Below are 48,599 nucleotides of genomic sequence, written 5' to 3'. Positions count from 1 at the left end.
GTCGACGACCCCGGCGCCCTGCAGGACCGGCGCGCCTGCTGCGGCACCATGAACCTGGCCGAGTACTACGATGTGGCCCACGTGCTGGACGACGAGCTGCGCGCCCTCGCCCGCTGGTGCGCGGCCAACCGCCGCCTGGCCGCGCCGGTGCCGCCGGACAGCGACGCCTCCTGAACGCATTGTCAATGATGCACATCAAGCGGCGCGCAGCCCATCCGCGCGTGCATTTGCTTATGTGTAATGTGTATAACCGGTGGCGCGCGGGCGAATTGAAGGAAAAGGCCAATTGCCTTAAAATACAGTGCTTTGCTAAGGTCGGCGTCGCCCATTCCCTCCCTGCCGCCGCACAATATTGATAGGACTGTTATGACCCACGTTGTCACCGAATCGTGCATCGCCTGCCGCTACACGGACTGTGTCGATGTATGCCCGGTTGATTGTTTCCGGGAAGGCCCGAATTTCCTCGCCATCGACCCCGACGAGTGCATCGACTGCGCCGTGTGCGTGGCCGAGTGCCCGGTGAACGCGATCTACGCGGAAGAAGACGTGCCGTCCGATCAGCAGCAGTTCATCAAGCTCAACGTCGAACTGGCGCGCGCCTGGCCCTCGATCACCAAGACCAAGGCGGCCCTTCCGGAAGCGGACCAGTGGAAGGACGTGAAGGACAAGCTGGGCCAGCTCAAACGCTGATCCCGCCGATCTTCCGGGGCGCGCCAAGCGCCCCTTTTACCATTGTTGGAATGTAAAGCATGACTACCACTCAAGCGGGCAGCCTGGCTGCCAACAGCACCTTTGCCGGTGCGATCGAAACGGATGCCGTCATCATCGGCGCGGGTCCGGTCGGCCTGTTCCAGGTGTTCGAACTGGGTCTCCTCGAAATCAAGGCGCACGTGATCGATTCCCTGCCCGCCGTGGGCGGCCAGTGCGTGGAGCTGTATCCGGACAAGCCGATCTACGACATCCCCGCCGTGCCCGTGTGCACCGGCCAGGAACTGACCGACAACCTGCTCAAGCAGATCGAGCCGTTCGATCCGACCTTCCACCTGGGCCAGGAAGTGACCCAGGTGCAGCGCCGCGAAGACCAGCGCTTCAACGTCGAGACCTCCACCGGCACCCAGTTCATCACCAAGACCATCTTCATCGCCGCGGGCGTGGGCTCGTTCCAGGCGCGTACCATCAAGGTCGACGGGATCGAGAAGTTCGAGCAGAGCCAGCTGCATTACCGGGTCAAGGATCCGTCGCTGTTCGAGGGCAAGAACCTGGTCATCTGCGGCGGCGGCGACTCCGCGCTGGACTGGGCCCTGAACTTCGTCGGCAAGGCCGAGTCGGTGGTGCTGGTACACCGCCGCGACGAATTCCGCGCCGCGCCCGCCTCGGTCGCAAAGATGAAGCAGCTGTGCGACGAGTACGAGATGCAGCTGATCACCGGCCAGGTCACCGGCTTCGACGAGAAGGACGGCCAGCTGTCCGAAGTGAAGGTCACCGGCGCCGACGGCGTCACCCGCCGCGTGCCGCTGGACATGCTGCTGGTGTTCTTCGGCCTGTCGCCCAAGCTCGGCCCTATCGCCGAGTGGGGCCTGGACATCGAGCGCAAGCAGCTCAAGGTCATGAACACGGAAAAGTTCGAGACCAACGTGCCGGGTATTTTCGCGGTGGGCGATATCAATACCTATCCGGGTAAGAAAAAGCTGATCCTGTCGGGCTTCCACGAAGCTGCGCTGGCCGCTTTCGGCGCCGCGCCCTACATCTTCCCGGACAAGAAGATCCACATGCAGTACACCACCACCTCGCCGAAGCTGCACAAGATTCTCGGCGTCGAAACCCCGGTGTTCGACTAGGACGCCTGCTGAATATGCAACCATCTGGTTGCCTATTCGCCGAACGAGCCGCCCCGCCGCCTGGCCGGGCGGCTTTTTCTTTGGATGCCGCACAAGCGCCAGAACGTGCCTCACGCTCGTGTCAGACGATGCCTCGACACGTACGAACCGGCTGATTTATGTGATCTTGCTAACGCAACGGCCAAATCGCCTGTGCTACAACTTGATGCATGCGGACAGTCCTGCATTCGGATTCAAGATTTTTCCAGCAGGAACGTAATTTGTATTACAGTGTGGAAAATTCGTTGCCCCACTGACCGTAGAGCAAACGATTGCACCACACCGCCGGATACACAGTCGGCGGAGATAGAGGACCTACTATGCTTTACCAACTCCACGAAATGCAGCGCACGTTCCTGAACCCGCTGATGCAGTGGGCGGACGCGTCTGCGAAGCTGTTCTCGAACCCGGTCTCGCCGTTTGCGCACACCCCGTTCTCCCAGCGCATCGCCGCCGGTTACGAACTCATGTACCGGCTCGGGAAGGATTATGAAAAGCCGGCCTTCGATATCGCCTCCACCGTCTGCGATGGCGAGACCATCGGCATCATGGAGCGGACCGTGGTGACCAAGCCGTTCTGCAAGCTGCTGCACTTCAAAAAGGACGTCTCGGATGCGCGCGCCACCGCGCTGGCCCATCCGAAGGTGCTGCTGGTGGCCCCCCTGTCCGGCCACCACGCCACCCTGCTGCGCGACACCGTGCGCGCGCTGCTGCCGAATCACGACGTCTTCATCACCGACTGGACCGATGCGCGCATGGTGCCGATGTCGGAAGGCCCGTTCCACCTGGACGACTACATCTACTACGTGCAGGACTTCATCCGCACGCTGGCGCCGGACCTGCACGTGATCTCCGTCTGCCAGCCGACCGTGCCGGTGCTGGCCGCGATCTCGTTGATGTCGTCCGCCAAGGACCCGCTGCTGCCCAAGACCATGACCATGATGGGCGGCCCGATCGACCCGCGCCGCTCGCCGACCCAGGTCAACAACCTGGCCACCGACAAGCCGTTCTCGTGGTTCGAGAACACCGTGGTCTACGCGGTGCCGGCCAACTATCCCGGCTTCGGCCGCAAGGTCTATCCGGGCTTCCTGCAGCATGCCGGCTTCATCGCGATGAACCCGGGCCGCCACGCACAGAGCCACCGCGAGTTCTACAACCACCTGGTGCGCGGCGACGACGATTCGGCCGAGGCGCACCGCCAGTTCTACGACGAGTACAACGCGGTGCTGGACATGCCGGCCGAGTACTACCTCGACACCATCAAGACCGTGTTCCAGGAGACTCGCCTGCCGCTGGGCACCTGGTACGTGGGCGGCAAGCAGGTGCGCCCGCAGGACATCAAGTCGGTGGCGCTGCTGACCGTCGAAGGCGAGCTCGATGACATCTCCGGCCTCGGCCAGACGCAAGCCGCGCACGACCTGTGCACGGGCCTGCCGAAATCGATGAAGATGGACTACGTCGTCAAAGGCGCGGGCCACTACGGCATCTTCTCCGGCCGCCGCTGGCGCCAGACCGTGTGCCCGATGATCGGCGAGTTCATTCGCAAGCACGCGTAAGCCAACCCATTCCCCCGCCCGGGACCGACGCCTCTCCTTCGCGAGAGGCGTTTTTCATGGTGGCTTTAGCCGCCGCGCCGGATGAGCGCGCGCAGCGCGGGGCTGGCGATATCGTCCAGATCGCGGATGCCCGCGGCCAGTGTATCGATCAAGCTGCCGGGTACGCCGAGCTCCTCGAAATGGGTGCGCCATTCCCGCAAGCAGAGCCAGATCCGATGCATCGCCGCCACCGCATCCGGGCGCTCCGGCAGGAATGCAGCGTGCGCGCTCAAGGCATTGTCCAGGGTCGCGAGCTTACCCTGCAGGCCCACCTGGAGATGCAGCTGCCGTTCATGCGCGATGCCGGGACGCGGCACCACGTCATACAAAGGGCTCAAACGCCATCCTCCGTAGCGCGGGTCGCGCAGGAAGCCGTGATTGCGCAGATGGTCATCGTCGTTGCTGACGAAGATATTGAAGACCATGCGGGCAAACAGCTCCGCCGCGTTGGCGCGGATCAGCGCGGGATGGGCGTAGCGGCGGATCGCCGCAGCAAGGTCCGCGTAGCTGCGGGTAACCGACTCGTATTCATCGCACCCCACCAGTGTGAGGCCACTGACGAAGGGCAGCCGCTGCTCGCTCGCACCCGGCTGTGGTCCCGTCTCGTGCAGGACGATGTCCGGCCCCGGAAGCGAGGTCCCCTTGTGCCAGAAGCGATCGAAGCGGCGAATCAGCAGCGCGGTCTTGCCACCGATGTCGCGCAGCTGCAGCGGCGGCACATTCAACCCCGCCAGCGCGGCCAGACGCAGGCTCGCGTATTCGGCGCGGGCAACGTCGAAGGTGTCCGCGGCGGACGGAAACTTGGCCAGCCACAGCACGCCCTGGTCATCACGGACGGTGGCCTTCGGGCGAGCGCCGCCGGCGCTCCCGCCGGCATCGAACAGGCCCGCCAGCGCACTGGGTATCGGCAGGCCGTGCTCGATCCGTTCCGACGCTTCCAGCAGATATCCGAGACTTTGCACGGATGCCGCCCCCGCATGACCCTCGGCTTGCAAGTCGGCCCGCACGTCGAGGGCGCCGACCCGGTCGCTACCGGCCTCGATGAGGTAGACCGCTTCCGACAAGGAATTGGCCGGAACCTTGTGGCGCGCCTCGATCACCCGGCGGCCCCACGCGTCGGGAGCGGCATCGCGCAGGCCGCCGAACTGGGTCAGCTGGTGGGCGGGCCGGAACTCGACCCCGCGCGCCGCCGCCCGGTCGTCCAGCGCCAGGCTGACCGGATCGAGCTCGAAGCTGCCGGGGCGCTCCAGATAGCGCAGGCCGTACGCAAAGCTCGACGCTTCCACCTCGCGCCGCCCCTCGGTCAGCGTGAGCCGCCCGGCGGGGACGAACCCGTCGGCCAGATGCGCGAACACGTGCAGGCGGGTGGTGGCCATCAGAAGTCGAGCTCCTTGAGCTCCTTGTCGGAGAGGCGCCGCACGCGCTGGGTTCGCTCAGCCTGCGCCAGGGCCGCCAGCGCAGGGTCCTTCTCCTGGAGGAGTTGCTCAAGGGTGGCGCCCGGCGCGATCGCATCCAGATAGCGCAGGATCTGGCCCAGCGAGCGGCCCGGATCGCCCTTTTCGAGCAGCACGGCGGTGGAACGGGACAGGCCCGCGCGAGCGGCCGCGTCGGCCTGGAGGATTCGGCGCGCCTTGCGCAAGCGGGCCAGTTTGGCACCGAGGTCCTCTCCCGCCTTGAGCAGCTCATCGGGGAGAATCGCAGATTGCTTGTATTTCATGTCTACATTCGCGGTCCGTAGGCCGATTAGGTAGGAGATTACAGACATTGTGCGCCGGGCGGATGCCGACGTCAATGTCTGCATTCACAGACTTTACCTAAATAAGGACTGCGTTTACGGACAAAAGGCCGTTTGCCACGACTGAGACTGATGATGAGATAATCGCAGTCTGCCACCATTGCCCGCATTGCCCGCCGTGACCAAGACCCTCGCCGACCAGATCGAAGACCTGCTGCCGCAGACCCAGTGCACCAAGTGCGGGTATGCGGGCTGCCGGCCGTATGCGGAAGCGATCGCGGAGGGCCAGGCCGAGATCAACCAGTGCCCGCCGGGCGGCCTCCAGGGTGTCGAGCGGCTGGCCAGCTTCCTCGGGCGGCCGGTCATTCCGATCAATCCGGTCAACGGCATCGAACGATCGCGCCCGGTCGCCTTCATCGATGAAGCGATCTGTATCGGCTGCACCCTGTGCATCCAGGCCTGCCCGGTCGATGCCATCATGGGCGCGGCCAAGCAGATGCACACCATCCTGCCCTCGCTGTGCACCGGCTGCGACTTGTGCGTGGCACCCTGCCCGGTCGACTGCATCACCATGCTGCCGGTGACCGGTGAGCGCACCGGCTGGAACGCGTGGACCCAGGAGCAGGCCGACGCCGCGCGCGAGCGCCACGACTTCCGCACCGCGCGCCTGAAACGCGAGAAGGACGAGAACGACGCGCGCCTGGCCGCCAAGGCTGCGGACAAGCTGGCCGCCGTCAACGCGGAAGCCCCCGCGACAGCGGAAGAACTGGCCGAGAAGGAGCGCAAGCGCGCCATCATCGCCGCCGCCATGGAGCGCGCGCGCCAGAAGGCGGCCTTGAACAAGAAAGACTGACGTCCCCGCATGAACCCCGCCAAGCGCCTCGAGATCTTCCGCCGCTTCAAGGAAGCGAATCCCAAGCCCGTCACCGAACTGGAATACACCACCCCCTTCGAGCTGCTGATCGCCGTGCTGCTGTCGGCGCAGGCCACCGACGTCGGCGTGAACAAGGCCACGCGCAAGCTGTACCCGGTCGCCAATACGCCGCAGCAGATCCTCGACCTCGGCCTCGATGGCCTGATCCCCTACATCCAGACCATCGGCCTGTTCAACACCAAGGCGAAGAACGTGATCGCCACCTGCCGGATCCTGGTCGATCAATATGGCGGCGAGGTCCCGCAGACGCGCGAGGCGCTGGAAGCCCTGCCCGGCGTGGGCCGCAAGACCGCCAACGTGGTGCTCAACACCGCCTTCGGCCAGCCCACCATGGCGGTGGACACGCACATTTTTCGCGTCTCCAACCGCACCAACATCGCGCCGGGGAAGAACGTGGACATCGTGGAGCAGAAGCTGCTCAAGTTCGTGCCGAAGGACTACCTGCACGATGCGCACCACTGGCTGATCCTGCACGGCCGCTACACCTGCGTGGCCCGCACGCCCAAGTGCTGGAACTGCATCATTGTCGACCTGTGCGAGTACAAGCACAAGACGCCGCCGCCACCCAATCTGCTGCCGCAACCGGCCTAGCAGTTGCGCAGGGCGGCGGCGGCGCATCGCAACGTCCCATCAGATTGTGATGCCGTAGCTCTCTCCGAAGAAGGCGTCCTCGATGTAGCCCTTGCTGGCGTAGGCGTAGCCTTCGTCGCCCCAGGTCGTGCCCCAGCTGTTGCGGATGATGAAGCGGTCGGCGGTGTAGCCGACCACGCACACCGCGTGGCCGCCGCGCACCGAGTCCGGCACGAAGTCATCGAGCTTGCCATGGGTGGCGCCCGCGTTGTCCCAAGTCTCGTCCACGCTCAGGCCGACGAGGATCGGGCCGGTGGTGGCGAGCCACGACTTCCACTGGTTGAGGTTCTTGCGCAGGTTGGTGTAGTTGGCAGCCTTGCGCATCGAGGCGGAGGCGAAGAAGGCGTTCTCCGGTCCGTCGTACATCAGGGTGGCGATGCTGAAGGGGAGTTCCTGGTCCAGCACGCAGCCGTATTTGCGGATCACGTCCATCGCGGCCTTCAGGCTGGTGCCCGCCTCCTCGATGAAGGTCTCGGGGCGGCGCACGAATTCATCCGACTCCTTGGACGCCATCCACACGAAACGGGGTGACAGCAGCGTGCCTTCGTCCAGCTTGCTGGCCTTGACGAGGTGATAGCGCAGCACGCCGTCCGCGCTGGCCCAGCCAACGCAGGAGCCGGTGCCGCCCTGGTCGTTGATGGTCCACCAGCTCTGGCGCAGGTCCACGGAAGCGGGCAGCGCGGCGGGCGCGCGCAGCAGGCCGGCGGTCAGCGCGTCGTCGTACTGCCAGTCGGTGTCGGTGCCGCGCGAGGGCACCAGGTTGCAGATCCGGCGCACCGCGCTGGTCTTGCGGGCGCTCGGATGGCGCGCGCTTTTGGTATCTGGCATGATCGTTCTCCTTTGCGGGACTGCCCCGCAGCCCCTTGGACTGCGCGCGCGGGAGAAGATTCAGGTCTACAGCAGGATCAGGTTGTCGCGGTGGATCAGCTCGGGGCCTTCCATGAAGCCAAGGATGGCTTCGATCTCGGAGGACGGCTTGCGCAGGATGAGGCGGGTCTCGCTGCTGGTGTAATTTGTGAGGCCGCGCGCGACCGCAAGGCCGGCTTCGGTCACGCAGGTGATCACGGCGCCGCGCCCGAACTGGCCTTCGACCGCGACCACCCCGATCGGCAGCAGCGATTTCCCCTCGCGTGTGACTTTTTCGATCGCGCCCGCGTCCAGCACCACCTTGCCCGCCGTGTGCAGGTGATCCGCCATCCACTGCTTGCGCGCCTTCTGCTGCGCGGTCTGCGCGGTCAGCTGGGTTCCGATAGCTTCCCCGGCCGCGAGGCGCGTGAGCACCTCATGTTCGCGCCCCCATGCAATCACGGTATGCGCGCCGGAGCCCGCCGCGCGCTTGGCCGCGAGGATCTTGGTGAGCATCCCGCCACGCCCGATGCTGGAGCCTGCGCCACCCGCCATTGCCTCCAGCGCCGGATCGCCCGCCTTGCCTTCCTTGATCAGGTACGCAGCCGGGTCCTTGCGCGGGTCTGCGTTGAACAGGCCATGCTGGTCGGTGAGGATGATCAGCGCATCGGCATCGATCAGGTTCGCCACCAGCGCGCCGAGCGTGTCGTTGTCGCCGAACTTGATCTCGTCCGTGACCACGGTGTCGTTCTCGTTGATGATCGGGACCACGCCCAGCCGCAGCAGGGTCGCCAGCGTGGAGCGCGCATTCAGGTAGCGCTCCCGGTCCGCCAGGTCGGCATGCGTGAGCAGCACCTGTGCGGTGCCGATGCCGTGCGCGCGGAAGCTGGTCTCGTAGATTTGCGCGAGACCCATCTGCCCGACGGCCGCACAGGCCTGCAGCTCGTGTACGTCGGTGGGACGCGCCTCGAATCCGAGCCGCAGCATGCCCTCGGCGATGGCACCGGAGCTGACCAGGACGACCTCCTTGCCGAGGCCACGCAATGCGGAGATTTGGGCCGCCCATTTGGCGATGGCGGCATGATCGAGCCCACGTCCTTCGTTGGTGACGAGCGAGGACCCTACCTTGATGATGATGCGGTGTGCGGTGTGGATGACGGACTTCATTGGCGGCTTGGCTTCAGGTGGCATAACCCAGGGAGTGAGTTCTGCGATGAGGCGGCCGCGGTAAGGAGCCAGGCATCGGCAGTCGCGGTGCGCTGCGCGCGCGGCGGATAGCCACGGCACGCACCACACCAGACGACTAGTTTAATCGATAACCTTGAAGCGCGGGTCGTCAGGGTCGATCGAGTTGATGCCGCGGGCTTCTTCCGCCAGCTGGGTCTCGGCGGCGCGCTGCTCGCTGGTGCGCGTCTTTTCCAGATGCTGGTAGATCGCGTTGACCAGCTCCTGCGTGCCTTCGCGCGACAGGGCCGACATCTCGAACACCGGGCCCTTGAAGCCGAAGCGCTTGACGAAATCCTTCACCAGCTTCGCGCGGTCCGCTTCCGGCACCACATCGAGCTTGTTCAGCACCAGCCAGCGCGGCTTGTTGGCCAGCTCCGCGTCGTACTTCTCCAGCTCCTTGACCAGCGCCTTGGCTTCCTTGACCGGATCGGCCGTGCCTTCGAACTGCGCCACGTCCACGATGTGCAGCAGCAGGTTGGTGCGCTGCAGGTGGCGCAGGAACTGGTGGCCCAGGCCCGCACCTTCAGCTGCGCCTTCGATCAGGCCCGGGATATCGGCGATGACGAAGCTCTTCTCATGCGACACGCGCACCACGCCCAGGTTCGGATGCAGTGTCGTGAATGGATAGTCGGCGATCTTCGGGCGCGCGTTGGAGACGGCGGTGATGAAGGTCGACTTGCCCGCATTCGGCATGCCGAGCAGGCCGACGTCGGCCAGCACCTTTAGTTCCAGGCGCAGTTCGCGGTGTTCGCCGTCCTTGCCGTCGGTCTTCTGGCGCGGCGCGCGGTTGGTGGAGGACTTGAAGTGGATGTTGCCCCAGCCGCCCTCGCCGCCCTTGGCCAGCAGCTCCTGCTGGCCGTGCTCGGTCAGGTCGGCGATGATCTCGCCGTTGGTTTCATCGACGATCAGCGTCCCCACCGGCATGCGCAGGAACACGTCCTCCGCGCCCTTGCCATAGCAGTCCGACCCGCGGCCCGGTTCCCCGTTGCCCGCGCGGTGGACCTTGGAAAAGCGGAAGTCGACCAGCGTGTTGATGTTGCGGTCCGCGATGGCCCAGATCGAACCGCCACGGCCACCGTCGCCGCCATCCGGACCGCCGAACGGGCGGAACTTCTCGCGGCAGAACGAGGCGCAGCCGTTGCCGCCGGTGCCAGCGATGACTTCGATGCGTGCTTCGTCGATGAACTTCATATTCTGTACCCTGAAAAGGAAAAAGGCCCTACCGAATGGCAGAGCCTTTCGATGGGAAGGCGCCGGGCGCCTTCACCTGATGCGCGCTGCGCTTACTGCACGGTCGCCGGGGCCGGGACCACGGTCACGTACTTGTGCGACTCCGGGCCCTTGGTCACGAACTTGACCACGCCGTCCACTTTCGCGAACAGGGTGTGGTCCTTGCCGGTACCGACGCCGTCACCAGCGCGCACCGGGGTGCCGCGCTGACGCACGATGATGCCGCCAGCATTGATCGACTGGCCGCCGTAGACCTTCACGCCGAGGCGCTTTGATTCGGAATCGCGGCCGTTGCGGGTAGTACCGCCACCTTTTTTGTGTGCCATTGTATGTGCTCCTTAATACTGGATGGGATCCGTCAGCGGCTTAGCCGTTGATCGACAGGATCTCGAGTTCGGTGTAGTTCTGGCGGTGGCCCTGACGCTTCTGGTAGTGCTTACGACGGCGCATCTTGAAGATACGGACCTTGTCGTGACGACCGTGGGAGACCACTTTCACCAGTACCTTGGCACCTTCAACCAGCGGCGCACCAAACTTGATGGTGTCGCCCGCGCCCACAGCGAGGACTTGATCGATGGTGAGTTCGGAACCAATGTCAGCCGGAATCTGTTCTACTTTAAGTTTTTCGCCAGCGGCAACTTTGTATTGCTTGCCACCGGTTTTTATGACCGCGTACATGGTTGGAAACCTCATTGAAAATTGTTGAACCCCCGGCCAGAAGCCAGGGAACCGCTGATTATACATGGGTTTGGGGGTGGGAGCAACCGGGTACGTACGGGTGTTGCAGTGCGGCGGCGGGGTGGCGCTTAAGTTGTCAATCAGACGATACGCGGGGCGTTGTCGTATAATCGCCGCACTTTAACGTCCAGAGCCAGGTTGTCCTTTGTCTTCCGCCGCTACCCAGTCCGCCCAGAATACCATCATGCAGGCGATTGCCGCCGACATGGAGGCCGTCAATACGGTCATCCGGCAACGCCTCCACTCCGAAGTGGCGCTGGTCAACCAGATTGCGGAATACATTATCAGCGCGGGTGGCAAGCGGCTGCGGCCGGTACTGGTGCTGCTGGTGGCCAACGCCTACGGCTACAAGGGCGTGGCGCATCACGAACTGGCGGCGGTGGTCGAGTTCATCCACACCGCCACCCTGCTGCACGATGACGTGGTGGACGAATCCTCGCTGCGCCGCGGCCGCCAGACGGCCAACGCGCTGTTCGGCAACGCGGCCTCGGTGCTGGTCGGCGACTTCCTGTATTCACGCTCGTTCCAGATGATGGTCAGCCTGGACAACATGCGCATCATGCAGATCCTGTCGGACGCGACCAACGTCATCGCCGAGGGGGAAGTCCTGCAGCTGCTGAACATGCACGACCCGGACGTGAGCCAGGACGCCTATCTGAAGGTGATCCGCTCCAAGACCGCCAAGCTGTTCGAGGCCGCGGCCGAGCTGGGCGCGCTGATCGCGGGCGCCAACGACGCGCAGATCGCGGCGGCCGGCGAGTTCGGGCGCTCGATCGGCACCGCCTTCCAGCTGATCGACGACGTGCTCGACTACGCGGGCGATGCCTCAGAGATCGGCAAGAACGTGGGCGACGACCTGCGCGAAGGGAAGCCGACCCTGCCGCTGATCTACCTGATGGAATATGGCACGCCGGAGCAGCGCGAGCTGGTGCGCACCTGCATCGAGAACGGCGACGAACAGCACTTCGACGCGATCCTGTCCGCCATCACCAGCAGTGGCGCGCTCGACTACACACGCCGCGAAGCCGAGCAGCAGGCGGCCCGCGCCCGCGCTTCCATTGAGGACCTGCCACCCGGCAAATTCAAGGACGCACTGATTCAACTTTGCAAGTTTGCTGTTGACAGAAACCACTAGCAGCAGCTAATATCTTGGACTCGCTGCATGACACCGTCGGGGTGTAGCTTAGCCTGGTAGAGCGCTACGTTCGGGACGTAGAGGCCGGAGGTTCGAATCCTCTCACCCCGACCACGAATTCGTAAAAACGCCCAGTTCACGCTGGGCGTTTTTCATTTCCGCGGCCGGTTTTGCCGCGTCAGACGGGCGTTTGAGGCAACGGAGGGTTTGCCCGACCCGCCGGAACTCGGGCATGATGCTCCCTTTCACTGAGGAGATGACATGGTTCGATTCGCGAAAGCGCTGGCATGCTTCGCCCTGCCCCTGCTGACCTTGAGTGCCTGGGCCCAGGCGGCCCCGCCTGCGTATGGCAAATACGGCTGCGTGTCCTCCAAGTTCAAGGCATCGACCGGCATGTACGAATACACGCCGCGCGGATCGTTCACGCTATCCGCTGGCGGTGCATACAGCTACCTCGGCTTCGAGAAGCCGAGCACCGGCAAGTTCAGCGTCGATGCGGCCACGGGCAAGATCTCGTTCACCGGCGGCTACCTGGACAAGGGCGAGGCCACGCCCATCAAAGGGGACGTCAATCGCTTCTATCTGGTGACCCCTACCCTGCTCGAACACCGCTGGACCTGCGCCCTGAAATAAGGGGCGCAAAAAAGCCCGCACGCCGCGGGCTGGGCCAAGCAGCTTACGCCAGCGCTCAGTTGGCGCCGCCCGGCGCGACCACATTGCCGCCACCGGCCGCGATCACATTCGCGCCGCCCGCGGCGACCGCATTGGCGCCGCCCGCCGCCACGGCATTGGCACCACCGGCCGCGACCACCTGCCCGCTCGCCATGCTGATGACCTGGCCAGGGCTCGCGCCGTTCACCGCGGCGAGGAACTTGGCGCGGAGCGCCGGATTGGAGATGCCCGCCGCGACCGACTGCGCGGGACGCAAGCCCAAGCCGCGCCATTGCTGGTTGCTGCCGCCATTGCACTGCCAGGCCAGCACGCGCGTGCCGGCCGCCTGATTGCCGCGCTCGACGTCCGCGCACCAGCCCAGTTCATTATTCAGTTTGGTTCCGTGCAGCGCCCAGATCTGGCCCTTGTCGCCAATGCGGCAGCCGTCCCAGCGCAGCTGCTTGCCGCCGGTCGCCCCGGTCAGGCACTGGCTACCCTGCTTGATCTGGCCATAGCCTGAGAAGGCGATCGGCGCCTGGCCGCGCCAATCCGCCAGGACCGCGCCCCCACTGCCGTGCAGCAGGTAGCCACCGGACGAAGAGATGTAGGCAATGTCGGCGGCGGCGGCATTCAGGCTGGCGGCGGCGAGAGCGAGCGTCGCGAGGACGCGCACGGCGTGGATATGCGGCATGGTCTTCCTTACGGTGGGGGAAAACGGATCGTTCGCGCCGTCAGCGGCGCGCTCTCAGCTGCCCGCGCGGCGGGTGCAGTAGTCGTAGGCATCGGCCTTCGGCGCGAGGTCGGTATCGACCAGGATGATGACCGGCGCGCCATCGGCCCGCTTGCCAAAATGGGCTTCGAAGCCCTTGCCCAGCGGGCCGCTGGAGAAACTGATCTTGCCGCTGGCGCTGTCGTATGTCATGGCGCCCGGCTTCTTGCCGCCGCTGACCCAGGCGTAGCTGGCCGGGCTGCTGAATTCCACGACCTTGTAGGTGTACCCAGCCTGGTTGTACTGCTGGCGGCACGAATATGTGCCAGCCGCGAACTGTCCGCCGCGCTCCTTGAACACGCTGAACGGTTCGATCTTGGCGGCGGCCGCGGTATTGGCGAGCAGGAGTGCAAAGACGGGCAGGGACAGCAGACGAATGGCTGGCATGAAGTGGCCTGTGGTGGGGTTAAAGGTTGAGCCAGCGGTCGGCGAGCTTCCCGCGTTTTTCGTGGGAGCGGCGGACCTGGGCTTTCTGGTCGTCGCTCAAGGCGGCGGGGTTGCAGGTCTCGTCGCCGTCCATGCAGGCGTTGAAGTTGCGGCGCGAGACGGTTGCCAGGTACTGCTCGCGCACGGCTGGGGCCAGCAGCGCGGGATTGCACTTGTCGGAATAGACGGCGCACGCGTTGTCATTGCGCTGCAGGGCGTAGACCTCGGCCTGCTTGCGTTGCGCGGGCGTCAATTGCTTGAGATCGCAGGTCGAGTGTCCGTTATTGCAGGCGAACAGGTTGCGGTTGACCCGGAACTCGGCGATCTCGCGCTTGTCATCCTCGGTCAGCGCCGCCTTGTTGCAGCTGGCGTAGCCGTTCTTGCAGTCGAACAGGTTGCGCGCTGAGATGGCGCGGGCAATCTCGGCCTTCTGTTCGGCCGTCAGCGCCTTCCGGTCACAGGTCGAGTATTCATTGCGGCAGTTGAAGAAGTTGCGGTGACCCGCGGCCTCCTTCATGCGCTCCTTCTCCGCCGCAGTCAGCAACTGCGGGCGGCAGCTCGGATAGCCGTTGTAGCAATTGAAGACGTTGCGCTGCAAGACCGCCTGGCGCACCTGCTCCTTCTGCTCGGCGTTCAGCAGCGCCGGCTGGCATTCCTTTTCTTCGTTATTGCAGGCGACGAAGTTCCGCAGGGCGTCGGCCTTGGCCACCTCCACCTTTTGCGCGGGCGTGAGCTTGTCGCGGCGGCAGGCGGGGATGCCAGCCTTGCAGGCGGCGAAGTTGTCGTCCACCGCGGCATGCGAGGACAGCGGCAGCAGCGACAGCAGGAATGACAAGGCGGCGATGAAGCGGGTCATGCGAAGGCAATGGCGGCGGAAGCGAATGGCGCTAAGGATAGCCGATTTCAACCGGCCTGGACCATTAGCCCTCGGCCCGCCGCAGCCACGGCCAGGTGAGCGCCGTGGCCACCAGCATCAGGCCCAGCACCAGCAGCACGAACAGCGGTGTGCCGGCCACCACCGGCTCGGCCAGCACGCCCTGCTGCAGGAGCCCGTTCAGGAAGCGCAGCTTGTACGCCCAGATGACCAGCAGGGGCAGCACGCAGAAGCCCGCCACATAGGCGGTACGCCAGCGGTTGCGCAGCGCGCGCCACGCCAGCACGATGGGCGGCCCCGCCAGCAGCAAGGTGATCAGAAGCGCACCCCAGCGCGCGGCACCGGGCGCCAGCGCATCTTGCGTCAGCCGCAGCAGGAAGATCTTTTCATCGCCCCCGCCCATCGCGGCAGTCAGGATGCGCGCAAAAGGCAGCGGGGCGAACACCAGCGCCAGCCCCAGCGAGCGCGTGCCGGCCGCGCGCAGCAGCCACACGCCCAGCCACATCACCAGATAGCTGAACAGCGGGCCCGCCAGCGGCGCGGCCCAGGGCAGCACGTCCGCATTGGCCGCGCAGCTCTCCCAGACGTTGAAGTCGCGCGGCCCGTAGCACCCGGTGATCACCCGGCCAGTGGTGATATGCGCCTGCTCGTGCAGCTCGCTGACCACCCCATTCAGTGCAAAGAACGCGAATATGAACTTCCAGCCCAGTTTCACCTGCACGTTGCCCCCGCCGTCGAAACAGTCGAAGCGGGCATTGTACGGCTAACTCGGCAGTGGCCTGCCGTTTTGGCGCCGCGCCCTGCAGGTCGCACACAGCGTGGTGGTCGGGTCGGCGCGCAGCTGCTCGCACTGGATGTAGCCGCCGCAGTCCACGCAGATGCCGGCCACGCCGTAGTCGATGCGCTTGAGCGCTTCGTCGATCTCGCGCAAGCGCCGCGCGGCGCTGTCGCGCGCGTTCCGCAGCGCCACTTCCAGTTCGAGGATGTCGGCACCGCTCATCCTGTTCATCGCATCCTCCGCCTTCGTCAGTTCCACAGGGGCCTCGGCCAGTGTCGGACGCAAGATTTGCGACAAGTTTGAGATAGATCAAACCTCCCGCGCAGCGCGCCCTGCGGACGGCGCATTTGATACATCTCATTCGGCGCCCGCCCGGCCGCGCCCACACTAGCGCCTCATTGCAGTGCACAAAGCAGCTCGACTGAGGGGAGAACCGCATGCACGCACCAGACCGGCTGGATGCCAGCCACAGCCATTGGACCGCCGCCGCGCCGCGGTCCGCCCGGCCCGACCACACCACCCTGCCCTACGCCATGGCCCGCCTGGCCGCCAGCGAGGACGCCCGTTTTCCATCCGGCTTCGCCGCCCTGGTGGCGGCGCTCGAATACGCCTTTCGCCAGGAGGAGGAGCTGATGGACGACCTCGGCCTGGCCCTGCCCGAGCACCGCGAGCAGCACGCCGCCCTGCTGACGGCCCTGCAGCGCTGCGAACAGCGCGTGGCCGGCGGCGATATCGCGGCCGGCCGCGCCATGCTGCGCCTGGCCTGCGCCTGGTTCACCCTGCACCGCGAGAGCATGGACGCGGCGGTGGACGATGCGCTGCTGCCGGAACCGTTCGGCCCGGTCAGCGCAGCGGGAGGCGCAGCTTCATGGTGTCTCCCTCCGGGCCCGGTGTGACCGCGAAGCCCAGGCTGCGCACCAGCCGCAGCACGCGGGTATTCTGCGGCAGCGCGTCGCCGACGATGGCGCCGGTCCCGCGCGCGCGGCAGTAGGCGATGATCTTCTCCATCAGGATGCGCCCCAGCCCGTGACCCTTCAGCTCCGAGCGCACCGTGACCGCGAATTCGGCCTCCTGGTTGTCCGGGTCCGCCACCGCGCGCACCACGCCCAGCGTTTCAGCCTGCCCATCCGCGCCGATGCGCGTGGCGATGAAGGCCATCTCGCGGTCGTAGTCGATCTGCGTGAAGCGCGCCAGCTGCGCGGGCTGCAGCTCGCGCACGCGCACGAACATCCGGAAGCGCACGTCCTCCTCGGTAAGCGCGGCAAAGAAGCGCACGTGCGCCTCGCCGTCCTCGGGGCGGATCGGGCGCAGGACCAGCGGGGCGCCATCCCAGTCGATCACCTGTTCCAGCTCGTCCGGGTAGGGGCGGATGGCGAGGCGGTCGAAGTCCTCGGCGCCCGCCGCGGCCACGCGCATCCGTGCATCCAGCGCCAGCACGCCATCGCTGTCGGCCAGCAGCGGATTGATGTCCAGCTCCTGCACCTCCGGCAGTTCGGCCACCAGCCGGGAGATCTGTACCAGGGTGGAGATGATAGCGCCCATGTTGGCCGGCGGCCGGTTGCGGTAGCCCGCCAGCAGCCGGGCCACTCGGGTCTGCCCGATCATGTCCGCCGCCAGCACCGCGTTCAGCGGCGGCAGGCCGACCGCGCGGTCGGCCATCACTTCCACCGCCACGCCGCCCTGGCCGAACAGGATCACGGGGCCGAATACCGGATCGGTGGCGGCGCCCACGATCAGTTCATCGGCCTGCGGGCGGCGCACCATGGGCTGCAGCAGGAAGCCATCGAGGCGCGCGCCGGGCCGCGCCTCGGCCGCACGCTGGGCCATGCGGGTGCAGGCCGCGTGCACCGCCTCCGCCGAGTCGAGGTCCAGCATCACGCCGCCGACGTCCGACTTGTGCGTGATATCGGGGGACATGATCTTGGCCACCAGGGGGAAACCAAGTTCGCCCGCCATGCGCGCGGCGTCCTGCGGCGTGGCAGCGTTGCGGCTCGGGACCACCGGCACGCCGTAGGCCGCCAGCACCGCGCTGGCTTCTTCCGCATGCAGCATGGCGCGGCCCTCGGCCAACGCGGCACGGATGATGGCCTGCGCATCGGCGCGCCGCACCGCGGCCTGGCCGCGCAGCGCGGGCGGCACCTGCATCAGCAGTTCCTGGCCGCGGCGGTAGCGCACGATCTGCATGAAGCCATTGATCGCGTCCTCGGGCGTCTCGAAGGTTGGGATGCCGGCGTCGGAGAACGTCCGGCGCGCCTGCGCCACGGCGTTGCCGCCCACCCAGCACGCCAGCACGTTGCGCGATGAGTCCCGGACCAGCGGCACCAGCTGGCGCGCGATCTCCGCACTGTCCACGATGGCGGTGGGCGCATGGATGAACAGGATGGCATCGTTGGCCGGGTCGCGCGCGAGCGCCTGCAGCGCCAGCTTGTAGCGCTCAGGCGGCGCGTCGCCGATGATGTCGACCGGGTTGGCATGCGACCACGTGGGCGGCAGGCCCGCGTCGAGTTCCGCCACGGTGTCCGGCGACAGCGTGGCCAGCTTGCCGCCGGCTTCGATCAGCGCATCGGTCGCCATCACACCGGGGCCACCGCCGTTGGTCATGATGGCGAGACGGCTCCCGGCCAGGGGCCGTGCGCGGGCCAGCGTCTCCACGGCCGCGAACAGGTCTTCCGTGGTAAGCACGCGCAGCATGCCGGCGCGGCGGATGGCGGCGTCGTAGACATTGTCCGCGCCCGCCAGCGCGCCCGTGTGCGAGGCCGCGGCCTTCGCGCCTTCCGCCATCCGGCCGGACTTGAGGATCAGCGTGGGCTTGCTGCGCGCGGCCGCCCGCGCGGCGGACATGAACTTGCGCGCGTGGTGCACGTCTTCCATGTAGAGCAGGATGGCGTCGGTGCCGCCGTCCGTGGCCAGGTAGTCCAGCACATCGCCGAAGTCGACATCGCTGCCATCGCCCAGCGAGATGAAATGCGAGAAGCCGATGCCGCGCGAACCGGCCCAGTCCAGCACGGCCGTCACCAGCGCGCCCGATTGCGACACGAACGCAATGCGGCCCGGCGCCGCGCCCCCGGGCGCGAAGCTGGCATTCAGGCCCAACCCCGGGACCAGCAGGCCGACGCAGTTGGGGCCGAGGATGCGCAGCGTGTAGGGCCGCGCGGCCTCCAGCATGGCCTGGCGCAGCGTGCGGTGGGCGCCATCGAGCGCGCCGAGGCCCGCCGTCAGCACGATGGCGGCGCGCGTACCGGCCCGGCCCAGTTCTTCGATCAGCCCCGGAACGGTGGCCGGTGGCGTGCAAATGACGGCCAGCTCCGGCACCTCGGGCAGGTGCGCGACCCGCGCATGCACGGTGAGCCCGTGCAGCGTGGTGTGCCTGGGATTGACGGGGTAGATGGCGCCGTGGAAGCCGCCCGCCAGCAGGTTGTTCAGCACGGTCGCGCCTACACTGCCGGGCCGGTCCGACGCGCCGATCAGCGCCACGGAGCGCGGCGCGAACAGGTGCTGCAGGTTACGTACGCTCATGCCTGTATCCTCTCCGGTCGTGTCAGTCGTCGAGCGTCACCACGTCGCCGTAGGCCGGCACGCTGACCGGCCAGCGCAGCTCCTCCTCGATCCGCAGGCGCAGCGCGTCGGCCGCATCCGGCTCGCCATGGGTGACAAAAACAGCACGCGGCGGCTGCGCGCAGCCTTGCAGCCACGCCATGATCTCATCCGCGTCCGCATGGGCGGACAGGTTCTCGATCTGCACCACCTGCGCGCGTACCGGCACATATTCGCCGAAGATCTTGATCTGCGGCGCACCGCCGAGCATCGCTGCGCCGCGTGTGCCACCGGCCTGGTAGCCCGCGAACAGGATGGTATTGCGCGGGTCCGGGGCGAATGCCTTCAGGTGGTGCAGGACCCTGCCTCCCGTCGCCATGCCGCTGGCGGCAATGATCACCATCGGCACGCGCCGTTCGTTCAGGCGGCGCGACTCCTCGGGCGAGTTGACGATCTGCGCGGCGTGGCACATCGCATCGCACTCCGCGCCCGCGAGGCGGTGCAGCTCGCGGTGGCGGCGGTAGATGGCGGTGGTGTCCGCGGCCATGGGGCTGTTGAGGTACACGGGCAGGACCTCCGGAATGCGGCCCTGCTGCTTGAGCGCGTGGACATACCACATCAGCGCCTGCGCGCGGCCGACGGCAAAGGATGGGATGATCGTCACCCCGCCGCGCGCGGAAGTGGTGCGGATGATCTCGGCCAGCAGTTCGGCGGGATCGGCCGGATCGTGCCTGCGGTTGCCGTAGGTGGATTCGACCACCAGGTAGTCGGCCGGCTGCAGCGGCGCAGGCGGCAGCAGCACCGGGTCGTGCGGCCGCCCCAGGTCGCCGGAGAACATGATGACGCGGCCGTCCGCGTGCAGGCGGATCGAGGCGGCGCCCAGCATGTGCCCGGCGGGGATGAACTCCACCTGCACGCCTTCCGCCACTTCGGTCAGCCGATGGAACGGGACCGGGTGCAGCTTGCGCAGCGCGGCCAGCGCATCGGCCTCGGTGTACAGCGGCAGTGCGGGGCTGTGCTTCGAATAGCCCTTGCGATTGGCGTAGGCCGCTTCCTCTTCCAGCAGCCTGCCACTGTCCGGCAGCAGCAGGCCGCACAGCTCCTGGGTTGCGGCACTGGTCCAGGCCAGGCCGCGAAAGCCGTCCCGCACCAGCAAGGGCAGGTAGCCGCTGTGGTCCAGGTGCGCATGGGTCAGCACCACCGCGTCGATGCTGGCCGCCTCCACCGGCAGCGGCGCCCAGTTGCGCAGGCGGAGCTGCTTGTAGCCCTGGAACAGGCCGCAGTCGACGAGCACGCGGGCCTGGCTGGTCTCGACCAGATACTTGGACCCGGTCACCGTGCCGGTAGCGCCGAGGAAGTGGATTTTCATCTTGTCTCCTTGAGTTTTCGCACACTATGCGCGGCAAAAATTGCCGCGTAACTGCGATAGATCAAAGCGTTCGGAAAAACCAAGCTAGAATCCCGGCGTCCTCAACTGTAAAAGAGCGAATCGACATATGTATAAGTTCCCGCTGGCCGTCCTCGCGGCCGCTCTCGCGCTGCCGGTGCTGGCTGCGCCGCGCGTCACCCTGGACCAGGCCATGGCCGACCCGGACTGGATCGGCACCCCGGTGGAAGCGGCATGGTGGGGCTGGGACAGCCGCACCGTGTACTTCAAACAGAAACGCATCGGCTCTCCGGTGCGCGACACCTGGAGCGTGACAGGCGGCGCACCGCGGGTGGTCGCAGACAAGGACCTGGCGGGCATCGACAGCGACGACGTGGTCTACAACCGCGAGCACACGCGCGCCATCGTGCTGCGCAACGGCGACCTGTTTGAACGGGACCTGAAGACCGGCGCCCTGACCCAGATCGCGCGTAGCGCCACCGCGCTCTCGGCGCCGCAGTATTCCGCCGATGGCAAAGCGGTGCAGTACCGCAGCGGGAACGACTGGTACAGCTGGAGCCGTGCCGAGCGCCTGAGCGTTCCGGTGGCCCTGCCGCGCGCGTTAAAAGACCCGGCCGCGGCGCCGGACGACGACGCCCTGCGCGACCTGCAGCTGCGCCTCATCGCCACCCTCAAGCGCCAGAAGGACGAGCGCGATGCGCGCCGCCAGCGCAGCGAGGAAGAGCGCAAGGCCGACCCCACCCGCGCTCCCGCGCCGGTCTACCTCGGCGACAAGATCAATATCGACGCCACCGCGCTGTCCCCGGACGGGAAGTACCTGCTGGTGGTGACCGCGCCGAAAGGCAGCGACAAGGGCCGCATCGGCAAGATGCCGCGCTACGTCACCGAATCCGGCTACGAGGAATTCGACGACCAGCGCACCCGCGTCGGCCGCAACATGCCCGCCGCGCATGCGCTCAAGCTGGTCGACCTGGCCACTGGCGCGGTACGCGACCTGGCCTTCGATCCGCTGCCCGGCATCGCCACCGATCCGCTGGCGCAGATGCGCGCTGAACGCAAACTGCCCGCGCTGAAGGGCAACCGCGCAGTGCGCATAGACGACGATGGCGAGGACATTGCCTTCAGCCGCGATGGCAGCCACGCCGCCGTGATCGTGCGCGCCATCGACAACAAGGACCGCTGGATCGCGACGGTCGACCTGAGAGATGCGAAGCTGGTGCCAGCGCATCGCCTGTCCGACGCGGCGTGGGTGAACTCGCGCTTCGGTGAATTCGGCTGGCTGCCCGATAACGCCACGCTGTGGTTCCTGTCCGAGGAAAGCGGCTACTCGCACCTGTACACGCGTGGGGCCGACGGCCAGCAGCGTGCCCTCACGCAGGGCAAGTGGGAAGCCTCGCGCGTGACCTGGTCCGCGGACGGCGCGCGCGCCTGGGTACTCTGCAACCGCGCGGCGCCGGGCACCTACGAGGTCTGCGAGGTCGATGCGAAGACGGCGAACGTGAAGGAAGTGACCACGCTGGAAGGCGTGGAGCGGTTCCGCCTGTCGCCGGACGAGCGCCGTCTGCTGGTCAACTACTCGGCCGCCTACCTGCCCTCGCAGCTGGCGACGGTGCCGAGCCACGGCGGCAGCGCCGTCAAGCTGACGGACACGCGCAGTGCGGACTTCAAGGCGCGCCAATGGATCGCACCCGAGATCGTGGCCGTACCGTCCTCCCATGGCGCCGACCCGGTGTACGGCAAGTTCTATCGCCCGGCCAAGCTGGAAGCGGGCAAGGTCTACCCGATCGTGATGTTCGTGCACGGCGCGGGCTACCTGCAGAACGCGGACAAGCGCTACCCCAACTACTTCCGTGAGCAGATGTTCCACAACCTGCTGGCGGACCAGGGCTACCTGGTGCTGGACCTGGACTACCGCGCCTCCGCGGGCTATGGCCGCAACTGGCGCACCGCCATCTACCGCCAGATGGGCCACCCTGAGCTTGACGACTACATCGACGGCGTGAACTGGCTCGTGAAGAATCACCAGGGCGACGCGAAGAACGTGGGCATCTACGGCGGCAGCTACGGCGGCTTCATGACCTTCATGGCGCTCATGCGGGCTCCGGACGTGTTCAAGTCTGGCGCGGCGCTGCGGCCGGTCACCGACTGGACCACCTACAACCATGAGTACACCGCCAACATCCTGAATACGCCGGACCTGGACCCGGAGGCGTACAAGGTGTCCTCGCCGATCGAGTTCGCGCCCAACCTCAAGGGCCACCTGCTGATCGCGCACGGCATGGTCGATGACAACGTGTTCTACCAGGACTCGGTGCGCATGGCGCAGCGGCTCATCGAACTCAAAAAGGACAACTGGGAACTGGCGAGCTACCCGCTGGAGCGGCACTCGTTCGTCCAGCCGGAGAGCTGGTACGACGAATACCGCCGCATCTACCAGCTGTTCGAGCGCACGCTCAAGCAGTAAGTCAGGGGGCCGTGCCGCGCAGCGCGAACGGCACGCCTCTCGCCCAGCGGTTGGACGACAGCGAAAACGTCAGCGCACGCACCTGGTGGTACCAACCGGCGGGCACGTACAGCAGCTCGCCCGGGTTCACGATCACTTCGACCAGCGCGGCCTCGCGCGCCAGCGGGAAGCGCTCGTAGTCCGGCGCCTCGGGGTCGAACGGCGAACCATACAGCAGCGCACTTGCAGCGCGGGTGTAGAGAAATTCGTCGTGATGCGGCGGCGCCAGGAAGATACGCTTGCTGCCCCACACCTGCGCGAAGATGTTGTCGTCGTAATCGCAATGCAGCGGCGTCACCGTGCCCGCGGGACCGAGCCAGAAGCGCGGGGGACCCAGCTTGTCGAAGAAGGCGGGCCAGTGGCACAGCTGGTTCAATGCGCGCAATTCCAGGTTGCCCAGGTACGGCGGCAGGCCGGGCGAGCCGGCTGAGACCAGCTCCAGGTACTCGGCCATGGACATGTCCTGCATGGCGCGGTCCGGGGCGAACGCCGTGTTCACGTAATCGCCGACCCGCGCGCGCACGGGCAGATTGGCAAAGCGGTCGCCCAGAACCTGCGGCGTGAGGGCTAACAGTGGCCAACGGTCCACCACTCCCGTGATGATGAATGGGAGACCCTGTTCCGCACGGGCGCGCAATGCGGCGGCACCGGGCATGCCGATGCGCGGCACCTCGGACAGCGTCGGGAGCGTGCGGGCGGCGCGCTTGATCGCCTCGCGCATTGCCTCGATCGACGTAACGCCACGAATGCGCGCGTCGCGCTGCTCGCGGGCCTGCTGGCGGGCGGCGGCCTCTTCTTCTGAAACGGGAGCCACTGATGGCAATGGGGGCAGCACGTCAGCGATCCTCGCCAAGGCTGCTTCTTAGCCAATCTCGACCCCGCCCGTCCAGCGCGGCGGCGATCACCTCGGCGGGCAGACTGTAGACCGTGGCCCAGGTGGCGCGGCCATCCGGTGCGTTCGACGGGAAGCTGGTGGTTTCGATGGGCCAGTGATATTTGCGCTTCAACGACCGCACGATGGCGGCCAGCGTCACCCGGCCGCGCAAGGGTTCGGCGCCGGTCTGGTCAGCATTTGACAGCAGGATGGCCAGGACAGCGCCGCGCGCGGTGCGCGGGCCCGGGAACATGGGGGACTTTTTCGGCATGGCGCCATTCTAGCTGGCCGGCTCAGTTATTCGGCAGGCGAATAACACTCATCCGTTTCGTTGCAGTGAAGAAATAGAATTATTCACCGCAGAGATGGAACACATCACAAATCAAAAGTTTTCTTATGTCTCTCGGCTGTTTATACTGCACCGCAACATCGCAGTATTTATCGATAGCCGACCATGACTCTCGCATCCATCTACATCACCCATCACGACGGCGTGCGCCGCCGTTATGAGCTGAGCCTCACGCCGCTGCTGGCTCGCCTGCACAAGCTGGTGTTTGGCGCCCGTACCTCCACCGCCGCTGCTGCAGCACCGGCCGCGCCGATCGCTGCGCCGCAGGCCGCTGTGTCCCCGCGCCAGCTGGCCAAGTCACGCCGCAAGCTGTTCGCGCTGGCCCAGAGCTGCGAAGACGTGTCGCCCAGCCTCTCGGCCGAGCTGCGCCACATCGCATCCCGCTAATCAAATCACGCCGATCAAAAAAGGAGCCAACATGAACTTCGTCGAATTCGTCCCCGTTGCTGTCGCCGTGTGCGGCATGGCTGCCCGTATCGCCCTGTTCTTCCCGCGCCAGAACAAGCGCTCGTAAGACCGAGCCCTAAGCTTTCTCGCCCAGGAAGTCGAGCAGCGTGAGGGCGACCACCTTGGTCGCCTTGCGCAGATCCTCCAGCGCCAGCTTCTCGTCCGCCTTCTTGGCATTCGATTCCGGCACACTGCGCGGCCCCGCGCCGTACAGCACCGCCGGGATCCCCGCCTCGCCGTACAGCCGCGCATCTGCATACAGCGGCGTTCCTTGCGCGGTGATCTCTTCTCCGATGATGTCGCGGCCATGCTGCTGCAGGCTCGCGACGATCTTTTCCTGCCCCGGCAGCGGCCGCAGAGCATGCGACAGCAGCAGGCGGCGGATCTCCACCGTGATGCCCGGCAGGCCCTGCGCCGCATCCTCGATCAGCTTCCGCACATAGGCTTCCACTTCGACCGGGTCCTCTTCCGGGATCATGCGGCGGTCCATCTTCATGACTACCTTCCCCGGCACCACGTTGGTATTCGTACCACCATCGATGCGCCCCACCAGCATGGTCGGCGAATCGATGCCGGGCACCTTGGACTTGATCTTCTCAAGATTGGGCAGGTCGCCGTAGATCGCGTTGAGGATCTTGTTCGCCGCCTGCAGGGCATCGTGGGCGAGATGCGGCATCGCGCCGTGACCCGCCTTGCCGTTCACCGTGATCTCCAGCTGCAGGCAGGCGTTGTGCGCGGTGACGATGTTGTAGCTGAAGCCTGCGGCGATCACGTAATCCGGCTTGGTCAGCTTCTCGCGCAGCAGGTAGCCGGGGCCCAGCAGGCCGCCGAATTCCTCGTCGTACGTGAAGTGGAGCTCCACTCCGCCCTTGAGCGGGATGCCCAGCGCTTCCAGCGCGCGCACCGCAAAGATGAAGGTCGCGAAGTCGCTCTTGGACACCGCGGCCGCGCGGCCGTACAGGTAGCCGTCCTCGATCACCGCGCCGTACGGAGGCTTGGTCCAGCCTTCGCCCGGCGGCACCACGTCTCCATGCGCGTTGAGCGCGATGGTCGGGCCGCCGTCCGCATACGGGCGGCGGATGATCAGGTTGGTGATGCTCTCCATGCCGTAGTCACGCACTTCCTGCTGGGGCACCGCGTGCTTCTCGGCGGTCCAGCCGTAGCTTTCCACCATGCCGGCGATCGCCTCGGCGTGCGGCGTATTGTTCCCCGGCGGCGTGTCGGTCGGGATGCGCACGACCTCCTGCAGGAAGGCCACTTCCTCATCGAAGTGGGCGTCGATCCAGTCGCTCAGTTTTTGTTGGGTGCTCATTGGGTCTTCGCTCCGGACGCGAACCACGCACCGATGGCGGCACGTTCAGCGTCGGTCATGTTGGTCAGGTTCGCAAGCGGCATGGCCTTGAGCTGGACCGCCTGCTGGTAGATCTTCTGCGCATGCTGGCCGATCTGGGCGGGCGTATCGAGCGCCACGCCAAGCGGCGCGGAAGCGAAGCCCGGCTGGGTCGGATGGGCCGAATGGCAGGCCACGCAGCGCTGGGTCACGATCTGCTGGACGTGGGCGAACTGGCCGCCATCCGCGTTCGGCGCGGCTGCCACCGGCGGCTTGGGCGCGATCCACACCGCCAGCGCCACCAGCAGCGCCACGCCGATCGCCGGGTAGCGGTATTCGATGCGGCCCTTGTGCTTCAGGTTGAAGAAGTGGCGAATGAACACGCCTGCCGCCATGATCACTCCCAGCACCGCCCACGCCTGCGCATGGCGATAGGTCATCGCGTAGTGATTCGAGATCATGATGAACAGGACCGGCAGCGTGAAGTAGTTGTTGTGCACACTGCGCTGCTTGGCCTTGAGGCCGTGGACCGGGTCCGGCTTCTGCCCGGCCAGCATGGCATTGACCATCTTGCGCTGGCCCGGAATGATCAGCATGAGCACATTCCCGACCATCATGGAGCCGATCATCGCACCCACGTGGATGTAGGCGGCGCGGCCGCTCAGGTAGTGCGTGAGCACATACGCACTGCCGACCAGGAAGGCCCACATCACCACGCCCATCGCCAGGTCATGCTTGCCGAGGGGGGAGCGGCACAGCAGGTCGTACACCGTCCAGCCGACCACCAGGGAACCAATGCCGATGCCGACCGCCTGCCAGGTCGTGAGGTCCGCTACCGAGCGATCCACCATCATGGCCTGCGCGTTGAAGTAGTAGACGATGGTCAGCAGCGCAAAGCCGGACAGCCAGGTGGAGTAGGCCTCCCATTTGAACCAGTGCAGTTCCTTCGGCAGTTCGGCGGGGGCGACGAGATACTTCTGCGGGTTGTAGAAGCCACCGCCATGCACGGCCCACAGCTCGCCCATCACGCCCTTCTTCGCGAGGTCCGACCCGGCGGCCGGCGGGCGGATGGTGTTATCCAGCCAGACGAAGTAGAACGAGGCGCCGATCCACGCGATGCCGGTGATGATGTGCAGCCAGCGCACGAGGAGGTTCAGCCACTCAAGGCCGTAGGGAAGCAGGTAGTCCATGTGTGTTGCAGCCGAGGGCTACATTTATCTGAATTTATTGAAGATAGCTTGATTACTTATCGGTCAACATGAATAATCGCGTATAACCGACATATTACACAGCTTATACGCTACGCTGCCCATGCCTGCCGCCCTGCCCCAGCATCTGGACATTCACCTGATCCGCATACTCTACCTGCTGCTGGTCGAGAAAAACGTCTCGCGTGTGGCGCTCAAGCTCAATCAGCCGCAGCCCTCCATTTCGGCCTCGCTGCGCAAGCTGCGCGAACTGACCGGCGATCCGCTGCTGGTGCGCGGCGCGCGCGGCATGGTGCCGACCCAACACGGCGAGTCGCTTTTGCGGCCCGCCAAGCGGATCCTCGACGAGACCGAGCTGCTGTTCGTGAAGAAGAAGCCGTTCGAGCCGCAGGAGGAAGCGCGCAGCTTCCATATCGCCGCGCCGGACTATCTCGATAGCCAGTTTCTGCCGAATGTGGTGGCGGCACTGCGGCGCGGGTCGCCGAAGAGCCGCGTGATCATCCACTCGCTGGGGCCGGGCATGGACTACGTGCGCATGCTGTCCGATGGCGATCTCGATCTGGTGATCGCCAACTGGGACGAGCCGCCGCCGCACCTGCACATCTCCAAGCTGTTCGAAGATCCGATCATCTGCTGCATGCGGGCGGACAGTCCGTACGCCAAGCGCACCGCGGCCGATGCGATGACGGTTGAAGACTATCTGAGTTTGCCGCACGTGGCGCCCTCGCAAATGCTGCCGGGGTACCACGGGGTGATCGACTCCTTCCTGGAGCGGCAAGGCTTGCAGCGGAACGTGACGGTGGAGTCGGCGTATTTCGGCTTGATTCCGCATATGCTGACGCAGACGGACCTCGTGCTCACGACAGGCAAGCAGTTCATCGGTTCCTACGAAAAGTCGCTGCCGCTGAAGACGTTCACGGTGCCGGTCAAATTCCCGCCGATGCGCTTCTACCAGCTCTGGCACCAGCGCGTGCACCAGGCCCCCGAACACAAATGGCTGCGCGACCAAGTCACCGCCGCCGCCAAAGCGCTCGTCAAGCGATAGTGCGCATACGAGCGGTCATATAAATCTCTCCACTCCAAGCGCTATCATCCCGCCATGACTACGCTGACCGAACTGAATACCTGCGACACCGAGGCCTTTGTGCAGACGCTGCACGGGATTTATGAGCACTCGCCGTGGATACCGGAGCGCGCGGCGGCGCAGCGGCCGTTTGCGTCGGTGGCGGCGCTGAAGCTGGCGTTGCAGGATGTGGTCACGCGCGCGTCGCTGAGCGAGCAGCTGGGGCTCATTCGCGCGCACCCGGAGCTCGCGGGGAAGGCGGCGATTGCGGGCGAGCTGACGGCGGAATCGACGGGCGAGCAAGCGGCGTCCGGCCTCAATCTGTGCTCGCCGGCGGAATACGACACGCTGCACAAGCTGAATGCGGACTACAACCGCAAATTCGGCTTTCCCTTCATCCTCGCCGTCAAAGGTCCAACCGGGCAAGGACTCACGCGCGCCGAGATCATCGCGACCTTCACACGGCGGCTGAAGAATCAGAAGGCGGACGAGATGGCGGAGTGCCTGCGCCAGATCCACCGCATCGCGGAGATTCGCCTCAATGCGCTGCTCAACGTGGAGCTGGCGTTCGGCCCGCAGATCATGCAGTGGGCCGAAGCGATCGGTGAACTGAGTGAGGAACCGAACGCCCTCACCTGCTCCTACCTGACACCCACACACCGTGCCACTGCTGCGCAACTGGCCGCGTGGATGACGGAAGCGGGCATGGAAACGCACATCGACGATGTCGGCAACGTGGTCGGCCGCTACGCCGCCGCGCAGCCGGATGCGAAGACCCTGATCACCGGATCGCACTACGACACGGTGCGCAACGGCGGCAAGTACGATGGCCGCCTCGGCATCCTGCTGCCCATCGCCATCGCGCGCTACCTGCACCAGACCGGCGAACGCCTGCCCTTCCATCTGGAGGTCATCGGCTTCGCGGAAGAGGAAGGCGTGCGCTTCAAGAGCACCTTCCTGGGCAGTAACGCAGTGACCGGGCGGTTCGACATGGCGCTGCTGGACAACGAGGACGAGCACGGGGTCAGCATCCGCACCGCGCTGGCCACAGCCGGGCATGACGCTGAGCGCATCGCTGCGATCGCGCGGCGGGCCGAGGACGTGCTGGCGTTCGTGGAAGTACACATCGAACAGGGGCCGGTGCTGCTGGAACGCGGACTGCCGCTGGGCGTGGTGACGGCCATCGCGGGCAGCTCGCGCTATCTAGTGGAGCTGACCGGGCTAGCGAGTCACGCAGGCACGACGCCGATGACCATGCGGCGCGATGCCGCGGCAGCGGCGGCTGAGATTCTGCTGGCGGTGGAGAAGCGCTGCAGCGGCGTGCCGTCGCTGGTCGGCACGGTGGGCCAGTTGGAGGTACCCGGTGGTTCGGTCAACGTCATCCCTGGCAGCTGCAAGCTCTCGCTGGACATCCGCGCCGCAGATGACGCGATGCGCTACGCCGCGGTGGCGGACGTGATGACCGCCATCACCGAGATCTGTTCGCGCCGCCGTGTGGAATCGAAGATCGTGCCGATCGTTGACGCGCAGGCCGCGCCGTGCGCGGGCTGGCTAATGGATCAACTGGGCGCCGCCGTCGAACGCGCGGGCGTGCCACGCTTCGACCTGCTCTCCGGCGCCGGCCACGACGCCATGGCCATGGCCGCACTGACCGATGTGGCGATGCTGTTCACCCGCTGCGGCAACGGCGGCATCAGCCACAACCCGCTGGAGACGATGACTGCCGACGACGCCGACCTGGCCGCCGTCGTCCTGCTCGACTTCCTCCGCAGCTTCCGGAAGGCTTAACCGGCGACGACGCCGGCGCGTTCGAGCATGGCGTGGAGTAGGACGTTGCAGCCTGCTTCCAGATGCTCGGACTTCGCGTCCTCGATCTCGTTATGGCTGATGCCGTCCTTGCACGGCACGAAAATCATCCCGGACGGCGCCACGCGCGCCGTGTAGATCGCATCGTGCCCGGCGCCTGACACCACATCCATCGTCGAGTAGCCCAGCTTCTCTGTGGCCTTGCGCACCGCGCCCACACAATCCGGATGGAAGGGGCACGGCGGATAGTAAGACACGCGCTCGATGTCGATCTTCAGCCCAGTCTTCTCGCGCACACCATCGATGAACGCCAGCATATCGTTGTGCATCGTATTGAGAAGCTCATCGTTCACGTTGCGCAGATCGATGGAGAACTTCACCTGCCCTGGAATCACGTTACGGCTGTTCGGGAACACCTGCACCATGCCCACCGTGCCGCGTCCGTACGGCGGATAGCGGTTCGCAATCGCCACCACCTCCTGCATGATCTGCGTTGAGACCTGCAGCGCATCCTTCCGCAGATGCATCGGCGTCGGCCCCGCATGCGCCTCCATTCCGATGACCACGCAGTCGTACCACGAGAGGCCCATCACCGCCGGCACCACGCCGATCACCTTGTCCGCATCCTCCAGCACCGGCCCCTGCTCGATATGCGTCTCGAAGTACGCCCCGATCGGATGCTGCCCCGGCACCTCGGTCCCGAGATAGCCGATCCGCTCCAGCTCCTCGCGCACGGTCTTGCCTTCGACGTCCTTGGCCGCATAGGCATGTTCCAGCGTGAACGCGCCACAGAACACGCCTGACCCCATCATCACCGGCACAAAGCGCGAGCCTTCCTCGTTGGTCCAGAACGCGACTTCGATCGGCGCCTCGGTCTTGATCTTGAGCTCATTCAGCGTACGCACCACCTCGATCCCCGCCAGCACGCCATAGTTGCCATCGAACTTGCCACCGGTCGGCTGCGTATCGATGTGCGACCCGGTCATCACCGGCGGCAGCGCCGGATTCGTGCCCTCGCGCCGCATGAAGACGTTGCCGATCTGGTCGACCGTCACCGTCATCCCCATCTCGCGCGCCCAGCCGGTCACGAGGTCGCGCCCTTGCCGGTCCAGGTCCGTCAGCGTGAGACGCTTGACGCCACCTTTGGGCGTGGCGCCAATTTTTGCCAGCTCCATCAGCGAATCCCACAGCCGCTGGCCATTCACTCGCAATTCGTTCATGGCTGCTCCTTATGCCGATACAGGTTTGAACGCCGGACGGTCGATATGCCGCCCTGCCCCTTCCACCGCGCGCAAGTCGCCCTTGCTGAAGACGACCTTGCCCTGCGCGATGGTGTGCGTGTTGATGCCCTTGACCGTGCGGCCTTCGAAGACGTTGAAGTCGCCCTTGGCAAACTGCGTCTTCGCGGAGATGGTGCGCGTGCCCTGCGGGTCCCACACCACCAGGTCGGCATCCGCCCCCACGGCCACCACGCCCTTGCGCGGGTATATGTTGAAGATCTGCGCCGCGTTGGTGGACGTCACTTTCACGAACTCGGATGGGGTCAGGCGTCCGGTGTTCACACCCGCATCCCATACCACCGACATGCGGTCTTCCACGCCGCCGCAGCCATTCGGAATCTTCGTGAAATCATCCTTCCCGGCGGCCTTCTGCGCCGCGCAGAACGTGCAGTGGTCGGTCGCCGTCGTGTGCAGGTTGCCGCCCGTGAGCCCATGCCACAGCGCGTCCTGATGGTGCTTGCTGCGGAACGGAGGGCTCATCACATAAGCCAGAGCTGCCTCCTTGTCTTCCAGGCAGTACACGCTGTCGTCGATGGTCAGGTGCCCGGCGAGCGCCTCGCCGTACACGCGCTGGCCGCGTGCGCGTGCCCGCGTGATCGCCTCCAGCGACTCCGCGCAGGACACGTGCACGATGTACACCGGCGTCCCGAGCACGTTGGCGATGGCGATGGCGCGGTTGGCCGCTTCCGCCTCCACCTCGGGAGGCCGCGACAGCGGGTGCGCCTCCGGCCCGGTGATGCCCTTGGCCAGCAGCTCCTTCTGCAGCTGGAACACCAGCTCCCCGTTCTCAGCATGCACGGTCGGGATCGCGCCCAGCTCCAGCGCGCGGCGGAAGGACTTCACCAGCGTTTCGTCGTCCGCCATGATCGCGTTCTTGTACGCCATGAAGTGCTTGAAGCTGTTCACGCCATGGTCGCGCACCAGCACGCCCATCTCCTCGTGCACCGAGTCGTCCCACCAGGTCACAGCGACGTGGAAGGTGTAGTCGCCCGCCGCCTTCTCGGCCCAGCCGCGCCACTGGTGGTAGGCCGCGAGCAGCGATTGCTTGGGATCGGGGATCACGAAGTCGATGATGGTGGTGGTTCCACCCGCGAGGCCGGCCGCAGTGCCGGTGAAGAAGTCGTCGGCGGTCACGGTTCCCATGAACGGCAACTGCATGTGCGTGTGCGGGTCGATCCCGCCGGGCATCACGTACTGACCGCCCGCGTCCACGATCTCGGCGCCTGCCGGGGCTTCCAGGTTCGGTCCCACGGCGACGATCTTGTCGCCCTCGCACAGCACATCGGCACGGAAGGCGCGGTCGGCATTGACCACCGTGCCGCCACGGATCAGCGTTGTCATGGAATTCTCCTTCAAGGCTGGGACGCCGCGGCCAGCACGGGCGCGGTCCGTCCCTTCATCATGGCGCCGTAGACCACGGCGGAAATCGCGAGGCCGACAAACCACGCGTAGGTATAGATAGTCTTGAACACGTCGCCCACATCCGGGAAGGCCTGCGGGAACGCGGCGTTGAGGAAGCCCGGGAGGTTGGGCAGCACGGCGACCACAAAGGCCGTGATGGCGGCCACGTTCCAGCCCCCCGAATACGAATACATGCCCTGCTCGCGGTACAGCTCCGGCACGTCCAGCTGCGTCTTGCGGATCAGGTAGTAGTCGACGATCAGGATGCCTGCGATTGGTCCCAGCAGCGCCGAGTAGCCAATCAGCCAGGTAAAGATGTAGCCCTGCGTGGACTCCAGGATCTTCCACGGCATCATCACCAGCGCGATGCCCGCCGTGATGTAGCCGCCCGTGCGATAGCTGATCGTCTTCGGGGCCAGTGCCGAGAAATCATAGGCCGGGCCGACCATGTTGGCGGCGAGGTTCACGCTCACGGTATCCACCAGCAGCACGATCAGCGCGATCAGTACTGCCGTCCCGGTCATGCGGCTCGCCACATCGACCGGGTCCCACAGCGCTTTCCCGTACAGGACCACGGTCGCCGAGGTGACGATCACCGCCAGCGCGGCCAGGAGCCCCATCGGCACCGGAAGGCCGATGGTCTGGCCGACCACCTGGTCCCGCTGCGACTTGGCGAAGCGCGTGAAGTCAGGGATATTGAGTGCCAGCGTCGCCCAGAAGCCGACCATCGCCGTCAGCGAGGGCCAGAACGTGGACCAGAACTGGCCCGCCTTCTTGCCACCTTCGACGAATTGCGACGGTTGATCGAGCAGCGCACCGAAGCCCCCGGCCTTCTGGTACACCCAGCCGAGCAGCACAAAACAGATCACGATCTTGAGCGGTGCGGTGTAGGTCTCGAGCTTGCGGATCGAGTCCATCCCGTGCACCACGTAGTAGAACTGGATGGCCCAGAAGGCCAGGAAGCACAGGAGCTGCGCGCCGTTGATGCCCAGCCCCGCCATTGGCTCGCCGCCGATCGGCGCGCCGTTCCACACGCCGAGCAGCGTGTAGATCATGGAACCGCCGAACCAGGTCTGGATGCCGTACCAGCCGCAGGCCACGATGGCGCGCATCAGCGCCGGCAGCCGCGCGCCCTTGGTACCGAAGGAGGCGCGCGCCAGCACCGCATACGGAATCCCGTACTTGGTGCCCGCGTGGCCGATGGCCAGCATCGGCAGCAGCACGATGGCGTTGGCCAGGAACACCGTCAACACGGCCTGCGTGGCTGACATGCCGCCGTCCACCAGGCTCCCCGCCAGCGTATAGGCGGGGATGCACATCACCATCCCGACCCACAGCGCGGCGAAGTGGTACCACCGCCATGTCCTCTGCGCCGCCGATGTCGGCGCGAGGTCCTCGTTCCACAGATGCGTGCTGCCAGACAGGTCGTTGCTCACGGTGCGGCTCCCAGGTCGGTCACGGACCGATGCAGTGTATCGGCGCCGGGTCAGGCGGTCAAACCAGCTCCGCGCGCGGGTTGCGCGGATCCTTCGGCCAGTTCATGTACGGCTTGCCGGAGTCCTGCGGAACCATCGTGATGCACTTCTCGACCGGGCAGGTAATCTCGCAGAGATTGCAGCCGACGCACTCCTGCTTGATAACTTCATACGTCCGGTTGCCCGCGTCGTCGATCAGTTTCGCGATCGCCTGGTGGGACGTGTCCTCGCAGGCGATGAAGCATTTGCCGCACTTGATGCACTTGTCCTGGTCGATCTGCGCGATGACCTGGTAGTTCATGTCCAGGTACTTCCAATCGGTGGTATTTGGCACCGCCTTGCGCGTGAAGTCGTCGATGGTCCTGTAGCCCTTCTCGTCCATCCAGCGCGAGAGGCCGTCCTTCATCTCCTCCACGATGCGGAAGCCATGCAGCATGGCCGCCGTGCAGACCTGCACCGAGCCAGCGCCCAGCGCGATGAATTCTGCCGCATCCTTCCAGTTGGAGATGCCGCCGATGCCGGAAATCGGCAGCTGCGCGGTGAGCGGATCGCGCGCGATCTCCGCCACCATGTTCAGTGCGATCGGCTTGACGGCCGAACCGCAATACCCGCCGTGCGTGGACGCGTTGCCCACCGCCGGGAAGGCGACCATGCGGTCCAAGTCCAGGTGCGTGATCGAATTGATGGTGTTGATCAGCGAGACCGCATCGGCGCCTCCCGCCAGCGCGGCCCGCGCCGGGGCGCGCACGTCGGTGATGTTCGGCGTGAGCTTGACGATGACCGGCAGCTTGGTGTGTGTCTTGCACCAGCGCGTCACCATCTCCACGTATTCAGGGACCTGGCCCACGGCTGCGCCCATGCCGCGCTCCGGCATGCCGTGCGGGCAGCCGAAATTCAGTTCGATGCCGTCCGCGCCCGTCGCTTCGATCTTCGGAAGGATGCCCGCCCACTGGTGCTCTTCGCACGGCAGCATCAAAGAGACCACCACCGCGCGGTCCGGCCACGCCTTCTTGACTGCCGTGATCTCATCGAGGTTGATCTGCAGGCTGCGGTCCGTAATCAGCTCGATGTTATTGAAGCCGACCACCTCGCGGTTCTTGCCGTAGTGCGCCGAGTACCGGGATGACACGTTGACCGCCGGCGGATCTTCGCCCAGCGTCTTCCACACCACGCCGCCCCACCCGGCCTCGAAGGCGCGGATCACGTTGTAGGCCTTGTCGGTCGGCGGCGCGGAGGCGAGCCAGAAAGGATTGGGTGCCTTGATGCCGACAAAATTGATGGACAGGTCAGCCATTATGCAGCCTCCACTTTCGATTGAAGATCCTGATGGATGGCCATGGCGGCCAGTTTTCCGTGCTGGACGGCCTGCACCGTGAGGTCCTGCCCCGGTGCCACGCAGTCACCGCCCGCGTACACGCCCGGCACCACAGTGCGGAAGAAGTCGTCGACGACAATCTTGTCGCCCTTGCGCGCGAGCTGCTGCGCCAACGGGTCGGACAGCGCCCCCGGCGCCAGCGACTGGCCAATGGCCTTGAAGATCGCATCCGCTTCGATGTCGAACACCTCGCCGGTGCCCACCAGCTTCCCTTCCACCATCTGCGTACGTTCGAAGCGCATGCCACGCACGACGCCGTTCGCTTCCTGCAGCACTTGCAGCGGCGCGGACCAGACCTTTATGCGCACGTTGTTGGCCTTCGCGATCTCCTGCTCGTGCCAGGTCGCGCTCATGGCGTCGAAGCCGCGGCGATACACCAGTGTGACTTCCTCGGCGCCCAAGCGCTGGATCTGTACCGCCATGTCGATGGCGGTATTCCCCGCGCCGATGACGATGGCGCGGCGCGGCACCGGCAGTGTGGCCAGGTCCGACGCTTGGCGCAGGGCCGCGATGTAGTCGATGGCGGCCATCAGCCCCGGCGCATCCTCGCCGGTGAGGCCGAGCTGCTTGCTGGCGGTCAGGCCGAGACCGAGGAACACTGCGTCATATTGCGCCTGCAGGTCGGCCAGGTGCAGGTTCACACCCAGCACGCGGCCATGCTGTACCTCGATGCCGCCGATCGACAGGAGGAAGTCGACTTCCTTCTGCGCGAAGTTATCGGTCAGCTTGTACTTGGCGATGCCGTATTCGTTGAGGCCACCGGCCTTTTCACGCGCCTCGAACACCACCACATCATTGCCCAGCATCGCCAGGCGGTGCGCGGCAGACAGGCCCGCCGGACCGGCACCGACCACCGCGATCTTGCGGCCGGTCGAAGGCGCGCGCTGGAACGGATGCTCCTTCAAGGTCGCGTTATCCAGTGCATAGCGCTGCAGGAGCCCGATCTTGACCGGCTGCCCTTCCGCATCGTGGTTACGTACGCAGGCGCTCTCGCACAGGATCTCCACCGGGCACACACGGGAGCAGGCGCCGCCCATGATGTTCTGCGACAGGATGCCGACCGCCGCCCCATTCACGTTGTCGTCGTGGATGTTGCGGATGAAGCTCGCCACGTCGATCTCGGTCGGGCAGATGCGCGTACACGGCGCGTCATAGCAGTACAGGCAGCGCGCGCTCTCGATGGCGGCCTGGCGCGCCGTGAGCGGCGGCGCGAGATCAGTGAATTTTTGGGCAAGCGAGGCCCCGTCGCCTGCCGCCAGCGGCAGGTGGTTCAGCGAATCGATCATGATGTCGTCCTGGTCGGTCTCGAAGGTCATCGCTACCCCCGCGGACGCGGGGATAGCGAATCTTTTTTACTTCATCTGCGGGAATGCAAACTGCACGCCGGCACTGGCGGTGTTGGGCCAGCGCTGCATCACGGCCTTGTGGCGCGTGTAGAAGCGGACGCCTTCCGGCCCGTAGGCATGGTGGTCGCCGAACAGCGACTTCTTCCACCCGCCGAAGCTGTTGAAGGCCATCGGCACAGGCAGCGGCACGTTGACGCCGACCATACCCACCTGGATCTGGCGCACGAACTCGCGCGCCACCCCGCCATCCCGAGTGAAGATGGCGGTACCGTTACCGTATTCGTTCGCGTTGATCAGCTCCACGGCGCTGGCCACGTCCGGCAGGCGCACCACGCACAGCACGGGGCCGAAGATCTCTTCCTTGTAGATCGTCATGTCCGGTTTGACGTTGTCGAACAGCGTGCCGCCCACGAAGAAGCCGTTCTCGCGGCCTTGCACCTTGTAGTTGCGGCCATCGACCACCAGATCCGCGCCCTGTTCCACGCCTTCGCCGATCAGCTTTTCGATGCGCTGCTTGGCTTGCAGGGTGACGATCGGGCCCATCTCCGAGTCCTTCTGCATGCCATCGCCGATCTTCAGCGCGGCGGTGCGCTTGGCCAGTTCCGGCACCAGCTGGTCCGCCGCGTCACCCACGGCCACCACCACCGAGATGGCCATGCAGCGCTCACCGGCGGAGCCGTAGGCCGCGCCGATGATGGCATCGGTCGCCATCTTCATGTCGGCATCCGGCATCACCACCATGTGGTTCTTGGCGCCGCCCAGGGCCTGCACCCGCTTCCCCGAGGCGCTGCCGCGGGCGTAGATGTATTCGGCGATCGGAGTCGAGCCGACGAAGCTCACGGCCTGCACGTCCGGGTTATCGAGGATCGCATCGACGGTGACCTTGTCGCCCTGGACCACGTTGAAGACGCCGTCCGGCAGCCCCGCTTCCTTCAGCAAACGCGCATGCAGCAGCGAGGCGGAAGGATCGCGCTCGGACGGCTTCAGGATGAAAGTATTCCCGCATGCCAGCGCCACCGGGAACATCCACATCGGCACCATCACCGGGAAATTGAAGGGCGTGATGCCCGCGACCACGCCGAGCGGCTGGCGCATCGACCATGCATCGATGCCGCGCGCGATCTGGTCGGTGTACTCGCCCTTGAGCAGCTGCGGCACGCCGACCGCGAACTCCACCACCTCGATGCCGCGCGCAACTTCGCCCTGCGCATCGGTGAAGGTTTTTCCATGCTCGCGGGTCAGCATGGCCGCGAATTCGTCAGTGTGCTTCTGGCACAGCTCCAGGTACTTGAAGAGAACACGCGCGCGCGCCAGCGGCGGCGTGTTGGCCCAGGCCGGGAAGGCCGCTTGCGCGGCGGCGACGGCGGCATTCACCTCCTCCGCCGTGCCCAAGGCGACGCGCGCCACCGGCTCGCCCAGCGCCGGGTTGTAGACGTCTGCATACCGGCCACTGCTCGTGTCCAGCGCGGCGCCGTTGATGTAATGGGTGATGGTCTCTTTCATGACGCCTTCTATTCAGTCGAGGTTCTTGAGGATCGTGGCGAGCTTGCCGAACAATTCGTCGATATGCTTCTTCTCCAGCACCAGCGGCGGCGAGAGCGCGATGATGTCGCCGGTCGTGCGGATCAGCACTCCATCCGCGAAGGCCTTCTTGAAGGCGGCGTAGGCACGCGCCCCCGGCTTGCCCTCGATCGGCTGCAGCTCGATGCCGGCGATGAGGCCCAGCGTGCGGATGTCGATCACGTGCGGCAGGCCCTTAAGCGAATGCGCCGCATCCTCCCAGTACTGCCGCAGGCTGGCCGCGTTCTCCAGGATGTTCTGCTCCTTGAAGGTCTGCAGCGTGGCGATGGACGCGGCGCAGGCCAGCGGGTGGCCCGAGTAGGTGTAGCCGTGGAACAGCTCAATGCCCGGCGGCGCTTCCATGAACGCATCGTGGATGTGCTTCTTGGTGAAGACGGCGCCCATCGGCACCACGCCGTTGGTCAGGCCCTTGGCGCAGGTGACCATGTCCGGCTCGACGTCGAAGTAGTCGAAGGCGAACGGCGTGGTCAGGCGGCCGAAGCCCGTGATCACTTCGTCGAAGATCAGCAGGATGCCGTGCTTGCTGCACAGCTCGCGCAGGCGCTTGAGGTAGCCCTTGGGCGGAATCAGCACGCCAGTCGACCCGGCCACCGGCTCCACGATCACCGCGGCGATGGTGGACGCATCGTGCAGCGCGACGATGCGCTCCAGTTCATCCGCCAGCTCGGTGCCGTATTCCGGCTCGCCGCGCGTGAACGCGTTCTTCGCGAGGTTGTGCGTGTGCGGCAGGTGGTCCACACCCGGCAGCAACGGGCCATACGGCTTGCGGTTGCCGCCGATGCCGCCAACCGAAATGCCGCCGAAACCCACGCCGTGGTAACCGCGCTCGCGGCCGATCAGGCGCGTGCGGCTGCCCTCCCCGCGCGCGCGGTGGTAGGCCAGTGCCATCTTCAGCGCGGTGTCCACCGACTCGGAACCGGAGTTCGTGTAGAACACGTGGCCGAAGCGGTGGTTGGTGTACTCCATCAGCTGCTCGGCCAAATCAAAAGCGGCTGGGTGGCCCATCTGGAAGGTGGGTGCGAAATCGAGCTGGCCGATCATCTCGCGCACGGCAGCCACGATGCGCGGCTGCGCATGTCCGCACGGGACGCACCACAGGCCGGCGGTGCCGTCGAGGATCTGGTTGCCGTCGACGTCCTTGTAGTACATGCCCTCGGCCGACACCAGCAGGCGCGGGGCCGCCTTGAAGTCCCGGTTGTTCGTGAAAGGCATCCAGAAAGACGACATCGATGCAGGGCGGGACTCGTTCATGGGAGGTCTCCAGTGTTTTGACGACTGCTAAAATTTTTGACCGATTGGCAAAATGTTGATGCCATAATAGTCAGCGTTAGAAATATGGCACATATACACTGCTGGAAAAACGTGCCAACCGTACAGGTTGCGAAAACAGTACAGTTTGGAGAACCCCATGGCAGATGGCGCACGCTTGCAGGACACCCCGCCCGCGCCCGGCGGCTGGCCGGTGCTCGCCATCGACCGCAGCCGGCGCGGGGGCAATGCCAGCCTGGTGGACCAGATCGTCGCGGCGATTGCGGCCATGGTGCAGAGCCGCGAACTGCGGGTCGGCACGCGCATGCCGTCGGTGCGGTTGTTTGCCAAGGCCAACAATGTCAGTACCTTCACGGTGGTCGAATCCTATGACCGGCTCCTCACGTTAGGACTGCTGAATTCGCGCCGCGGTTCCGGCTTTTTCGTGGCCCAGCCGAAGGCCGTCGCCGCGCCCCAGCAGACGGCGATTGCCGCCACCCCGGCCGCCATCGACGCGCTCACGCCCGACCTTTACTCCGGCACCTCGGACGCCCTGCCCGTCGGCGCGGGCTGGCTGCCGCCGGAGTGGTACGGCGAGACCACCATTTTGGACGCGGTGCGCCATGCGATGCGCATCCCGGCCAACCGCCTGCGCGGCTACGGCCATCCGCTCGGCTTCCCCCAGCTGCGGCAGCAGATGGCGTCCAACCTCGCGGACGAGCTGTTTGCCGTGGAGCCGGACCAGATCCTGCTCACCAACGGCGCCACGCATGCGTTTGACCTGATCCTGCGGACCCTCACGCGGCCCGGCGACACAGTGTTCGTCGAGGACCCCGGCTATTCGAACCTGCTGTCGCTGGTGCGCCACCACGGCTGCATCCCGGTCGGCATCCCGCGCACCGATGCAGGCCTCGACTTCACCGTGCTGGCCGCGCAGGCGGCGAAGACGCAGCCCAAGCTCATGTTCGTCAACACCGTGCTGCAGAATCCTCTCGGCACGTCGCTGTCGCAGGCGCAGGCCCACAAGCTGCTGGGCATGGCTGAGCAGTTCGACTTCTGGCTGGTGGAAGACGACATCTACCGCGAACTGGCTTCCCGTTCGGATGCCTCGCTGGCCGCGATGGACGGGCTGCGGCGCGTGATCCACGTGGCCAGCTTCTCCAAGTCGCTGTCGCCGGTGCTGCGCGTGGGCGCCATCAGCGCCTCGCACACCTTGGTGCCCGAACTGCTGCGCGTGAAGATGCTGGCCGGGCTCACGACTTCCGAGATTAACGAGCGCGCCGTGTACGACGCCATCACTGCGCGCGGCTACCGCAAGATGATCGAAAAGCTGGTCGCGCAACTGGAGCACGCGCGCGAGCGCACCATCGACAACCTGCGCGGCGCCGGCCTGGAGCCGGTGGCGCGGGCACGCGGCGGCATGTTCGTGAGCGCGGGCTGGCCGGTGGCGCCCACGCCGGAATGGAACGGCAAGACCATTGCCGATGCCGCGATCCGCGCCGGCATCCTGCTGTCGCCGAACGATTTCTTCATGCTGCGCGCACCCGACAGCGTGTGGTTCCGCTTTAACGTGGCGTACGCAGATACGCCCGCACTCGCAGACTTCCTGAGGGGACACCAGCCATGACAACCAAGACCGCGGCCAGCCGCCGCGTGCTCAATCGGGACCGGCTGGAGGCCGAAATCGCCACCGAAGCCGTGCGCGTGTTCGCGGAGTGCGGCTACGAGGGCACGTCGATCGCAACCATCGCCGAGAGCCTCGGGATGTCCAAGCAGAACCTGATGTACTACTTCCCGACCAAGCAGGCCTTGTACGAGCGGGTGCTGGACGATGTGCTGGACGAGTGGCTGGCGCGTATGGCGTCGCTGGCGGACCCCGAACAGGATCCACGCGAGGTGCTCCGCGCCTACATCCAGGCCAAGCTGAAGTTCTCGCGCGAGCACCCGTATGCGTCCCGCGTGTATGCGATGGAGGTGATCGGCGGCGCGCAGCTGTACGGGGCGCAGATCCGCGAGCGCGTGGTGCCGCTGGTGCGCAAGGACATCGAGTGCTTCGAGCGCTGGATCGCGGAGGGGCGCATGGCGCCGGTCAACGCGACCCATCTGCTGTTTGCCATCTGGGCGATGACGCAGTCGTACGCGGACTTCGAGGCGCAGATGGCGCTGGTCCTGGACCGCAAGGCGCTCACCAGAAAAGATTTCGACGAGGCCGAACAGCTCATCACCGCCATGGTGCTGGCCACGGTCACCCAATCTGCTGCCACGGAGGCTTGAACTGACATGCCCGTCCTGACACCCACCGTCATCGATACCGCGCGTTTGCGCCTGCGCTGGATCACCGCCGCCGACGCCGCGGCCCAGTTCTCCCTGTTCGGCGATCCGGTACTGCGGCGCTACGGCGGCGCGGCCGCATGGACGCGCCTGGAGCAGGCAGAGGAATCGGTGGCCAAGGCCTTGCAGGCCTACGAGGACGGCGCGTCCCTGCTGTTTGCGATCACACTGCCGGAGACCGGTGAGGTGATCGGCAACACGCGGCTGTACGACTTCCATGACCAGAACCGGCGCTGCGACATCGGCTACATCCTGGCGCACGCGCACCAGGGCAAGGGCTACATGTTCGAGGCACTGGAGGCGACGCTGCAGCATGCCTTCTCCGCGCTGGATCTCAACCGCATCGAAGCCGATGTGGACCCGCGCAACCACGCCTCGTACAAGGTGCTGGAACGGCTCGGCTTTCGCAAGGAGGGTTTCATGCCGGAGCGCTGGTTCGTCAATGGAGAATGGTGCGACACCATCAACTACGGCCTGCTACGTCGCTACTGGGAGCACGCACGCCGCGGCGACCACGGGGAGTAGTGCGCTGACAACCATCGCAATCACGCCGCCTGAGTTCGGCCACGGTCCGAATGGCTGGAAGTAGCACCTCAGTTCGCGCCGATAGCATCCAGAATTCGAGGCAGCAGCTGGGTGAGAATAAACGCGCTGACAACCCACAGGACTATGCTGTTGCGCATTTCAGCCACGTCGGCTTTGGTGGCGTAATTTGATTTGATGACGGCGACGTCCTGCTCGAGCCTCAGCAGCCGCTCATCCGTTTTGGCTGAGTACGCCTGAAACGTGGTCACGAGCTTGTCCATGCGCGTCCCCAGCGTTTTCATGCCACTGTCCAGCAAGTCGAATCGTTCGTTAGTGTCCATGCAACTCAGTCTAGCAGCGCGCGCTCAAAGGACAATCGCGCACGATAGCGGCAGAGCAGCGCTGGCACTGCTGATCCGTGCCTGCCACCACTCGCCCCCGCCAATCTGCAGTTCGTCGGTACATGCTGGTGGGCATGGAATTGGACAGGTACAGTGCAATCATCGTAAGAGGCATTGCACTGGAGGCAAAACATGAAATCCGAGTTCCTGAACCAATTCCTGAATGGCGTCGAAGAAGCCGGCCACGCCGTGATGCGCTGGACGCGCCGCGGCCTGCGCACCATCGCCAAGATGAATGGCCCGCAGCTGCTGGTGACCGCCGTCGCGCTGGCGCTCGCCCTGACCATCATCCCGCTGGCGTTCACGCTGTTTGTGATCTTCCTGCTCATCAAGCTGGTGATCACCGCCTTCATCGTCTCGAAACGCCGCAAGGCCCTGCCGCCGCCGGTCACCCTGGAGAAGTAACATGGGCATCGCCACCAACGTCAACCACGCCGTCGACCTGATGCGCGAGGTCATGAAGGAAGCCACGGTGCTGTGGTGGCGCTTCTTCGACTGGGTCGCCGTCGTCGAATGGCGCCGCCTGTACCTGGTCTGGTTCATCGCCGTCGTCGGCACGGGCCTTCTGAACAACGCCGAAGTCGGCGTCTGGTTCATGTTCATCTCCGGCTCCATCAAGGCCCTCGCCGGCGGCAAGCGCAAGGCCGAACTGGCGGCCATGAAGGCCACCGAAAAGGCCGACGTGGCCAACCTCGAACGCCGGCTGGTGGAAGCCCAGATGGCGACGCTGCAGGCGCAAGTCGAACCGCACTTCCTGTTCAACACCCTGGCGCTGATCGGCCAGTTGATCGAAACCGATCCGAAGGAAGCGGCGCGCATTCACCAGAATCTGATCGACTACCTGCGCGCCACCCTGCCGCAGATGCGCTGCGCCTCGGGCGGCACGCTGGGCAAGCAGGTCGAGCTGTCCAAGGCCTACCTCAACATCATGCAGGCGCGGATGAAGGAGCGCCTGACCGTGGCCTTCGACGTGCCCGAGCACCTCAACTTCGCGCCCTTCCCGCCCATGATGCTGCTGACACTCATCGAAAACGCCATCAAGCACGGGCTGGAGCCGAAGATCGAGGGCGGGCATATCGACGTGGCCGCGCGCGTGGTCGGCCAGCAGCTGTTCGTCGATGTCATCGACAACGGCGTCGGCTTCGACCTGCACTCGGACGATGGCGTGGGCCTGGCCAACATCCGCGAACGCCTGCAGCTGCTGTATGGCGCCGAAGCCCAGCTGGTGATCGAAGCCCCGCTTGCAGGCGGCGCTTATACTTCGATCCGTGTCCCGTACAACCCTCTGGAGAAGAATTAAATGGCCAGCGCGCCCACCGCCTTGATCGTCGACGACGAAGCCCCGATGCGCGACCAGCTGCGTGCCCGCCTGCGCGACGTGTGGCCCGAGCTGCAGATCGTGGGGGAAGCGTCCAACGGCCTGGATGCCGTCGCCATGACCGGGGAGCATCAGCCGGACATCGTCTTCCTCGACATCCGCATGCCCGGCCAGAACGGCATCGACGCCGCGCGCGTGCTGTACCACCGTACCCGCATCGTATTCGTCACCGCCTACGATCAGTACGCGATCGAAGCCTTCGAACAGGGTGCGATGGACTACCTGCTCAAGCCCGTGACGGCCGACCGTTTGCAGCTGACCCGCAAGCGGCTGGAAGCGCGGCTGCAGAAGGCCCCGGAAGACATCGGTGCCCAGCTCTCCGAGCTCACCCGGCTGCTGAAGGCCAAGGACAGCGGTACCGAGAAGAAGCCCAGCTACCTGAAGTGGATCCAGGCCCAGGTCGGCACCAGCCTGCGCATGATCAGCACCAAGGAGATCCTGTTCTTCCAGGCCGACGAAAAATACACGCGCGTGCAGACCGCCGGCGCCGAACTCCTGATCCGCAAGACGCTTAAGGAACTGTGCGACGAACTCGATCCCGACGAATTCTGGCGCATCCACCGCTCCACGCTAGTGCGCGTGGATGCCATCGCCGAAGTCTCGCGCGACGCGCGCGGCCGCCAGATGCTGAGCGTGAAAGGCTACCCGGACGCACTGGAAGTCAGCCGCGGCCATTCGCACCTGTTCCAGCAGATGTAGCGCAACTGGCATACCATGGCGGCTCCCTCATCCAGGAGCCGCCATGCCACTCGAACTGCGCCCCAATTGCGAATGCTGCGACCGCGACCTGCCGCCCGCGGCGCCAGACGCGATGATCTGCACCTTTGAATGCACCTTCTGCCGCGACTGCGTCGAGACGCGCCTGCACGGCGTGTGCCCCAACTGCGGCGGCAACTTCGCCCCGCGCCCGATCCGCCCGGCGAACAAGCTGGCCAAGTACCCGCCCTCGACCCGGCGCGTGCTGAAAGAGGGCTGCGCCACCGACTCGTAAATACCTGCGCGCCATCGGTGCGGTGGCGCACCCAGTTTGGGCTAACATACGTTCTGCCATCTCATCTTCGGGAGAACGCCATGTCCGCCATGACTGCCAAGCAGACCCGGTCCACGGTGACGCCCTGCCTGCGCTACCGCGACGCGCCGCGCGCCATCGAATGGCTGTGCGAGACCTTCGGCTTCGAGAAGCAGCTGATCGTGCCGGGGCAGTACGGCGAAATTCGCCACGCCCAGCTCGTCTTCGGCAACGGCATGATCATGCTTGGCTCCACCGCCGTGCAGAACGACTACGGCAAATTGATCAAGCAGCCCGATGACATCGGCGGCATGCAGACCCAGACCATCAGCCTGTCCGTCAACGACGCCACCGAGATCTACCAGCGCGTCAAGCGCACCGGCGTCGAGATCATCCTGGACCTGGTGGAAGCGCCGTACGGCGGCCGGGGTTTCACCTGCCGCGACCTGGAAGGCCATGTGTGGAGCATCGGCGAATACGATCCGTGGGCCGAGCTGCCGAAGCACATGCAGGACCACGGCCAAGTCCAGGGCGGCTGACATGAGCCGCCCGGTCCATTTCGAAATCCACGCCTCCGACCCGCAGCGCCTGATCGGCTTTTATTCGCAGCTGTTCGGCTGGTCCTTCAACAAATGGGACGGCGGCGACTACTGGCTGATCACCACCGGCCCGGAGGACAAGCCCGGCATCAACGGCGGCCTGCTGCCGCGCCGCGGCGATGTACCGCACGCGCTGGCCGCGGTCAACGCCTTCGTCGTCACCGTGGACGTGGACAATATCGACGCCCTGCTCGACCGCGTGCTGCAGGGGGACATGAACGGCGTGCTTGCGGTGCCGAAGATGGCGGTGCCCGGCATCGGCTGGCTCGCCTACGTGAATGACCCGGACGGGAACATCTTCGGCATGATGCAGGCGGACCGCAATGCCAAATGACCAGCAGCTTGACATGACCAGGAGTGTGCCATGAGCACCAGCGACGACGAACTCGCGATCCGCAAATTGATCGCCACCTGGCTGAACGCGACCCGCGCGGGCGACGTGGACGCCGTGCTGTCCCTGATGGCGCCGGATGCGGTGTTCCTCGTCCCCGGCGGTCCGCCGATGTGCGGGCGCGAGGCCTTCGCCAAGCCCTTGCGCGCGCTGCTGGCCACGCACAGCATCGAGACCCTGAGCGAGATCCAGGAGATCGCCATCGAGGGCAACATGGCCTACGCGCGCACCCGCCTGACCGTGGAAGTGCGCCCGCGCGACGGCAGCGCGGCGCCGGTGCGGCGCAGCGGCCACACCATGTCCATCCTGCGCAAGCAGCCCAGCGGCGCATGGCTGCTCACGCGCGACGCCAACCTGCTCGGCGCCCCTGCGTAACCGCCGGTCACTCGCATTGTCATTGCCATAATTTTCTGGCATTGTGCCGGGATGTCCGACAGGAAAAACCACACCCCGCAACCCCGCAGCACGGCCCGCCAACTCAAGGAATGCGCGATCGCGATCTTCGTCGGTTGCCTGCTGGCGCTCACCGTCCACCAGTTCTTTGGCGAGGAATTCGCCACGCGCCAGCAGGCCCGCATCTACGCACCGGCGGCCGGCGAAGTCTATGGCGAAGGCGCGCGCGACCAGGTGCGCGTGCTGCTCATCGACGATGCCGCGCTGGCAGCCGCCGGCCAGGAGTGGCCGGCCCGCTACAGCTATTCCGCCCGCCTGCTGCGCGCCCTGACCGCGTACGAGCCGAAGGCGGTGTTCTTCGATATTCACTACAGCGCGCGGCGGGACGACCCCAGCCTGGCCGCCTTCACGGAGCAGCTGTGCGCGACGCGCCAAGCCGGCATTCCCCTCTTCCTGGCCGCGGTGCGCGACCGCGACGACCGCTATCCCCTGCGCCCAGAGCTGGACGCGCTCGACGGCCGCTGCCTGGGGAAGGTCGCGGTCCGCTACGCGCCGGATGAAGTGGACCGCGTGGCCTGGTCCTATCCGCTGGCTGCGGCCATGCCCGCAGGCGGCGCGGCAGCACTGCCGCCGGCCGCCGTGGCGCTGGCCGGGGTCGCGGGTGTGCATCCGCATGATGCCGCCGAGCCCATGGCGCTGGTGTGGGGCAATCGCGCGGCGGCGCACGGCGTGGGCTGGGCGGACGCCCACGGGGAGCGCTACTGCCGTCCAGCGCATGGCTGGGGCGAGCTGGTGCCGCGCGGGATCCGCCAGGCCTGGTTCCACGATGCCGAGAAGCCGGTCTGCGTGTACAGCGAGACGATCCGCGCGGGCGAACTGCTCGCCACCAGCGGGGAAGAACACGCCCGGCTGATGCGGGAACTGAAGGGCAAGATCGTGCTGGTCGGCCTGGCCCTGTCGGATTCCAACGACCTGGTGCTGTCGCCCATCCACGGCCGGGTGCCGGGCGTGTACCTGCATGCGATGGCGCTCGATAACCTGCTGGCGTTCCATGGCGACGTGCCGCACGACGGCCATTTCAGCCTGGACCTGCATCACTGGAAGCCGCTGGCCTACCTGATGCTCGCGCTGGTGCTTGTCACCCTCACCCCCAAGCTGCTGAAGGACCGCCTGCTGGCGCGCCACCCGGATCACTGGATCGGCCACCCGGTGGAATACCTGTGCGCGCGCTGGCTGCGCTTGCCGCCGCTCCTGGGACTGCGCCTGAACCGCGCGGCGGTCTACATCGCACTGTGCGCGCTGCAGCTGGTCCTGTCACTGGTCCTGGGCTGCGCCATGCTGCTGTTCGGGCAGTATGTGCTGGGCCTGGGCGTGCTCTCGATCGTCGGCGTGATCTTCATGACTGCGGTTGCGGAATGGACCGAGTTCAATGAAACGTTGACCGAGCACCTGCTGCCCGAGGAAGACGAAGAGGACGCAGGTAGCGCCGCCCCGGCCGCCGAAGCCCATCAAGAGAAAGAAAACCACCATGAGCATCCCACACCTGTCGCCTGAGCCACGCCGTACCCTGGCCGCCCTGGTCCTGGCCCTGCTGGCCGCCGGCAGCGCCCTGGCCGCCGACACCATCACCGCCGTCAAGGGCAAGGATATCGAACTGTATGCGGCACCGGACGACGCCAAGCCGGGCGTGCGCCTGGCCCCCGCAGGCCTGCCCTGGACCATCAAGGAAGAGAAGAACTCCTTTTACCGCGTGAACGTGGGCGGCAAGGACGGCTGGGTGGACGGGATGATGGTAACGGTGGCGCGCGGCTCGGCCGACCAGTGCCCCACCCTGACCGCCGCCACGAAGCTGAGCAAGCAGGCCGAGAACAACGCCGCCTCACCCGGCGCCGGCGCCGCGCGCTGCCGTTGATGCGGCGC

At 65.9% G+C, this 48,599-nt stretch carries 50 protein-coding genes and 1 tRNA gene; 25 read left to right on the top strand and 26 right to left on the bottom strand.

What is annotated here, in order from left to right; translation table 11 throughout:
- Positions 1–366 precede the first annotated feature (366 nt).
- The 3 genes from fdxA to E4L96_RS19380 all read left to right on the top strand — a co-directional run bounded on the left by fdxA (position 367) and on the right by E4L96_RS19380 (position 3,433).
- On the top strand, positions 367–690 hold the full coding sequence (fdxA, locus tag E4L96_RS19390; protein ID WP_135208859.1) for a ferredoxin FdxA: 324 nt from the start codon (positions 367–369) through the stop codon (positions 688–690).
- A 59-nt stretch (positions 691–749) separates the two neighbouring features.
- Entirely contained in the window at positions 750–1,838 is a 1,089-nt protein-coding gene (locus E4L96_RS19385; RefSeq protein ID WP_135208858.1) for an NAD(P)/FAD-dependent oxidoreductase, read from the top strand.
- Between the two features lie 359 nt (positions 1,839–2,197).
- Complete coding sequence (locus E4L96_RS19380; RefSeq protein WP_135208857.1) at positions 2,198–3,433, top strand: polyhydroxyalkanoate depolymerase; 1,236 nt, start codon at positions 2,198–2,200, stop codon at positions 3,431–3,433.
- Between the two features lie 65 nt (positions 3,434–3,498).
- Here the strand turns inward: E4L96_RS19380 and E4L96_RS19375 are convergent, their stop codons facing one another.
- Positions 3,499–4,848: a type II toxin-antitoxin system HipA family toxin gene (locus E4L96_RS19375; protein ID WP_135208856.1), complete on the bottom strand. Its 1,350-nt coding sequence runs from the start codon at positions 4,846–4,848 to the stop codon at positions 3,499–3,501.
- A complete protein-coding gene (locus tag E4L96_RS19370; protein ID WP_135208855.1) occupies positions 4,848–5,189 on the bottom strand; it encodes a helix-turn-helix transcriptional regulator in 342 nt (113 codons plus the stop codon). Before E4L96_RS19370 ends, E4L96_RS19375 begins: the two co-directional genes overlap by 1 nt.
- A gap of 196 nt (positions 5,190–5,385) precedes the next feature.
- On the opposite strand from E4L96_RS19370, the gene rsxB reads away from it, so the two are divergent.
- Together rsxB and nth are read left to right on the top strand one after the other, a co-directional pair.
- Positions 5,386–6,060 carry an electron transport complex subunit RsxB gene (gene rsxB / locus E4L96_RS19365; RefSeq protein ID WP_135208854.1) on the top strand — a complete coding sequence of 225 codons (675 nt, stop codon included), beginning with the start codon at positions 5,386–5,388 and terminating at the stop codon, positions 6,058–6,060.
- 9 nt (positions 6,061–6,069) lie between these two features.
- Entirely contained in the window at positions 6,070–6,732 is a 663-nt protein-coding gene (gene nth, locus E4L96_RS19360) for an endonuclease III (RefSeq protein WP_135208853.1), read from the top strand.
- 39 nt (positions 6,733–6,771) lie between these two features.
- On the opposite strand, the gene E4L96_RS19355 is transcribed toward nth, so the two are convergent.
- The 5 genes from E4L96_RS19355 to rplU form a co-directional block, all read right to left on the bottom strand.
- Positions 6,772–7,599, bottom strand: a complete 828-nt coding sequence (locus tag E4L96_RS19355) for a C1 family peptidase (protein ID WP_135208852.1) — start codon at positions 7,597–7,599, stop codon at positions 6,772–6,774.
- 66 nt (positions 7,600–7,665) lie between these two features.
- A complete protein-coding gene (gene proB, locus E4L96_RS19350; protein ID WP_135208851.1) occupies positions 7,666–8,784 on the bottom strand; it encodes a glutamate 5-kinase in 1,119 nt (372 codons plus the stop codon).
- A gap of 141 nt (positions 8,785–8,925) precedes the next feature.
- On the bottom strand, positions 8,926–10,035 hold the full coding sequence (obgE, locus tag E4L96_RS19345; protein WP_135208850.1) for a GTPase ObgE: 1,110 nt from the start codon (positions 10,033–10,035) through the stop codon (positions 8,926–8,928).
- A 92-nt stretch (positions 10,036–10,127) separates the two neighbouring features.
- On the bottom strand, positions 10,128–10,400 hold the full coding sequence (gene rpmA / locus E4L96_RS19340) for a 50S ribosomal protein L27 (RefSeq protein WP_135208849.1): 273 nt from the start codon (positions 10,398–10,400) through the stop codon (positions 10,128–10,130).
- A 40-nt stretch (positions 10,401–10,440) separates the two neighbouring features.
- Positions 10,441–10,752 carry a 50S ribosomal protein L21 gene (gene rplU, locus E4L96_RS19335; protein WP_135208848.1) on the bottom strand — a complete coding sequence of 104 codons (312 nt, stop codon included), beginning with the start codon at positions 10,750–10,752 and terminating at the stop codon, positions 10,441–10,443.
- Positions 10,753–10,996: 244 nt separating this feature from the next.
- Between rplU and ispB the strand changes: the two genes are divergently transcribed.
- From ispB to E4L96_RS19320, 3 genes are all read left to right on the top strand, one after another.
- On the top strand, positions 10,997–11,947 hold the full coding sequence (ispB, locus tag E4L96_RS19330; protein ID WP_181017627.1) for an octaprenyl diphosphate synthase: 951 nt from the start codon (positions 10,997–10,999) through the stop codon (positions 11,945–11,947).
- Between the two features lie 37 nt (positions 11,948–11,984).
- A tRNA-Pro gene (locus tag E4L96_RS19325) sits at positions 11,985–12,061 on the top strand.
- A 147-nt stretch (positions 12,062–12,208) separates the two neighbouring features.
- Complete coding sequence (locus E4L96_RS19320) at positions 12,209–12,580, top strand: hypothetical protein (protein WP_135208846.1); 372 nt, start codon at positions 12,209–12,211, stop codon at positions 12,578–12,580.
- A gap of 55 nt (positions 12,581–12,635) precedes the next feature.
- Here E4L96_RS19320 and E4L96_RS19315 read toward each other — a convergent pair whose 3' ends face one another.
- From E4L96_RS19315 to E4L96_RS19295, 5 genes are all read right to left on the bottom strand, one after another.
- Positions 12,636–13,289 (bottom strand): ricin-type beta-trefoil lectin domain protein, encoded by a 654-nt coding sequence (locus tag E4L96_RS19315; protein ID WP_135208845.1) that lies wholly within the window; start codon positions 13,287–13,289, stop codon positions 12,636–12,638.
- 54 nt (positions 13,290–13,343) lie between these two features.
- Positions 13,344–13,754 carry a hypothetical protein gene (locus tag E4L96_RS19310; protein ID WP_135208844.1) on the bottom strand — a complete coding sequence of 137 codons (411 nt, stop codon included), beginning with the start codon at positions 13,752–13,754 and terminating at the stop codon, positions 13,344–13,346.
- 19 nt (positions 13,755–13,773) lie between these two features.
- The gene (locus E4L96_RS19305; protein ID WP_135208843.1) at positions 13,774–14,649 is read right to left on the bottom strand and encodes a hypothetical protein; all 876 of its coding nucleotides are present in this window, start codon (positions 14,647–14,649) and stop codon (positions 13,774–13,776) included.
- A 64-nt stretch (positions 14,650–14,713) separates the two neighbouring features.
- Positions 14,714–15,388, bottom strand: coding sequence for a hypothetical protein (locus E4L96_RS19300; RefSeq protein WP_135208842.1), 675 nt, complete (start codon positions 15,386–15,388; stop codon positions 14,714–14,716).
- A gap of 42 nt (positions 15,389–15,430) precedes the next feature.
- The gene (locus E4L96_RS19295; protein WP_135208841.1) at positions 15,431–15,703 is read right to left on the bottom strand and encodes a TraR/DksA family transcriptional regulator; all 273 of its coding nucleotides are present in this window, start codon (positions 15,701–15,703) and stop codon (positions 15,431–15,433) included.
- 179 nt (positions 15,704–15,882) lie between these two features.
- On the opposite strand from E4L96_RS19295, the gene E4L96_RS19290 reads away from it, so the two are divergent.
- Positions 15,883–16,341, top strand: a complete 459-nt coding sequence (locus E4L96_RS19290) for a hemerythrin family protein (RefSeq protein ID WP_135208840.1) — start codon at positions 15,883–15,885, stop codon at positions 16,339–16,341.
- Here the strand turns inward: E4L96_RS19290 and E4L96_RS19285 are convergent.
- Positions 16,289–18,961, bottom strand: coding sequence for a bifunctional acetate--CoA ligase family protein/GNAT family N-acetyltransferase (locus E4L96_RS19285; RefSeq protein ID WP_135208839.1), 2,673 nt, complete (start codon positions 18,959–18,961; stop codon positions 16,289–16,291). The genes E4L96_RS19290 and E4L96_RS19285 overlap by 53 nt on opposite strands.
- A gap of 22 nt (positions 18,962–18,983) precedes the next feature.
- The gene (locus E4L96_RS19280) at positions 18,984–20,348 is read right to left on the bottom strand and encodes an MBL fold metallo-hydrolase RNA specificity domain-containing protein (protein WP_135208838.1); all 1,365 of its coding nucleotides are present in this window, start codon (positions 20,346–20,348) and stop codon (positions 18,984–18,986) included.
- 127 nt (positions 20,349–20,475) lie between these two features.
- On the opposite strand from E4L96_RS19280, the gene E4L96_RS19275 reads away from it, so the two are divergent.
- On the top strand, positions 20,476–22,830 hold the full coding sequence (locus E4L96_RS19275) for a S9 family peptidase (RefSeq protein ID WP_229414620.1): 2,355 nt from the start codon (positions 20,476–20,478) through the stop codon (positions 22,828–22,830).
- Position 22,831: 1 nt separating this feature from the next.
- Here E4L96_RS19275 and E4L96_RS19270 read toward each other — a convergent pair whose 3' ends face one another.
- Both E4L96_RS19270 and E4L96_RS19265 read right to left on the bottom strand, forming a co-directional pair.
- Positions 22,832–23,704: a cupin-like domain-containing protein gene (locus E4L96_RS19270; protein ID WP_307721656.1), complete on the bottom strand. Its 873-nt coding sequence runs from the start codon at positions 23,702–23,704 to the stop codon at positions 22,832–22,834.
- Position 23,705: 1 nt separating this feature from the next.
- Complete coding sequence (locus E4L96_RS19265) at positions 23,706–24,014, bottom strand: hypothetical protein (RefSeq protein WP_135208837.1); 309 nt, start codon at positions 24,012–24,014, stop codon at positions 23,706–23,708.
- 183 nt (positions 24,015–24,197) lie between these two features.
- Between E4L96_RS19265 and E4L96_RS19260 the strand changes: the two genes are divergently transcribed.
- Positions 24,198–24,479 (top strand): hypothetical protein, encoded by a 282-nt coding sequence (locus E4L96_RS19260; RefSeq protein WP_135208836.1) that lies wholly within the window; start codon positions 24,198–24,200, stop codon positions 24,477–24,479.
- A 136-nt stretch (positions 24,480–24,615) separates the two neighbouring features.
- On the opposite strand, the gene E4L96_RS19255 is transcribed toward E4L96_RS19260, so the two are convergent.
- Together E4L96_RS19255 and E4L96_RS19250 are read right to left on the bottom strand one after the other, a co-directional pair.
- The gene (locus E4L96_RS19255; RefSeq protein WP_135208835.1) at positions 24,616–25,851 is read right to left on the bottom strand and encodes an ArgE/DapE family deacylase; all 1,236 of its coding nucleotides are present in this window, start codon (positions 25,849–25,851) and stop codon (positions 24,616–24,618) included.
- Positions 25,848–27,059 (bottom strand): urate hydroxylase PuuD, encoded by a 1,212-nt coding sequence (locus E4L96_RS19250; RefSeq protein WP_135208834.1) that lies wholly within the window; start codon positions 27,057–27,059, stop codon positions 25,848–25,850. The genes E4L96_RS19255 and E4L96_RS19250 overlap by 4 nt, the downstream gene beginning before the upstream one ends.
- A gap of 121 nt (positions 27,060–27,180) precedes the next feature.
- Between E4L96_RS19250 and E4L96_RS19245 the strand changes: the two genes are divergently transcribed.
- Positions 27,181–28,122: a LysR family transcriptional regulator gene (locus tag E4L96_RS19245; protein ID WP_135208833.1), complete on the top strand. Its 942-nt coding sequence runs from the start codon at positions 27,181–27,183 to the stop codon at positions 28,120–28,122.
- 54 nt (positions 28,123–28,176) lie between these two features.
- Positions 28,177–29,928: an allantoate amidohydrolase gene (locus tag E4L96_RS19240; RefSeq protein ID WP_135208832.1), complete on the top strand. Its 1,752-nt coding sequence runs from the start codon at positions 28,177–28,179 to the stop codon at positions 29,926–29,928.
- Here the strand turns inward: E4L96_RS19240 and E4L96_RS19235 are convergent.
- From E4L96_RS19235 to aptA, 7 genes are all read right to left on the bottom strand, one after another.
- Positions 29,925–31,166, bottom strand: a complete 1,242-nt coding sequence (locus E4L96_RS19235) for a Zn-dependent hydrolase (protein WP_135208831.1) — start codon at positions 31,164–31,166, stop codon at positions 29,925–29,927. The genes E4L96_RS19240 and E4L96_RS19235 overlap by 4 nt on opposite strands.
- Before the next feature lie 9 nt (positions 31,167–31,175).
- The gene (gene hydA, locus E4L96_RS19230) at positions 31,176–32,567 is read right to left on the bottom strand and encodes a dihydropyrimidinase (protein ID WP_135208830.1); all 1,392 of its coding nucleotides are present in this window, start codon (positions 32,565–32,567) and stop codon (positions 31,176–31,178) included.
- 11 nt (positions 32,568–32,578) lie between these two features.
- Positions 32,579–34,063: an NCS1 family nucleobase:cation symporter-1 gene (locus tag E4L96_RS19225; RefSeq protein WP_135208829.1), complete on the bottom strand. Its 1,485-nt coding sequence runs from the start codon at positions 34,061–34,063 to the stop codon at positions 32,579–32,581.
- A gap of 58 nt (positions 34,064–34,121) precedes the next feature.
- Positions 34,122–35,396 carry an NAD-dependent dihydropyrimidine dehydrogenase subunit PreA gene (gene preA, locus E4L96_RS19220; RefSeq protein WP_135208828.1) on the bottom strand — a complete coding sequence of 425 codons (1,275 nt, stop codon included), beginning with the start codon at positions 35,394–35,396 and terminating at the stop codon, positions 34,122–34,124.
- On the bottom strand, positions 35,396–36,763 hold the full coding sequence (locus tag E4L96_RS19215) for an NAD(P)-dependent oxidoreductase (RefSeq protein ID WP_135208860.1): 1,368 nt from the start codon (positions 36,761–36,763) through the stop codon (positions 35,396–35,398). The genes preA and E4L96_RS19215 overlap by 1 nt, the downstream gene beginning before the upstream one ends.
- A gap of 66 nt (positions 36,764–36,829) precedes the next feature.
- Positions 36,830–38,326: a CoA-acylating methylmalonate-semialdehyde dehydrogenase gene (locus E4L96_RS19210; protein ID WP_135208827.1), complete on the bottom strand. Its 1,497-nt coding sequence runs from the start codon at positions 38,324–38,326 to the stop codon at positions 36,830–36,832.
- 12 nt (positions 38,327–38,338) lie between these two features.
- A complete protein-coding gene (gene aptA / locus E4L96_RS19205; protein WP_135208826.1) occupies positions 38,339–39,655 on the bottom strand; it encodes an omega-aminotransferase AptA in 1,317 nt (438 codons plus the stop codon).
- A gap of 157 nt (positions 39,656–39,812) precedes the next feature.
- On the opposite strand from aptA, the gene E4L96_RS19200 reads away from it, so the two are divergent.
- Genes E4L96_RS19200 through E4L96_RS19190 form a run of 3 tightly spaced genes read left to right on the top strand, consistent with a single transcriptional unit; the run spans position 39,813 to position 42,508 of the window.
- Entirely contained in the window at positions 39,813–41,279 is a 1,467-nt protein-coding gene (locus E4L96_RS19200) for an aminotransferase-like domain-containing protein (protein ID WP_135208825.1), read from the top strand.
- Entirely contained in the window at positions 41,276–41,926 is a 651-nt protein-coding gene (locus tag E4L96_RS19195) for a TetR/AcrR family transcriptional regulator (protein ID WP_135208824.1), read from the top strand. The genes E4L96_RS19200 and E4L96_RS19195 overlap by 4 nt, the downstream gene beginning before the upstream one ends.
- A gap of 6 nt (positions 41,927–41,932) precedes the next feature.
- Positions 41,933–42,508: a GNAT family N-acetyltransferase gene (locus E4L96_RS19190; RefSeq protein ID WP_135208823.1), complete on the top strand. Its 576-nt coding sequence runs from the start codon at positions 41,933–41,935 to the stop codon at positions 42,506–42,508.
- Between the two features lie 68 nt (positions 42,509–42,576).
- On the opposite strand, the gene E4L96_RS19185 is transcribed toward E4L96_RS19190, so the two are convergent.
- Positions 42,577–42,849, bottom strand: coding sequence for a hypothetical protein (locus E4L96_RS19185; RefSeq protein WP_135208822.1), 273 nt, complete (start codon positions 42,847–42,849; stop codon positions 42,577–42,579).
- Between the two features lie 192 nt (positions 42,850–43,041).
- Between E4L96_RS19185 and E4L96_RS19180 the strand changes: the two genes are divergently transcribed.
- From E4L96_RS19180 to E4L96_RS19140, 9 genes are all read left to right on the top strand, one after another.
- Positions 43,042–43,314: a hypothetical protein gene (locus E4L96_RS19180; protein WP_135208821.1), complete on the top strand. Its 273-nt coding sequence runs from the start codon at positions 43,042–43,044 to the stop codon at positions 43,312–43,314.
- Position 43,315: 1 nt separating this feature from the next.
- Positions 43,316–44,209: a sensor histidine kinase gene (locus E4L96_RS19175; protein ID WP_135208820.1), complete on the top strand. Its 894-nt coding sequence runs from the start codon at positions 43,316–43,318 to the stop codon at positions 44,207–44,209.
- On the top strand, positions 44,210–44,986 hold the full coding sequence (locus E4L96_RS19170) for a LytR/AlgR family response regulator transcription factor (RefSeq protein WP_135208819.1): 777 nt from the start codon (positions 44,210–44,212) through the stop codon (positions 44,984–44,986).
- Positions 44,987–45,029: 43 nt separating this feature from the next.
- Positions 45,030–45,278, top strand: a complete 249-nt coding sequence (locus E4L96_RS19165) for a DUF1272 domain-containing protein (RefSeq protein ID WP_135208818.1) — start codon at positions 45,030–45,032, stop codon at positions 45,276–45,278.
- An 89-nt stretch (positions 45,279–45,367) separates the two neighbouring features.
- Positions 45,368–45,835 carry a VOC family protein gene (locus E4L96_RS19160; RefSeq protein ID WP_370660756.1) on the top strand — a complete coding sequence of 156 codons (468 nt, stop codon included), beginning with the start codon at positions 45,368–45,370 and terminating at the stop codon, positions 45,833–45,835.
- A 1-nt stretch (position 45,836) separates the two neighbouring features.
- A complete protein-coding gene (locus E4L96_RS19155) occupies positions 45,837–46,229 on the top strand; it encodes a VOC family protein (protein ID WP_135208816.1) in 393 nt (130 codons plus the stop codon).
- A gap of 30 nt (positions 46,230–46,259) precedes the next feature.
- A complete protein-coding gene (locus tag E4L96_RS19150; protein WP_135208815.1) occupies positions 46,260–46,661 on the top strand; it encodes a YybH family protein in 402 nt (133 codons plus the stop codon).
- A 51-nt stretch (positions 46,662–46,712) separates the two neighbouring features.
- On the top strand, positions 46,713–48,233 hold the full coding sequence (locus tag E4L96_RS19145; protein WP_135208814.1) for a CHASE2 domain-containing protein: 1,521 nt from the start codon (positions 46,713–46,715) through the stop codon (positions 48,231–48,233).
- The gene (locus E4L96_RS19140) at positions 48,208–48,591 is read left to right on the top strand and encodes an SH3 domain-containing protein (RefSeq protein ID WP_135208813.1); all 384 of its coding nucleotides are present in this window, start codon (positions 48,208–48,210) and stop codon (positions 48,589–48,591) included. The genes E4L96_RS19145 and E4L96_RS19140 overlap by 26 nt, the downstream gene beginning before the upstream one ends.
- Positions 48,592–48,599: the final 8 nt, after the last annotated feature.

This window comes from Zemynaea arenosa, from assembly GCF_004614185.1.
Classification (GTDB): domain Bacteria; phylum Pseudomonadota; class Gammaproteobacteria; order Burkholderiales; family Burkholderiaceae_D; genus Telluria; species Telluria arenosa.
This window is presented reverse-complemented; position numbering and strand designations above follow the sequence as displayed.

Bases quoted from the DNA above. Each gene is read 5' to 3' on its own strand.
- E4L96_RS19235 (WP_135208831.1), bottom strand. From the start codon at position 31,166: ATGAACGAATTGCGAGTGAATGGCCAGCGGCTGTGGGATTCGCTGATG.
- E4L96_RS19375 (WP_135208856.1), bottom strand. From the start codon at position 4,848: ATGGCCACCACCCGCCTGCACGTGTTCGCGCATCTGGCCGACGGGTTC.
- E4L96_RS19370 (WP_135208855.1), bottom strand. From the start codon at position 5,189: ATGAAATACAAGCAATCTGCGATTCTCCCCGATGAGCTGCTCAAGGCG.
- E4L96_RS19380 (WP_135208857.1), top strand. From the start codon at position 2,198: ATGCTTTACCAACTCCACGAAATGCAGCGCACGTTCCTGAACCCGCTG.
- rpmA (WP_135208849.1), bottom strand. From the start codon at position 10,400: ATGGCACACAAAAAAGGTGGCGGTACTACCCGCAACGGCCGCGATTCC.
- E4L96_RS19285 (WP_135208839.1), bottom strand. From the start codon at position 18,961: ATGAGCGTACGTAACCTGCAGCACCTGTTCGCGCCGCGCTCCGTGGCG.
- E4L96_RS19245 (WP_135208833.1), top strand. From the start codon at position 27,181: ATGCCTGCCGCCCTGCCCCAGCATCTGGACATTCACCTGATCCGCATA.
- E4L96_RS19265 (WP_135208837.1), bottom strand. From the start codon at position 24,014: ATGCCGAAAAAGTCCCCCATGTTCCCGGGCCCGCGCACCGCGCGCGGC.
- E4L96_RS19180 (WP_135208821.1), top strand. From the start codon at position 43,042: ATGAAATCCGAGTTCCTGAACCAATTCCTGAATGGCGTCGAAGAAGCC.
- E4L96_RS19160 (WP_370660756.1), top strand. From the start codon at position 45,368: ATGACTGCCAAGCAGACCCGGTCCACGGTGACGCCCTGCCTGCGCTAC.
- rplU (WP_135208848.1), bottom strand. From the start codon at position 10,752: ATGTACGCGGTCATAAAAACCGGTGGCAAGCAATACAAAGTTGCCGCT.
- fdxA (WP_135208859.1), top strand. From the start codon at position 367: ATGACCCACGTTGTCACCGAATCGTGCATCGCCTGCCGCTACACGGAC.
- E4L96_RS19215 (WP_135208860.1), bottom strand. From the start codon at position 36,763: ATGATCGATTCGCTGAACCACCTGCCGCTGGCGGCAGGCGACGGGGCC.
- E4L96_RS19170 (WP_135208819.1), top strand. From the start codon at position 44,210: ATGGCCAGCGCGCCCACCGCCTTGATCGTCGACGACGAAGCCCCGATG.
- hydA (WP_135208830.1), bottom strand. From the start codon at position 32,567: ATGACAACGCTGATCCGTGGCGGCACGGTGGTCAATGCCGACCGCGCC.
- E4L96_RS19290 (WP_135208840.1), top strand. From the start codon at position 15,883: ATGCACGCACCAGACCGGCTGGATGCCAGCCACAGCCATTGGACCGCC.
- E4L96_RS19320 (WP_135208846.1), top strand. From the start codon at position 12,209: ATGGTTCGATTCGCGAAAGCGCTGGCATGCTTCGCCCTGCCCCTGCTG.
- E4L96_RS19250 (WP_135208834.1), bottom strand. From the start codon at position 27,059: ATGGACTACCTGCTTCCCTACGGCCTTGAGTGGCTGAACCTCCTCGTG.
- preA (WP_135208828.1), bottom strand. From the start codon at position 35,396: ATGGCTGACCTGTCCATCAATTTTGTCGGCATCAAGGCACCCAATCCT.
- E4L96_RS19280 (WP_135208838.1), bottom strand. From the start codon at position 20,348: ATGAAAATCCACTTCCTCGGCGCTACCGGCACGGTGACCGGGTCCAAG.
- E4L96_RS19255 (WP_135208835.1), bottom strand. From the start codon at position 25,851: ATGAGCACCCAACAAAAACTGAGCGACTGGATCGACGCCCACTTCGAT.
- E4L96_RS19175 (WP_135208820.1), top strand. From the start codon at position 43,316: ATGGGCATCGCCACCAACGTCAACCACGCCGTCGACCTGATGCGCGAG.
- E4L96_RS19240 (WP_135208832.1), top strand. From the start codon at position 28,177: ATGACTACGCTGACCGAACTGAATACCTGCGACACCGAGGCCTTTGTG.
- nth (WP_135208853.1), top strand. From the start codon at position 6,070: ATGAACCCCGCCAAGCGCCTCGAGATCTTCCGCCGCTTCAAGGAAGCG.
- E4L96_RS19155 (WP_135208816.1), top strand. From the start codon at position 45,837: ATGAGCCGCCCGGTCCATTTCGAAATCCACGCCTCCGACCCGCAGCGC.
- E4L96_RS19165 (WP_135208818.1), top strand. From the start codon at position 45,030: ATGCCACTCGAACTGCGCCCCAATTGCGAATGCTGCGACCGCGACCTG.
- E4L96_RS19385 (WP_135208858.1), top strand. From the start codon at position 750: ATGACTACCACTCAAGCGGGCAGCCTGGCTGCCAACAGCACCTTTGCC.
- E4L96_RS19275 (WP_229414620.1), top strand. From the start codon at position 20,476: ATGTATAAGTTCCCGCTGGCCGTCCTCGCGGCCGCTCTCGCGCTGCCG.
- E4L96_RS19305 (WP_135208843.1), bottom strand. From the start codon at position 14,649: ATGACCCGCTTCATCGCCGCCTTGTCATTCCTGCTGTCGCTGCTGCCG.
- E4L96_RS19260 (WP_135208836.1), top strand. From the start codon at position 24,198: ATGACTCTCGCATCCATCTACATCACCCATCACGACGGCGTGCGCCGC.
- E4L96_RS19185 (WP_135208822.1), bottom strand. From the start codon at position 42,849: ATGGACACTAACGAACGATTCGACTTGCTGGACAGTGGCATGAAAACG.
- E4L96_RS19355 (WP_135208852.1), bottom strand. From the start codon at position 7,599: ATGCCAGATACCAAAAGCGCGCGCCATCCGAGCGCCCGCAAGACCAGC.
- E4L96_RS19140 (WP_135208813.1), top strand. From the start codon at position 48,208: ATGAGCATCCCACACCTGTCGCCTGAGCCACGCCGTACCCTGGCCGCC.
- E4L96_RS19195 (WP_135208824.1), top strand. From the start codon at position 41,276: ATGACAACCAAGACCGCGGCCAGCCGCCGCGTGCTCAATCGGGACCGG.
- ispB (WP_181017627.1), top strand. From the start codon at position 10,997: ATGCAGGCGATTGCCGCCGACATGGAGGCCGTCAATACGGTCATCCGG.
- E4L96_RS19315 (WP_135208845.1), bottom strand. From the start codon at position 13,289: ATGCCGCATATCCACGCCGTGCGCGTCCTCGCGACGCTCGCTCTCGCC.
- E4L96_RS19150 (WP_135208815.1), top strand. From the start codon at position 46,260: ATGAGCACCAGCGACGACGAACTCGCGATCCGCAAATTGATCGCCACC.
- aptA (WP_135208826.1), bottom strand. From the start codon at position 39,655: ATGAACGAGTCCCGCCCTGCATCGATGTCGTCTTTCTGGATGCCTTTC.
- E4L96_RS19190 (WP_135208823.1), top strand. From the start codon at position 41,933: ATGCCCGTCCTGACACCCACCGTCATCGATACCGCGCGTTTGCGCCTG.
- proB (WP_135208851.1), bottom strand. From the start codon at position 8,784: ATGAAGTCCGTCATCCACACCGCACACCGCATCATCATCAAGGTAGGG.
- E4L96_RS19210 (WP_135208827.1), bottom strand. From the start codon at position 38,326: ATGAAAGAGACCATCACCCATTACATCAACGGCGCCGCGCTGGACACG.
- E4L96_RS19310 (WP_135208844.1), bottom strand. From the start codon at position 13,754: ATGCCAGCCATTCGTCTGCTGTCCCTGCCCGTCTTTGCACTCCTGCTC.
- E4L96_RS19145 (WP_135208814.1), top strand. From the start codon at position 46,713: ATGTCCGACAGGAAAAACCACACCCCGCAACCCCGCAGCACGGCCCGC.
- E4L96_RS19200 (WP_135208825.1), top strand. From the start codon at position 39,813: ATGGCAGATGGCGCACGCTTGCAGGACACCCCGCCCGCGCCCGGCGGC.
- obgE (WP_135208850.1), bottom strand. From the start codon at position 10,035: ATGAAGTTCATCGACGAAGCACGCATCGAAGTCATCGCTGGCACCGGC.